This is a genomic window from Ruegeria atlantica (assembly GCF_001458195.1).
GTDB classification, from domain to species: Bacteria; Pseudomonadota; Alphaproteobacteria; order Rhodobacterales; family Rhodobacteraceae; genus Ruegeria; species Ruegeria atlantica.
On record NZ_CYPU01000071.1, the window covers coordinates 1 to 55,060 of the forward strand.

General features: G+C 57.2%; 61 protein-coding genes and 1 pseudogene. 21 read left to right on the forward strand and 41 right to left on the reverse strand.

All coding sequences use genetic code 11. The annotated features are described in order from the left end of the window. Positions 1-394: 394 nt before the first annotated feature. The 3 genes from RUA4292_RS19150 to RUA4292_RS19160 are packed head-to-tail and all read left to right on the forward strand — an operon-like array spanning position 395 to position 2,274. On the forward strand, positions 395-910 hold the full coding sequence (locus RUA4292_RS19150) for a DUF805 domain-containing protein (RefSeq protein WP_058276460.1): 516 nt from the start codon (positions 395-397) through the stop codon (positions 908-910). 37 nt (positions 911-947) lie between these two features. After that, a complete protein-coding gene (locus tag RUA4292_RS19155) occupies positions 948-1,754 on the forward strand; it encodes a hypothetical protein (protein ID WP_233493345.1) in 807 nt (268 codons plus the stop codon). A 37-nt stretch (positions 1,755-1,791) separates the two neighbouring features. Further along, a complete protein-coding gene (locus RUA4292_RS19160; protein WP_233493344.1) occupies positions 1,792-2,274 on the forward strand; it encodes a hypothetical protein in 483 nt (160 codons plus the stop codon). Positions 2,275-2,784: 510 nt separating this feature from the next. Here RUA4292_RS19160 and RUA4292_RS19165 read toward each other — a convergent pair. From RUA4292_RS19165 to RUA4292_RS19185, 5 genes are all read right to left on the reverse strand, one after another. Continuing rightward, a complete protein-coding gene (locus tag RUA4292_RS19165; RefSeq protein ID WP_058279055.1) occupies positions 2,785-3,687 on the reverse strand; it encodes an OmpA family protein in 903 nt (300 codons plus the stop codon). Continuing rightward, complete coding sequence (locus tag RUA4292_RS19170) at positions 3,684-4,256, reverse strand: peroxidase-related enzyme (protein ID WP_058279341.1); 573 nt, start codon at positions 4,254-4,256, stop codon at positions 3,684-3,686. The genes RUA4292_RS19165 and RUA4292_RS19170 overlap by 4 nt, the downstream gene beginning before the upstream one ends. Positions 4,257-4,261: 5 nt before the next feature. Then, positions 4,262-4,981 carry a GNAT family N-acetyltransferase gene (locus RUA4292_RS19175; RefSeq protein WP_058279056.1) on the reverse strand — a complete coding sequence of 240 codons (720 nt, stop codon included), beginning with the start codon at positions 4,979-4,981 and terminating at the stop codon, positions 4,262-4,264. Beyond that, positions 4,978-5,700, reverse strand: a complete 723-nt coding sequence (locus tag RUA4292_RS19180; RefSeq protein WP_058279057.1) for a competence/damage-inducible protein A — start codon at positions 5,698-5,700, stop codon at positions 4,978-4,980. Before RUA4292_RS19180 ends, RUA4292_RS19175 begins: the two co-directional genes overlap by 4 nt. 70 nt (positions 5,701-5,770) lie before the next feature. Further along, positions 5,771-6,334: a TetR/AcrR family transcriptional regulator gene (locus RUA4292_RS19185; protein ID WP_058279058.1), complete on the reverse strand. Its 564-nt coding sequence runs from the start codon at positions 6,332-6,334 to the stop codon at positions 5,771-5,773. A gap of 99 nt (positions 6,335-6,433) precedes the next feature. On the opposite strand from RUA4292_RS19185, the gene RUA4292_RS19190 reads away from it, so the two are divergent. Together RUA4292_RS19190 and sfsA are read left to right on the forward strand one after the other, a co-directional pair. After that, positions 6,434-7,189: an SDR family NAD(P)-dependent oxidoreductase gene (locus RUA4292_RS19190; RefSeq protein WP_058279059.1), complete on the forward strand. Its 756-nt coding sequence runs from the start codon at positions 6,434-6,436 to the stop codon at positions 7,187-7,189. Positions 7,190-7,228: 39 nt separating this feature from the next. Next, positions 7,229-7,945: a DNA/RNA nuclease SfsA gene (gene sfsA, locus RUA4292_RS19195; RefSeq protein ID WP_058279060.1), complete on the forward strand. Its 717-nt coding sequence runs from the start codon at positions 7,229-7,231 to the stop codon at positions 7,943-7,945. A 27-nt stretch (positions 7,946-7,972) separates the two neighbouring features. On the opposite strand, the gene RUA4292_RS19200 is transcribed toward sfsA, so the two are convergent. Next, positions 7,973-8,788, reverse strand: coding sequence for a class I SAM-dependent methyltransferase (locus RUA4292_RS19200; protein ID WP_058279061.1), 816 nt, complete (start codon positions 8,786-8,788; stop codon positions 7,973-7,975). 200 nt (positions 8,789-8,988) lie between these two features. Between RUA4292_RS19200 and map the strand changes: the two genes are divergently transcribed. Further along, positions 8,989-9,801 (forward strand): type I methionyl aminopeptidase, encoded by an 813-nt coding sequence (map, locus tag RUA4292_RS19205; protein ID WP_058279062.1) that lies wholly within the window; start codon positions 8,989-8,991, stop codon positions 9,799-9,801. Here the strand turns inward: map and RUA4292_RS19210 are convergent. Genes RUA4292_RS19210 through RUA4292_RS19225 form a run of 4 tightly spaced genes read right to left on the reverse strand, consistent with a single transcriptional unit; the run spans position 9,789 to position 12,394 of the window. After that, positions 9,789-9,968 carry a hypothetical protein gene (locus RUA4292_RS19210; RefSeq protein WP_058279063.1) on the reverse strand — a complete coding sequence of 60 codons (180 nt, stop codon included), beginning with the start codon at positions 9,966-9,968 and terminating at the stop codon, positions 9,789-9,791. The genes map and RUA4292_RS19210 overlap by 13 nt on opposite strands. Positions 9,969-9,991: 23 nt before the next feature. Then, complete coding sequence (locus RUA4292_RS19215) at positions 9,992-10,627, reverse strand: HAD family hydrolase (RefSeq protein WP_058279064.1); 636 nt, start codon at positions 10,625-10,627, stop codon at positions 9,992-9,994. 1 nt (position 10,628) lies between these two features. Continuing rightward, positions 10,629-11,186 (reverse strand): 16S rRNA (guanine(966)-N(2))-methyltransferase RsmD, encoded by a 558-nt coding sequence (gene rsmD / locus RUA4292_RS19220; RefSeq protein ID WP_058279065.1) that lies wholly within the window; start codon positions 11,184-11,186, stop codon positions 10,629-10,631. After that, positions 11,183-12,394 carry an NAD(P)/FAD-dependent oxidoreductase gene (locus tag RUA4292_RS19225; RefSeq protein ID WP_058279066.1) on the reverse strand — a complete coding sequence of 404 codons (1,212 nt, stop codon included), beginning with the start codon at positions 12,392-12,394 and terminating at the stop codon, positions 11,183-11,185. The genes rsmD and RUA4292_RS19225 overlap by 4 nt, the downstream gene beginning before the upstream one ends. Before the next feature lie 99 nt (positions 12,395-12,493). Here RUA4292_RS19225 and RUA4292_RS19230 point away from each other — a divergent pair, with 99 nt between their 5' ends. The 4 genes from RUA4292_RS19230 to RUA4292_RS19245 all read left to right on the forward strand — a co-directional run bounded on the left by RUA4292_RS19230 (position 12,494) and on the right by RUA4292_RS19245 (position 14,031). Beyond that, positions 12,494-12,979 (forward strand): peroxiredoxin, encoded by a 486-nt coding sequence (locus RUA4292_RS19230; RefSeq protein WP_058279067.1) that lies wholly within the window; start codon positions 12,494-12,496, stop codon positions 12,977-12,979. A 103-nt stretch (positions 12,980-13,082) separates the two neighbouring features. After that, entirely contained in the window at positions 13,083-13,328 is a 246-nt protein-coding gene (locus RUA4292_RS19235) for a glycine zipper 2TM domain-containing protein (protein WP_058279068.1), read from the forward strand. Positions 13,329-13,338: 10 nt separating this feature from the next. Then, positions 13,339-13,689: an EF-hand domain-containing protein gene (locus RUA4292_RS19240; RefSeq protein WP_233493502.1), complete on the forward strand. Its 351-nt coding sequence runs from the start codon at positions 13,339-13,341 to the stop codon at positions 13,687-13,689. A gap of 33 nt (positions 13,690-13,722) precedes the next feature. Continuing rightward, positions 13,723-14,031 (forward strand): hypothetical protein, encoded by a 309-nt coding sequence (locus RUA4292_RS19245; RefSeq protein WP_058279069.1) that lies wholly within the window; start codon positions 13,723-13,725, stop codon positions 14,029-14,031. On the opposite strand, the gene RUA4292_RS19250 is transcribed toward RUA4292_RS19245, so the two are convergent. Genes RUA4292_RS19250 through RUA4292_RS19265 form a run of 4 tightly spaced genes read right to left on the reverse strand, consistent with a single transcriptional unit; the run spans position 14,028 to position 16,769 of the window. Next, a complete protein-coding gene (locus RUA4292_RS19250; protein WP_058275007.1) occupies positions 14,028-14,321 on the reverse strand; it encodes a 4a-hydroxytetrahydrobiopterin dehydratase in 294 nt (97 codons plus the stop codon). The genes RUA4292_RS19245 and RUA4292_RS19250 overlap by 4 nt on opposite strands. After that, complete coding sequence (locus tag RUA4292_RS19255) at positions 14,299-15,504, reverse strand: GNAT family N-acetyltransferase (protein ID WP_058279070.1); 1,206 nt, start codon at positions 15,502-15,504, stop codon at positions 14,299-14,301. Before RUA4292_RS19255 ends, RUA4292_RS19250 begins: the two co-directional genes overlap by 23 nt. Before the next feature lie 45 nt (positions 15,505-15,549). Beyond that, positions 15,550-16,317 (reverse strand): glycerophosphodiester phosphodiesterase family protein, encoded by a 768-nt coding sequence (locus RUA4292_RS19260; RefSeq protein ID WP_058279071.1) that lies wholly within the window; start codon positions 16,315-16,317, stop codon positions 15,550-15,552. Further along, complete coding sequence (locus tag RUA4292_RS19265; protein WP_058275010.1) at positions 16,314-16,769, reverse strand: RidA family protein; 456 nt, start codon at positions 16,767-16,769, stop codon at positions 16,314-16,316. The genes RUA4292_RS19260 and RUA4292_RS19265 overlap by 4 nt, the downstream gene beginning before the upstream one ends. A gap of 291 nt (positions 16,770-17,060) precedes the next feature. On the opposite strand from RUA4292_RS19265, the gene RUA4292_RS19270 reads away from it, so the two are divergent. Beyond that, positions 17,061-17,876 carry an MlaA family lipoprotein gene (locus tag RUA4292_RS19270; RefSeq protein ID WP_082637209.1) on the forward strand — a complete coding sequence of 272 codons (816 nt, stop codon included), beginning with the start codon at positions 17,061-17,063 and terminating at the stop codon, positions 17,874-17,876. A 16-nt stretch (positions 17,877-17,892) separates the two neighbouring features. Then, a complete protein-coding gene (locus RUA4292_RS19275; protein WP_058275011.1) occupies positions 17,893-18,492 on the forward strand; it encodes an MlaC/ttg2D family ABC transporter substrate-binding protein in 600 nt (199 codons plus the stop codon). Positions 18,493-18,564: 72 nt separating this feature from the next. Here the strand turns inward: RUA4292_RS19275 and RUA4292_RS19280 are convergent, their stop codons facing one another. The 4 genes from RUA4292_RS19280 to RUA4292_RS19295 are packed head-to-tail and all read right to left on the reverse strand — an operon-like array spanning position 18,565 to position 22,732. After that, a complete protein-coding gene (locus tag RUA4292_RS19280) occupies positions 18,565-19,662 on the reverse strand; it encodes an ABC transporter ATP-binding protein (protein ID WP_058275012.1) in 1,098 nt (365 codons plus the stop codon). Between the two features lie 3 nt (positions 19,663-19,665). After that, positions 19,666-20,565 carry a carbohydrate ABC transporter permease gene (locus RUA4292_RS19285; protein ID WP_058279072.1) on the reverse strand — a complete coding sequence of 300 codons (900 nt, stop codon included), beginning with the start codon at positions 20,563-20,565 and terminating at the stop codon, positions 19,666-19,668. Beyond that, complete coding sequence (locus RUA4292_RS19290; protein ID WP_058275014.1) at positions 20,558-21,430, reverse strand: carbohydrate ABC transporter permease; 873 nt, start codon at positions 21,428-21,430, stop codon at positions 20,558-20,560. The genes RUA4292_RS19285 and RUA4292_RS19290 overlap by 8 nt, the downstream gene beginning before the upstream one ends. A 57-nt stretch (positions 21,431-21,487) precedes the next feature. After that, positions 21,488-22,732, reverse strand: coding sequence for an ABC transporter substrate-binding protein (locus tag RUA4292_RS19295; protein ID WP_058279073.1), 1,245 nt, complete (start codon positions 22,730-22,732; stop codon positions 21,488-21,490). Positions 22,733-22,949: 217 nt separating this feature from the next. Between RUA4292_RS19295 and RUA4292_RS19300 the strand changes: the two genes are divergently transcribed. Continuing rightward, a complete protein-coding gene (locus RUA4292_RS19300; protein ID WP_058279074.1) occupies positions 22,950-23,681 on the forward strand; it encodes a response regulator transcription factor in 732 nt (243 codons plus the stop codon). Continuing rightward, positions 23,678-25,120: a sensor histidine kinase gene (locus RUA4292_RS19305; RefSeq protein ID WP_058279075.1), complete on the forward strand. Its 1,443-nt coding sequence runs from the start codon at positions 23,678-23,680 to the stop codon at positions 25,118-25,120. The genes RUA4292_RS19300 and RUA4292_RS19305 overlap by 4 nt, the downstream gene beginning before the upstream one ends. Positions 25,121-25,123: 3 nt before the next feature. On the opposite strand, the pseudogene RUA4292_RS24605 reads toward RUA4292_RS19305, so the two are convergent. The 4 genes and pseudogenes from RUA4292_RS24605 to betB all read right to left on the reverse strand — a co-directional run. Then, positions 25,124-25,225: pseudogene (locus RUA4292_RS24605) on the reverse strand (flagellar type III secretion system pore protein FliP); the annotation flags it as partial. A gap of 236 nt (positions 25,226-25,461) precedes the next feature. Beyond that, positions 25,462-26,805, reverse strand: a complete 1,344-nt coding sequence (locus RUA4292_RS19310; protein ID WP_058279076.1) for an MmgE/PrpD family protein — start codon at positions 26,803-26,805, stop codon at positions 25,462-25,464. Next, on the reverse strand, positions 26,802-29,246 hold the full coding sequence (locus RUA4292_RS19315) for a GcvT family protein (RefSeq protein ID WP_058279344.1): 2,445 nt from the start codon (positions 29,244-29,246) through the stop codon (positions 26,802-26,804). The genes RUA4292_RS19310 and RUA4292_RS19315 overlap by 4 nt, the downstream gene beginning before the upstream one ends. A 129-nt stretch (positions 29,247-29,375) precedes the next feature. Continuing rightward, positions 29,376-30,830 (reverse strand): betaine-aldehyde dehydrogenase, encoded by a 1,455-nt coding sequence (betB, locus tag RUA4292_RS19320; RefSeq protein WP_058279077.1) that lies wholly within the window; start codon positions 30,828-30,830, stop codon positions 29,376-29,378. Positions 30,831-30,994: 164 nt separating this feature from the next. Between betB and RUA4292_RS19325 the strand changes: the two genes are divergently transcribed. Beyond that, a complete protein-coding gene (locus RUA4292_RS19325; protein WP_058279078.1) occupies positions 30,995-31,324 on the forward strand; it encodes a hypothetical protein in 330 nt (109 codons plus the stop codon). A 7-nt stretch (positions 31,325-31,331) separates the two neighbouring features. Here the strand turns inward: RUA4292_RS19325 and RUA4292_RS19330 are convergent, their stop codons facing one another. Continuing rightward, a complete protein-coding gene (locus tag RUA4292_RS19330; RefSeq protein ID WP_058279079.1) occupies positions 31,332-31,832 on the reverse strand; it encodes a potassium channel family protein in 501 nt (166 codons plus the stop codon). A 76-nt stretch (positions 31,833-31,908) separates the two neighbouring features. Continuing rightward, positions 31,909-32,814, reverse strand: coding sequence for an oxygen-dependent tRNA uridine(34) hydroxylase TrhO (gene trhO / locus RUA4292_RS19335; protein ID WP_058279080.1), 906 nt, complete (start codon positions 32,812-32,814; stop codon positions 31,909-31,911). A gap of 97 nt (positions 32,815-32,911) precedes the next feature. Between trhO and pncA the strand changes: the two genes are divergently transcribed. Beyond that, positions 32,912-33,505 (forward strand): bifunctional nicotinamidase/pyrazinamidase, encoded by a 594-nt coding sequence (pncA, locus tag RUA4292_RS19340; protein WP_058279081.1) that lies wholly within the window; start codon positions 32,912-32,914, stop codon positions 33,503-33,505. Here the strand turns inward: pncA and RUA4292_RS19345 are convergent. After that, the gene (locus RUA4292_RS19345) at positions 33,502-34,026 is read right to left on the reverse strand and encodes a hypothetical protein (protein ID WP_058279082.1); all 525 of its coding nucleotides are present in this window, start codon (positions 34,024-34,026) and stop codon (positions 33,502-33,504) included. The two genes, pncA and RUA4292_RS19345, sit on opposite strands and share 4 nt — an antisense overlap. A 165-nt stretch (positions 34,027-34,191) precedes the next feature. On the opposite strand from RUA4292_RS19345, the gene pncB reads away from it, so the two are divergent. Next, positions 34,192-35,484 carry a nicotinate phosphoribosyltransferase gene (pncB, locus tag RUA4292_RS19350; RefSeq protein ID WP_058279083.1) on the forward strand — a complete coding sequence of 431 codons (1,293 nt, stop codon included), beginning with the start codon at positions 34,192-34,194 and terminating at the stop codon, positions 35,482-35,484. A gap of 3 nt (positions 35,485-35,487) precedes the next feature. On the opposite strand, the gene RUA4292_RS19355 is transcribed toward pncB, so the two are convergent. The 6 genes from RUA4292_RS19355 to RUA4292_RS19380 are packed head-to-tail and all read right to left on the reverse strand — an operon-like array spanning position 35,488 to position 42,986. Beyond that, positions 35,488-36,939, reverse strand: a complete 1,452-nt coding sequence (locus RUA4292_RS19355) for an aldehyde dehydrogenase family protein (RefSeq protein WP_058279084.1) — start codon at positions 36,937-36,939, stop codon at positions 35,488-35,490. Between the two features lie 33 nt (positions 36,940-36,972). Next, positions 36,973-38,571 carry an ABC transporter ATP-binding protein gene (locus tag RUA4292_RS19360; RefSeq protein ID WP_058279085.1) on the reverse strand — a complete coding sequence of 533 codons (1,599 nt, stop codon included), beginning with the start codon at positions 38,569-38,571 and terminating at the stop codon, positions 36,973-36,975. Beyond that, the gene (locus RUA4292_RS19365) at positions 38,568-39,383 is read right to left on the reverse strand and encodes an ABC transporter permease (protein WP_058279086.1); all 816 of its coding nucleotides are present in this window, start codon (positions 39,381-39,383) and stop codon (positions 38,568-38,570) included. The genes RUA4292_RS19360 and RUA4292_RS19365 overlap by 4 nt, the downstream gene beginning before the upstream one ends. Then, the gene (locus tag RUA4292_RS19370) at positions 39,380-40,327 is read right to left on the reverse strand and encodes an ABC transporter permease (protein WP_058279087.1); all 948 of its coding nucleotides are present in this window, start codon (positions 40,325-40,327) and stop codon (positions 39,380-39,382) included. The genes RUA4292_RS19365 and RUA4292_RS19370 overlap by 4 nt, the downstream gene beginning before the upstream one ends. Positions 40,328-40,367: 40 nt before the next feature. After that, on the reverse strand, positions 40,368-41,438 hold the full coding sequence (locus RUA4292_RS19375) for a ligand-gated ion channel (protein ID WP_058279088.1): 1,071 nt from the start codon (positions 41,436-41,438) through the stop codon (positions 40,368-40,370). A gap of 60 nt (positions 41,439-41,498) precedes the next feature. After that, a complete protein-coding gene (locus RUA4292_RS19380; protein ID WP_058279089.1) occupies positions 41,499-42,986 on the reverse strand; it encodes an ABC transporter substrate-binding protein in 1,488 nt (495 codons plus the stop codon). 169 nt (positions 42,987-43,155) lie between these two features. Here RUA4292_RS19380 and panB point away from each other — a divergent pair, with 169 nt between their 5' ends. From panB to glpK, 3 genes are all read left to right on the forward strand, one after another. Continuing rightward, positions 43,156-43,995 carry a 3-methyl-2-oxobutanoate hydroxymethyltransferase gene (panB, locus tag RUA4292_RS19385; RefSeq protein WP_058279345.1) on the forward strand — a complete coding sequence of 280 codons (840 nt, stop codon included), beginning with the start codon at positions 43,156-43,158 and terminating at the stop codon, positions 43,993-43,995. Continuing rightward, entirely contained in the window at positions 43,992-44,834 is an 843-nt protein-coding gene (gene panC, locus RUA4292_RS19390) for a pantoate--beta-alanine ligase (RefSeq protein WP_058279090.1), read from the forward strand. The genes panB and panC overlap by 4 nt, the downstream gene beginning before the upstream one ends. Positions 44,835-44,900: 66 nt before the next feature. Beyond that, positions 44,901-46,379 (forward strand): glycerol kinase GlpK, encoded by a 1,479-nt coding sequence (gene glpK / locus RUA4292_RS19395; protein WP_058279091.1) that lies wholly within the window; start codon positions 44,901-44,903, stop codon positions 46,377-46,379. Positions 46,380-46,392: 13 nt separating this feature from the next. On the opposite strand, the gene smpB is transcribed toward glpK, so the two are convergent. The 10 genes from smpB to RUA4292_RS19445 form a co-directional block, all read right to left on the reverse strand. Next, entirely contained in the window at positions 46,393-46,869 is a 477-nt protein-coding gene (smpB, locus tag RUA4292_RS19400) for an SsrA-binding protein SmpB (RefSeq protein ID WP_058279092.1), read from the reverse strand. A gap of 47 nt (positions 46,870-46,916) precedes the next feature. Further along, positions 46,917-47,459: an isopentenyl-diphosphate Delta-isomerase gene (gene idi / locus RUA4292_RS19405; RefSeq protein WP_058272886.1), complete on the reverse strand. Its 543-nt coding sequence runs from the start codon at positions 47,457-47,459 to the stop codon at positions 46,917-46,919. A 208-nt stretch (positions 47,460-47,667) separates the two neighbouring features. After that, positions 47,668-48,081, reverse strand: a complete 414-nt coding sequence (locus tag RUA4292_RS19410; RefSeq protein WP_058279093.1) for a c-type cytochrome — start codon at positions 48,079-48,081, stop codon at positions 47,668-47,670. 113 nt (positions 48,082-48,194) lie between these two features. Then, positions 48,195-49,208 carry a P1 family peptidase gene (locus RUA4292_RS19415; RefSeq protein WP_058279094.1) on the reverse strand — a complete coding sequence of 338 codons (1,014 nt, stop codon included), beginning with the start codon at positions 49,206-49,208 and terminating at the stop codon, positions 48,195-48,197. Between the two features lie 81 nt (positions 49,209-49,289). After that, entirely contained in the window at positions 49,290-50,036 is a 747-nt protein-coding gene (locus RUA4292_RS19420; RefSeq protein WP_058279346.1) for an SDR family oxidoreductase, read from the reverse strand. Positions 50,037-50,096: 60 nt separating this feature from the next. After that, complete coding sequence (gene arfB / locus RUA4292_RS19425; RefSeq protein WP_058279095.1) at positions 50,097-50,516, reverse strand: alternative ribosome rescue aminoacyl-tRNA hydrolase ArfB; 420 nt, start codon at positions 50,514-50,516, stop codon at positions 50,097-50,099. 263 nt (positions 50,517-50,779) lie between these two features. Continuing rightward, a complete protein-coding gene (locus RUA4292_RS19430; protein ID WP_058279096.1) occupies positions 50,780-51,424 on the reverse strand; it encodes a queuosine precursor transporter in 645 nt (214 codons plus the stop codon). 91 nt (positions 51,425-51,515) lie between these two features. After that, the gene (locus RUA4292_RS19435) at positions 51,516-52,400 is read right to left on the reverse strand and encodes an esterase-like activity of phytase family protein (RefSeq protein WP_058279097.1); all 885 of its coding nucleotides are present in this window, start codon (positions 52,398-52,400) and stop codon (positions 51,516-51,518) included. Next, positions 52,373-53,236: a penicillin-insensitive murein endopeptidase gene (mepA, locus tag RUA4292_RS19440; protein ID WP_058272879.1), complete on the reverse strand. Its 864-nt coding sequence runs from the start codon at positions 53,234-53,236 to the stop codon at positions 52,373-52,375. The genes RUA4292_RS19435 and mepA overlap by 28 nt, the downstream gene beginning before the upstream one ends. Beyond that, positions 53,233-54,600 (reverse strand): MFS transporter, encoded by a 1,368-nt coding sequence (locus RUA4292_RS19445; protein WP_058279098.1) that lies wholly within the window; start codon positions 54,598-54,600, stop codon positions 53,233-53,235. The genes mepA and RUA4292_RS19445 overlap by 4 nt, the downstream gene beginning before the upstream one ends. Before the next feature lie 132 nt (positions 54,601-54,732). On the opposite strand from RUA4292_RS19445, the gene RUA4292_RS19450 reads away from it, so the two are divergent. Then, the gene (locus RUA4292_RS19450) at positions 54,733-55,023 is read left to right on the forward strand and encodes a YggT family protein (RefSeq protein WP_058279099.1); all 291 of its coding nucleotides are present in this window, start codon (positions 54,733-54,735) and stop codon (positions 55,021-55,023) included. The last annotated feature ends 37 nt before the right edge of the window (positions 55,024-55,060 follow it).

Here is a 55,060-nt window from a genome sequence, read left to right on the forward strand (position 1 = left end):
GTGGGATGACCGAATGAAGTCACAGGCAAAAGCTAGAGCGAACTCTGGAAAGAGGGCGAGTACGTTAAGTCTAAGCATCGCGCCCTCCCAACGACTGATCCGTGTAAAGTGCCTTCCGGCTGCCAGCACTCACTCCAGCGGCCGGAAGGGCTCGGCAAAGCGAGCAGCAACGACAACAACGGAGGTAAAATGAAAGTTGTGTCGAATTCGCATGTTTGAATCTAATTATTAATAAATCAATATTTTTTCCGCGCGCAAACTTCGCTACCTTTTCATAGGATAGTTTTTTGGCGTTCAAACACAAAAGGAAGGTGGGAAAACCCAGAAGGGCAAGTCTGTTCCTTTAGGTAGCGAGGCGTTCTGAGGCCGCACAGAAACTTAGAAAGGGTTGAAAATGGGGTTTGTGGAAGCAGTTAAAACCTGTTTATCGAAATACTTCCAGTTCTCCGGACGGGCTATACGTTCAGAATACTGGTGGTTCTTCTTGTTTGTGGTACTTGTGAGTGCTGCTTTGGCTGTATTGGATACGATCCTATTAGGGACCGACCCTGAAACAGGGCAAGGATCTCAGGTTCTGTCCTTTGTTTTCCAATTGGCTGTTCTCATACCTATGCTGGCCGCCGGTTGGCGGAGGCTACATGATACAGGACGACCTGGCTGGTACTTGCTGCTGCCGATGGCGCTCAGCATTACAACGCTTTTTGTTATGCGGGGTGGCGTGGCATTCTTTTCGGTATTGGAGCAAGGTACGGAAAACCCCGATGCATTGCGAGGACCCGCGGCAGTCCTGGGCATGACTGGTATTGTTGTTGTCTCAATTCTTCAATTGGTTCTGTCTGTCCTGATGATCTGGTGGCTGACGCGACCTTCCCAAGAAGGCGCAAACGAATACGGCGAACCTGTTTCCTGATCTGGTTGCACAGGTAACGGGCCGGAATCTCTGCTGAATGACTGCGCGAAACGTAACACCATGGAGAGAAAAAATGAGGTTCAAAACGATTTCCATTGGAGCGTTGATGATGGGAATGGCGACCACAGCATCGGCGGAGTGGTCGGTCAACTCCGGGCCTAATCCCAATGCATTTATTCAGACCGGAAACATGACGCTGGAGCTTCAGTGTGACCGTATCCGCTTTGCTCCGGCTGGATATGAGGACAGCCAGGACATTGTGGAGAAGCAGGGGCTTTCCATTCGATTTTTGAAGAACGGCACCACCGAAGTTGGAGCATTTCAGGTTGGCGCAGAAAACGCGGCTTTGCAGATCGTCGACAATTATCCTGTCGAGGTCAGTTTCAATAGTCAGCAAGACTATGGTTTCGTACTGGACCAGCTTGCGGCCAATGCATCGGTTAATCTGTCGATGATTGATCAAGATGTCAGCTACGGAATCTTTGACTTGAAGGGTTCCAGCGCGGCAATTCGGTCCCTTCGTTCCGCCTGCGAGTCAGATAATAACCAGGGGGCCTCCTACGAAGCGCCCGAAGGCATCGTTTATTGTGGTGGCGGAGCGATAGAGCGCGTGATCGAACCCGTAATTTTGGACAATCCAGAGGGGGAGTGGGACGCGCGAGTAACGGTCAACGGCGAGTCGATCAGAGCCATGACGGCCTACAGTTACTTTGGAAACTCTGTACCGCCCGCCGGATTTGTCGTCGCCCTGCTTGGGGAGGACAGGTCCGAGTTTCTGATTTTTAGCGAACGCTCGGCAAACTGGCTGGAATATGGGGACTACAGGTATGATCAGTGCAATTGATACCTCCTTCCAACCAGCTTCCCAAATAGCGCGTCAGATGAAATGTTTGGTCGCCGGGGTTATGCTTGCTTCGGGCCTTGTTTGGACCTCACCAGCTGTCGCGGCAGATGTATCGCAACTTCCGCCCGGTTTGCAGGCGAAGGTTGATCTGGCGGCACGAGCCTGCACGTCGTTCAACGACGGTCAGTTTGACATAGCCTGGGGCGCGGTTGAAAGGGTCGATCTCGACGGAGATCTACAACGCGACTGGGTTCTGAATGAGTCTGGTTTTGCGTGTTCGAGCGCCGCATCTCTTTACTGCGGAACTGGCGGATGCATGTCGCACTTCTTGATTGAAGAAGAGGTTCAATCCTTGCTCAACCAGGGCTGGACGGTTGTTGATTTTGGGCGTCAACGCGTTGTTGTTGCAGATATTCATGGATCCAATTGCGACGGAATAAACCCAACGCCTTGCGTCACCGCCAGTGTTTGGGACGCGGACGCTAAGACGTGGCGCTCGTCTGCTGGCGATTGGGAATAAGTTGCATTTGAGAATTGCGGATAAGCCATAGGAGCTGGTTTGTTCGATGGGTTCTCTGTGGCACGCAAACTTATGGGCAAATCGTGCAAAGTTATGCGCAAATACCGCGCAAAGTTATTGGCACGCTTCCAAGATTCTCTTCAATGAAATCAACGTCGGAAATGCAGCGTTAAGAGCGCACCTACATAAGGGTCAATTAGATCGCGATCTGTTCATTCATCGCGACTAGTAACAAGGCAAAAAGACAGTTCTTCATTTCAAGCTGAGTGACCTCAGTCAACTTGGCCCGTGCTATTCTCTGGCCAACGGGTGCGCAAACTCAGGCTGGTAAACCTGCCCATGGCAAACGGCGCGGGCTATTTGCAGATCAAGCTCGAGAATAGGCCGATGCAGGTGTAGGCGGCACACCACTACTTCCTCCGAGAATCAAAAAACTAAAAGGCGTTGGTTTGGTCCACTATGGGAGGAGTGTAGTCTCATTCACTTCAAAATGAGCGCTGCTTTTAGGCTTCAGTTAACTAGCAAGACCGCCTCGACCCGGCGATTCAGGTCGCGGCCTTCCGGCGTGGCATTCGAGGTGAGCGGGGCCAGATAGCCGATCCCACGCGCCTCGACCCGGTCTGCCGCGATCCCATGTGCCTGGATCAACCGGGCGCGCACGGCCTGTGCCCGGCCGGTACTGACCGAAATATTGGCATCCAGCGCACCAGTGTCATCGGTGTGGCCTACAAGTGCCAACCGGGTATTTGGGTTTTTGTTCAGAAACTCCGCAACCAATTTCAGCGACGCAAAAGGCCCCTCGCCCAACGTCATCTCTCCGGTGCGAAAATGAAGATCTTCCAATATTGCGTGGCCGTTTTGTTCCAAACTGGCCAACAGGTCGCTGGGCGACGTGACCGGCTCGTCGATCACAAGCGGCGGCGGAGCCTCTGCGCCCACCGGTGTGACGCGGATCATCTGCACATACCCGTCAGGCGGATTGCGGCTGACCAACAGGCTGACCACGTTGCCACCCCTAATGGCGGACAAAAAGCGATAGTCCTGAATGGCCACATACATGTCGGGTGTTGGCACGACTTCGGTGCCAAAACGAAAATCGAACCCGCCACACGTTTTGGCCTGACACTCAAGCAGGATCTCGTAGCCTTGTGCGGCGATCTGATCCCGCAGTGGGGCCAGCAATTGCAGCGTGGTGCTAGAGCCCGATTGCAATCGCCAGGTAAACCGTTCGACCTTTCCTTCAACCTCTCTTGCGGGCACTGCACCGTCAACGAAAGGGCCGATTGGCAGCTCATAACTGTCCAATTCGCTGGTCCGTTCGCTGACCAGCCGTGCGCCAGAGGGCAACGTCAGGTTCTGTGCAAGACCCTGACTGGCCATCATCATCAGAAAAAGGGCAGCAGTTCGGATCATCGGGCCTGCGCGTGGTATTCGTCGTTCGGGGCCATCGCAGTTGCGCTGGCCACTCGGTTCGACATGTTGAAAAAGCCGGTCACATTGGCAATGTCCCAAATGTCCCGATCGCTGAAACCAACATCGCGCAGATGTTGGCGATCAGGTTCTTCGATCTCGGTACTGGCGGTTGTCATCTTGGCAGCAAAATCCAGCATGGCGCGTTGACGATCGACCAGAGGGGCCACGCGGTAGTTCATAACCAGCATCTCGCCCAATTGCGGATTGCCCGACAATTGCCGAACAGCTGCACCATGGGCCACCAGACAGTAAAAGCACTTGTTGATCGCGGACACGACCACCGCAATCATTTCGCGTTCCAGTTTTGACAACCCGCTGTCACCCAACATCAGGTCGTTATAATTCGCCGTAAACGCGTTCAGCTTGTCGATGTCGAACGCATAAGCCTTTAAAACATTAGGCACAAAGCCCAGTTTTTCGACACAGATATCAAAGTACTTCTGCGTCTCAGGCGGCAGAGGATCCACCATCGGCAGGTCCAGCGCGGTGGGCAGGGTTTGGTCGGTCACGGTGGTCACTCTCCTTGGACAAGCTGACGGTAATGGTATTCTCCGGTGATCTCCATCCCGAGCGCATGGTAAAGACCATTTGCCCCGTCATTGGCCTTGGTGCAGATCACGCTCAGCGTTTTTGCGCCGTTCTTCTGCGCCCAGATTGCAGCCGCGCGCATAGCCCATTTTCCCAAGCCCTGACGCCGGTGGGCTGGCAGGATTTCCAGCGCATGGACCATGGCTACGTCGTCGTGAATAGCGACGAAACCGGTCCCCGCCGGGTGATCGGAATGACGCAGGAGTATTCCCGTTTTCGACCCCTCGGCCCGGTCCATGATGGCCCGCCGTTCCGGACCGATCCCGCCTTGCGCCCAGATCTCGTTCATGATCGCCAGCGGACTCCAGATGGTAAAGGCGGTGACCCGAGGGATCGGAGTATCTGTCAGGTGCTCGACCGGGCATTGGTAGATGTTGACGGGATCAAGAATGTCATAGCCACGATCCGCAAGCTGCTGATCCAGCCGTTCGTCTCCCGGTCGCAGGCAGAACATGGGCCGCTGACCCATCACGCGCATTGCCTGTTCGGCGTCATTTATTTCCGCATCAGTCGCCGGAGCCAGCGCATTGGCAGAGGAAACTCGCGAACCGCCACCCAATCCTTGCCGCAGGCGAAACGGGCCTAAAGTACTATACCCAGCCGCTGGCCAGGTGCCGTCGACGATGTCAGCCCAGTCAACGCTCAAAGCTCCAGCTCTTTCGCCAACCGGGTCGTCGCCGCATCAATTTGTGATCCGTTGGTACCCCGAATCACAACGTTAGAGCCGAATACGCCGTTCACCTGAAACGGATAGCTGCCGATGGCGAGATCCGGGAAATCTTCGGCCAGTGCGGACAGGATCGAGGCGATTTCACCTTCACCCCGGTTGATCCGCAGCGTTTGCGACAACAGGGGATCGCCACCGGTCAGCTTTGGCAGAACGCTGGCGACCATGGCCTGAAAGATTGTGGGGATACCCGCCATCACATGCACATTCCCAAGCGTGAACCCTGGTGCGGTCGAAACGGGATTATCGATCAATGTCGCCCCATCCGGAATACGCGCCATACGCAGGCGCGCTGCGTTCAGTTCCAACCCGGAGTTCTCATAGTGCCGCTCCAACAGCGCTCGGGCGTCGGCGCGCGCGTCAATCGATGCACCAAAGGCGCGGGCAATGCAGTCGGCTGTGATATCGTCATGGGTCGGGCCTATTCCGCCGCTGGTGAACACATGATCAAAGCAGTCCGACAGGGCGCGCACGGCCTGTTCGATGGCAGTGGCGTCATCGCTGACCATACGAACCTCTTTAAGATCGATGCCCTGCTTGGTCAGTTCCTGCGCAAGGTAATGCATGTTCGCATCCCGGGTGCGTCCCGACAGGATTTCATCCCCGATCACAAGCATTGCTGCGGTTGGGTTCGGCATGACCTGTCCTTTCCTGAAATGGCACAGGCCGCAAGATATCGTTCCTGCTGAACCTCGCAAGGCCCGTTTGTCATTCTCGCAACGCTTGGGCAGGCAAATCGGCAGTGACGCGTTGGAACAGGTCCATATCGTTCATCGACCGAGCTAGGATCATCGCTCCTTCTAAATGGGCGATCGTTTCACCGGCGCGCGCTTCGGGGTTTGTGGCACCGGCGGCCCTGAAGACAGTTTCCAGCCATACGAGATTGCGTTCGAAAAACTCACGCGTTCTTCTGGCGACCGGGTCCGGCAACCTTGCGATTTCAGCACCGAACATACCGCACAGGCACATCAGGTCCTGTTCGATCAATGCTTGTCGATATGCCGCCACATATTGTTCAAGAGATTCCAAAGGCGTGGCTTCGTCCAACCGCCCCAACGCCCCCAGGAACCGATCAGTGTAACGGGTAACCAGCGCCTCGCCCAAAGCTTCCTTGGTGGGAAAATGGTAGTGAATGCTGGCCGATTTGATGCCGATTTCAGACGCGATGTCGCGAAAACTGAAGGCATAATACCCGCCTTGTCGCGCCATACGCTCGGCCACATCCAAAATACGGCTGGCAGTTTCTGACAGGGGTTTTTCCGTTTTGGGCATCTGCTCATCAATCTAAAAATTACCTACCACTAGATAGGGGGTTGTACTTCAGATTTCAAATTCAATATATCTACCTATCAGTAGATAGGGAATCTGATCATGACACAGACAACAACACTTATCGTCGGCGGATCCAGCGGAATGGGTCTGGCCACAGCGCGCCAAATCATAGCAAGCGGCGGGCACGTGACCCTTGTCGGGTCATCCACTGGCAAACTGGACGCGGCGAAAGCGGAACTTGGCGACAACGCGGACATATACCGCGCGAACCTGCGTGACACGGCAGACGTCGAAAGACTGATCAACCAGATCAAATCGGACACGCGTCACATTCAGGGATTGGTGAATGCAGCCGGGACATTCGCGCCAAAACCGTTCATGGAAAACACGGCCGAGGATTACGACAGCTATCTGGACCTGAACCGTGCGACCTTTTTCATCACGCAGGCCGTGGTCGAAAACATGATAGCCAACGGAGGCGGAAATATCGTTAACATAGGCTCTATGTGGGCAAAACAGGCAGTTCGCGCCACACCGTCCTCGGCCTATTCGATGGCCAAAGCCGGGCTTCATTCCCTGACGCAGCATCTGGCAATGGAACTGGCGGAACATAAGATCCGAGTGAACGCCGTTTCTCCGGCGGTGGTGGTGACCCCCATCTATGGTGCCTTCATCGCACCGGACCAGATCGAGGCGACCTTGACCGATGCTTTCGACGCTTTCCACCCGATCGGCCGCGTCGGTCGGCCCGAGGATGTGGCGCATACCGTCACCCACCTTCTGTCCGATGATGCGGGTTGGGTCACTGGGGCAGTCTGGGATGTTGATGGTGGCGTAATGGCGGGCCTCGTCTGACACTTCCCATACGGGCGGGCGCACGTTAAGCCGGGTGGCATGAAGTTTGCCACCCCATTGATCCCCGCCCGCCTGATCCGCCGCTACAAACGCTTCCTGGCCGATTGCCAGTTGGAGGACGGGCGTGAAGTAACCGCCCATTGCGCCAATCCGGGGTCAATGATGGGCCTGGCGGAAACCGGCGAGAAGATCTGGCTGGAGCCCAACGACGACCCGAAGAAGAAGCTAAAATACGGCTGGCGCCTGGTCGATCATGAGAATGGGCATTTTACCGGCGTTGATACCTCGGTGCCCAACAAAGCCCTGCGCGCGTCCCTTGAGACCGGCGAAATACCTGAGCTTGCAGCCTATGAAACCGTCCGTCCCGAGGTGAAGTACGGCGAAAACAGCCGTATTGATTTTCTGCTGACGCAACCTGGCCTGCCCGACGCCTATGTCGAGGTCAAAAGCGTGACCCTGTCCCGTGAACCAAGTCTGGCAGAGTTCCCCGACAGCGTCACCGCACGCGGTACCAAACATCTAGGAGAGCTGACGGCCATGGTGACACAAGGACATCGCGCGATCATGTTGTATCTGGTGCAACGCACCGATTGCGATCGGTTTGGTTTGGCGGCGGATATAGACGCGGCCTATGCGGCAGCATTTGAGACAGCACAGGCGAAGGGTGTCGAGCGATTGGTTTATGGTACGCAAATTTCGCCCGACGGTGTTTGGGTGGATACCACACGGTTCGGGGACTTTAACCTGCCCGGATAATGTCACCCGCCCACCGTCAGGTCCGGTTCACGCCTTGTTTCGGCATTCGAACTGGGTTGCTGACAGGGGCATCACCATATCACTGGCCACAAATCTGGACCGCAGCGCCGACAGCATTTCGGCCACAACCGCATCCGGATCGACGCCTCCGCGCGCTCTGATTTCGTCAATCAACGGATTTCCATACACCAGAGCTGTCGCAAATTTCTCAAGGTCGGCGATTGGTTTGTTCAGCCTGATGGTTTCGTGCGTAACGGTTCCCCAACCTGCGGCCGCAAGGTCCGCGTGTACGATGTCGGGGTCGCCATAGTGGAACGGGACCTTGTAGAATCCCGGTGGGTTTTCGGGAAAGAACGTCATCGCCGCTTTGTGAGCTATCTCGGAAAACGGGTTTTCGGACATATCGCTCCAGACGTTGAAAACGTACCGGCCACCTGGCTTCAGAACACGGGCAGCTTCGCGATATGACGCAGTTTTGTCTGGAAAGAACATCGCGCCAAATTGGCAAACGATCAGGTCAAAACTGTTGTCTTCGAAGGGCAGTTCCATTGCGTTCGCTTGGACAAACTCGACATTCTCACTGCCGGAGAACTTTGCTTTTGCAATCTCCAACATGGGCGGACTAAGGTCCGTAACCGTCAGTAAAACAGACGGGTTTAACGCGTCGCGCAGCTTACGGCTGACAATTCCCGTTCCTGCGGCAAGCTCCAGAACGCGACCCGTTTCAAGGCCGCCACACAGCCCGGTTAACCTGTCGGCATAGTCTACGAAAATGTTTGGTCCCAGACCCTGATCGTAATGGTGTGGAATTTCACCGATAAAACTGGCAGAATTGCTGGACATTTCGACCCTCCAAAACGATCTCACTGGGAAAAAACAACATTCTATCTGAAAATTTGATTTTGAGCGAATTTGACAGGCTTTGCAGCCTTGATCCGGGGGCATTCCGCGCCATTTAACACCCGCAAACGCGCACCCTCTGGAACTTTCTGCACAAGCAGCGTAAAAGGCAGGCTGCGCGCAACATTTGGAGCTTAGCGTCGATGAAAGAACATCGTGGCCGCCTGACAAAAGACGGCATCCGCATTTACGAACAGGGTGACTTTGCTGGCATGCACGCCGCAGGGGCCTTGGCCGCGCGGATACTCGACGATATTGCAGAACATGTCTTTCCGGGCCAGACCACTGGGGCGCTTGACGGCATGATCACGCAGATGGTCGAGGATGCAGGCGCGACATCGGCAACAATTGGCTACAAGGGCTATCAGCATGCCAGCTGTATCAGCGTGAATCACGTGGTCTGCCATGGCATTCCCGGTGACAAGAAGCTGAAGGATGGCGACATTCTGAACATCGACGTTACGGTCATCGTAGACGGCTGGTTCGGCGATACTTCGCGCATGTATGTTGCGGGCAAACTGCCCCGCAAGGCTGAGCGTCTGGTCCAAGTGACACATGATGCCCTGTTCAAAGGCATCGAGGCGGTCAAGCCGGGCAACACCTTCGGTGATATCGGCCACGCCATTCAGGCCTATGTCGAGGCGCATCGGATGAGCGTCGTGCGCGATTTCTGTGGCCACGGTCTGGGTAGGGTATTCCACGCGCCGCCAAACGTGCTGCACTATGGCCGTCCGGGCACCGGCGCGGTTCTGGAGGAGGGCATGTTCTTTACCATCGAACCGATGGTGAACCTTGGCCGCCCTGAGACGAAAACACTAGCCGATGACTGGACTGCGGTGACCCGCGACAAGTCGCTGTCTGCGCAGTTCGAACACTCGGTGGGTGTGACGGCTGATGGTGTCGATATCTTTACCCTGTCACCGGGCAATAAATTCCATCCGACCTATCCGTCCTGATCGGCGGCCTGCTCGCGCAGCAGTTTCAGCAGCAATGTATCCGTGCCCCACGGCGTAATCGCGTCGTGGATGAGCACGGGCGCGCGCAAAGGCTTGGGCGCGGGTCCGGTGTGAGTTTCAGCGGCCTGTGAGTGGGTCCAGAACAGAGAGGTGGCGGTGCGGTCCATCCGCCAAACCTAGCATAAATGGGCTATAGACCCAAAAGCTTTGGCACTTGCGCCATGTCGTCAAAGACCTCAGCACCTAGTGCAGCCAACCGCGCACCGTCGTGATGGGCCGCATACCCAAGGCACCGCATATCGGCGCACTTGGCAGCGGTCACTCCGCTTTCGCTGTCTTCGATGACGACCGGGGACTTGGCACCGAAATGCTGCGCTGCTGCAATGAACAAAGCAGGATCGGGTTTACCCACCCCCAGAACATGCGCCGAAAACATCACATCCCGGAACCTGTCCCACAACCCGTTCTGGCCCAGGGTGATCTGCATCTTTTCCGGGCGGCCATTCGAGGCGACGCAATACGGAATACCCAATGAATCCAACTGACCCAATAACTCGGGAACACCCGCAACCAAAGGTGTACCGGCACGCAAAACCTCATAGATTTCCGAATAGATTTGTTCGATCCAATTTTCCGGCAGGTCCGCGCCCAGCGCCCGGGCCTTTTCGCGGACACCGGTCATCGTACCGCCGACGAAAAGCGCCATGCACTCCGCCAAAGACAGGTTCAGCCCATATCTCGCAAAGCTGTCGATCAAAACCTGGTTGGACAGAACCTCACTATCGACCAGCACACCATCGCAATCGAAAATGACCAGATCGTGCATGTCAGACCTCTGCCCGCCACATCAGCGAAATATGCGTGTCGCCGTATTTACGCGTATTGTGCAGGTCAAACCCTTCTGGCGCCTCCATGGGGGCGTTTTCTTCCCAGACGATCAAGGCGTCTTTTGCCAGCCACCCCCCTTGAGTGAGCGTCGCAAGCGCCTTTTGTCCCAGGCTTTTGCCGTAAGGCGGATCAAGAAAAACCAGATCACAAGGCGTGCCCGGATTGTCACCCAACCGAGTCGCGTCGCGACGGATCAGATCGGTACGATCCTTGCTTTGGGTTAGATCAATGTTCTTACGGATCAGTCCCTGCGCCACACGACCGTCATCCACGAACGTCACATGCGCCGCGCCGCGCGACAGCGCCTCAAGCCCCAGTGCTCCGGTGCCGGCAAAAAGGTCCAGAACACGCAGCCCTTCAAAGTCGATCTGATGGCTCAGCACATTAAACAGGCTTTCACGCACGCGGTCAGTGGTGGGACGCAGATGCGCCCCGGCATCGCCTTTGCCGACCGAAGCCAGCGCGCGGCCCCGGAACTCTCCGGCAATGATCCTCACGCTTTGAGCAGCGGTTTCAGGTCCGCGTCTGGGTCGGCCACGACGGCCGGGTCGGCCGTTTTGCCTGCATCAATCAGGCGTTTGCCCACCATATAGGCACGTGGGTCATTCATGGCGTCGACCGCGATCAGCTGGTCGCCTTTGTAATACCAGAAGGACACCGTCTGCCCGTCGCCCTTGCGGGTCACCACGCTGTCATAGCCGGTGTTCAGACCTGCGATCTGTAGTTTGACGTCATACTGGTCCGACCAGAACCACGGCGTCGCCACATAGTCTTTGGCGGCACCCAGCATGTTCTGAGCAACGATCTCGGCCTGATCAATGGCATTCGGTACACTTTCCAGCCGGATACGGCCACCATCATGTGGGAACGAAGCGCAATCGCCCGCCGCCCAGATAGCCGGATCAGAGGTGCGGCCATGGGCATCCGTTTTGATGCCGTTGTCCAATTCCAACCCGGTCATCTCGGCCAATTGGGTCGAGGGTGCGATGCCCACACCAACCACGACGAAATCAACCTCAAGCTTGGTGCCATCAGTCAGAATGGCTCCGGTGACCTTGCCGCCTTCGCCGACCAGACGATCCAGCCCGACGCCTTCACGAATGTCGGCACCGAATTCGGAATGCAGAGCACGGAAGTAATCGCTGGTTTCCGGTGCCGCGACGCGTTGCAAAATCCGTTCCGCCATCTCGACCAGAGTAACCTTGACCCCGCGCTTGGCACAGACGGCAGCCGCCTCAAGCCCGATATAGCCACCACCAACGATCAGGGCGCGGGCGCCCTCTTTAACGCGGGGCTCCATCTCGTCGATATGGGTCAGGTCGCGCACAACATGGACGCCTTCGAGATCACCGCCAATGGCAGCAGGCAGGTAACGCGGGTCGGAACCAGTGGTCAGGGCCAGTTCGTCATATGAAATCACCTCGTCACCCAGGGTCACGGTCTTGGCCTTGGGGTCGATCGCGGTCACGCGCTGACCCAGACGCAGGGTGATGTTGTTTTCGGCGTAGAAACTTTCGGGGCGTAGGAACAGGCGTTCAAGCTCCATCTCACCCAGCAGATAAGCTTTGGACAGTGGGGGGCGCTGATAGGGCAGATGCTGCTCGGCACCGATCAGCGTGATATCGCCTTCAAACCCGTCCTTGCGCAGTCTTGCAACAAGAGATGATCCCGCCTGCCCGGCTCCGATCACAACAATATGGCTCATCTTCGTCCTGCCCTGTCAAATTCCCGTGGTTTCATTCTCTGGCTCACCTATATTGCGGCTGAGGCCGACTCTGCAAATCCAATCGACAGGAGGAACAAGATGATATCAACCGGTGATACGCTTCCCGACGCAACGTTGACTCAAATGGGCGCAGAAGGGCCCGAAGAGGTTCGGATTTCAGACAAGACCAAAGGTCGCAAAGTTGTGATCTTTGCTGTGCCCGGCGCATTCACGCCGACCTGCCACTCGGCCCATGTGCCCAGCTTTATGCGCACCAAGGAACAGTTCGACGCCAAGGGCGTGGACGAAATCATCTGCGTCTCGGTCAACGACCCCTTTGTAATGAGCGCATGGGGCGAAGCCACTGGCGCGACAGGCGCAGGCCTGACCATGCTGGCCGACGCCGCATCCGAATTCACCAAGGCCATTGGTATGGATTTCGACGCCCCGCCCGTCGGCCTGCTTGCGCGCTCAAAGCGCTATGCGATGTTGGTCGAAGATGGCAAAGTCGTTGCGCTGAACCTCGAGGAAAACCCCGGTGCCTGCGAGATTTCCGCGGGTGAAGGTCTGCTTGAGGCCATCTAGGTCACTCGGGCCCCGGTACAGCCGGGGCCACGTTAACCCTATTTCACTTGATGCAACTTCCTGATGGGTCGATACTTGCCCCATTCATTCAGGGAGTTTTTTGATGAAGCTCAAAGTCATCACAGTCATTCTGGGTGTTGCAGGCGCGCTGGCAGCGTGTGGCCCGGCCCCGACACCTCAACAGCAGCAAGCACGACAGCATGAGATCGCCTGCCTCGGCGGAACACTAGGCGGCGCACTGATCGGCGGGGCGATTGGCAATCAATTCGGTGGTGGTACCGGCAAGGACATCCTGACCGCGGCAGGGGCCGTCACGGGCGGTGTCTCGGGCCAGCGTTACGCGTGCTGAGGAGAGAATGATGATGAAAACAGCTATTCTAACGACAACGATCATTCTGGTGGCCAGTCCAACCTTGGCGGAAACAGTGGCTGAACTGCACGAAAAGGAACTGAACGCCATTGATTCCAACAACGATGGCTTCCTGTCCAAGGACGAGTTCAACGCCTTTTCGGATTATGCTTTTCAGGCCATGGACGAAGACAAGAACGGAACGCTGGGTCTGGAAGAAGCCAAGCCGTTTCTGGACATAAAGCGGTTTCAAAACGTTGACCGCAACAACGACAGCTTTATTTCACGATCAGAGTATGACCAGCAGATGGGCGATGATTTCCTGGCCGCCGATCAGGACGGAAACGGCCAGTTGGATTGATCGCACGACCGGGCTGAACGATAGGAGTGTGGTATGAAAAAGTGGATAGCCCTCGGCATTCTGGGGTTTCTTGCCGCCTGTGATGCGCCGCAGGCCCCCGTGGTGACCGGACCGAACGGACAGCCCCAGATCCAGATAAGTACTTCGGGCCTGACGTGCTATGATACGCGTTGTTTGGACATCAATCCGGCGGCGCGCAGCGTTCGTTCGGTTGGGAATCGGACAACCGGTATTCCACGAGACATCGACGTCAGCAACGGCACGGTCACACCCGCCGATTTCCGTCGTCTGGGTGAAATAGCTTCTCTGGCCGGCGGCATGGGATCCAGAGGAGACCGTTAAACGAGGCTGTCCATTTTACGCGCCAACTTGGCATCCAGCGCTGACAAACCGCCCACATCATGGGTGGATAGGACGACCTCGACCGTGCGGTACACGTTTGACCATTCGGGATGGTGGTTCCATTTCTCGGCAAAGATCGCCACCTGGGTCATCCAGCCAAAGGCATGAACAAAATCCTCGAATATGAAGGTCTTGGTAATTGCGTCCCGGTCGGTGACCATGGTCCAGCCGTTGTCGAACAGCGGATCAAGAAGAGGGCCGCGAGTTTCAGTCGACAATAGTTCCGTCATTGCTGTTCCTCCGGATTCGATTTCTGAACGGACCGTAATCTGTCAGAATCTCGATCTCTTCTCCCACTGCGTGGGCCTCGGCGTCCAGATATTTCTTGATCGCATCGGCAAAGCCCGGGTCATTGACCCAATGCAAGCTATGCGTGCGCGTGGGCAAATAACCGCGCGCCAGCTTATGTTCACCCTGCGCGCCTGCTTCTACCCGCGCCAGACCTTCCGCAATGGCAAAATCGATCGCCCTATAATAGCACAGTTCGAAATGCAGGCAGGCGTGATGTTCAGTGCAACCCCAATACCGCCCAAAAAGCGTTTCGCGACCGATGAAATTCAAAGCCCCGGCGATGGGGTATCCGTCCCGTTCAGCCAGCACCAAGGCCATGTCGTCCGCCATAGTTTCATGTGCGATATCAAAGAATTGGCGGGTAAGATAAGGCACGCCCCATTTACGGGACCCGGTGTCCTGATAAAACTGCCAGAAGGCATCCCAATGTTCGGGGCGCAGGTCATCCCCTGTCAGAGTGCGGATTTCGCCGCCAAAATCGATGGCCTGCGCGCGTTCTTTGCGGATATTCTTGCGCTTGCGCGATGACAACGCCGCAAGAAATCCGTCGAAATCTTGATATTCGTCATTCAGCCAGTGAAACTGCTGCGACTGACGCAGCATAAGGCCCATCTGTTCGCCCGCCAACGCCTCCGCTTCGGTGCAGAAGGTTGCGTGGACCGAAGACACCTGATTATCCGCAGCCAATTGCACCGCCCCCTGCACCAGCGCAGACATGCCAACCGAGTCATAGCCGGGGCGCACCAGAAAACGCCGACCTGTTGCGGGTGTGAACGGGACGGCGATCTGCAGCTTGGGATAATAACGACCCCCGGCACCTTCATAGGCATGCGCCCAGTTGTGGTCGAAGATGTATTCGCCTTGACTGTGGGATTTGGCATACATCGGCGCCGCCGCAATCAGCATCCCGTCCAGATAGGCCGTCAGGTATTGCGGTTGCCAGCCAGTTCCGCGCCCGACCGAGCCGCTGTGTTCAAGCGCAAGCAGAAACCGGTGGGTGGTGAACGGATCAAGCGGACGGCCGTCATCGGCAACCTCGGGACAGGCGCAGCTGTCCCATTCCGCCGCAGATATCTGCGACAGCGAGCCCAGCACCCGAACCTCGATCTGTGCCTGATCCATTTGCCCTCCGCCTCTGATCTTTATCTGTGACGTTGCAGGGCTGGTTCAACCCGGTTGTGCAGCCAGATACCCTTCGAACGTCACATTGTCCGCAACTTCGCGGGCCTCTGCCTCTTGTTCAGGCGACCGCACGGTCCAGCACAGGATCGGTACACCGCGTGCCTTCAGTTCGGCCACGCGGGGGCGGTCAAGGTCTTCGACCTTATGGCTGATGAAACTGGCCCCGACACGATCGAAATCCGGAATGTCGCGCAGGTGGTCACAAACACTCCGAGGTAAAAGCTCGACCTTGGGCTGGTACGATCCTGTCACGATGCCACGCGGCAGATGCGGTGCCAGCCGCGCCAGTTCAGCGACCGAGTTTGGGTTGAACGACATCAACGCCACCGGCCCATCGTAACCTGACAATGCACGCACGGCGTCTTGTTCCAGCGAGCCCACTGATGTGCCCATCGCGCCGTCCTGATCTTTGAATTCGATCAGCAGCGGTACTTTACCTGACACGATTTGCAGCACCTCATCCAGCGTCGGGATACCATCGTCCGCGTGCAATAGCGTGGTGCCCGACGCCTGAACCGACGTGATCTGCTGTATCGGACCGGACTGCCCGGTCAGGCGGGTCATGTCATAGTCATGAAACACCATGGCTCGGTTGTCCGAGGTCCGTTGCAGATCAATCTCAATCCCATACCCGGCGTCCACGGCGGCGCGAATGGCCGCCCGGCTGTTTTCCGGGCGGTTGTCCTGTTTATCGTGCAGCGCGCGATGCGCCAGCGGGACTTGAAGGAATACGTCAGGCAGCGCGGGCGTCATTGCACTTCGAAGATACCTTCGATCTCAACCGCGACGCCCAAGGGCAGTGCCGCCGCACTGACGGCCGAACGCGAATGGCGACCTGCATCACCCAGCGCTTCGACCAGAAAGTCTGACGCACCGTTGATGACTTGCGGCTGCGCGGTAAAATCTGCCGTCGAGTTCACAAACCCGGTCAGCTTGATGACGCGCACCAACTTTTCGATATCGCCACCGCAGGCCGCTTTGACCTGGGCCAGAAGGTTGATCGCACATACCTTGGCCGCAGCAGCGCCTGCTTCGACTTCCATGTTGTCGCCCAGCTTGCCAGTGATCAGATCATCCGCCTTCGAGATCTGCCCCGAGACATAGACGATATTGCCCACGCGCACGAAGGGCACGTAGTTGGCCGCCGGCGCAGGCGCGTCCGGTAGGTTGACACCCAAGCTTTCCAGTTTCGCCGCGATGCTCATGAGGTCTCCTCCCAAATTTGAGTCGGGGCGAAGCTAACCGGGAAGGCAAGGATCGAAAAGTGCGAAAACGGCGATGTGACCTGCACCGGTTGTGGGCGTAACTTTTCTTATTCTGAACTCTTGAACCTGTGTCACTTTACGTTGACCTATTCGGCAGGTTAAACGCTATCTGTTTCATATTGGTGGCGAAACGCCTATGTGACTTTGGGTAGGCCGGGCACAACGGCCAAAAAGAGTATTGATTAAGTGTTCGGGCGCGGACTGTCCGAACGTTTTGGAGTGGCAAAGATCGTGTTGAGCAGAATCAACCTAAAACCCCTGATCGTTGTGTCCGTATTGGCAGTTCTCAGCGCCTGCACCACACGCCCTCCGGAGGGTGTTCAGCAGGGTGAAGCATTTGATCCGTATGAACGCAACAACCGGGGCATCCACAAGTTCAACCTTGGCGTCGACCGATTTCTGTTTCGTCCCGCCTCGAAAGGGTACGTAAAGATCGTGCCCGACCCGATGGTGACCAGTTTCAACCATTTTGCCGAAAACCTGACGATGCCGGGCCAAGCCGTGGACTACCTGCTGCAAGGCAACCTCAAGCAGTCGGGCAATGCACTGCTGCAATTTGTGATCAACACGACCGTTGGTGGCCTGGGGTTGTCAGCCCCCGCCGACGAGTTGAACCTTCCGCCTGTGGATACCGATTTCGGTGAAACGCTGCACGTCTGGGGTTTTGGCGAGGGCGCTTATGTCGAGCTGCCGCTCTATGGTCCGTCAACGCAGCGGGACTCGATTGGCGTTATCGTCAACCTGTTCTCGAACCCGATCAACTTCTCTCCGGTCCGTCCGGTCGACAATATCGGTGTCTATGCCGAGGTCGTGCGCCGGATGGGCGATCGGGGGCGTTTTTCGGACACGGTCGACTCGATCCTGTATGAAAGCGCTGACAGTTATGCGCAGGCGCGGACCATTTACCTACAAAATCGCCGCTTCGAACTGGCGAGAGACGACGAAGAAACCTATCTGGGTCTTTACGACGACCCTTATGCAGACAATGGGACCGACCCTGTCAGAGATCCCTACTTAGACCCATACGAGGACCCCTATGCCGAGTAACCATATGAGGACCCCTATGCCGAGTAACCATATGAACCGACGCGGTTTTGTCGCCACTGGCCTTGCCGGTCTGGCACTGACCGCCCTGCCTTTTTCCGCCTTTGCCCAGACTGAAGCCAGCGCCAAGGCTCTGGTCGTCAGTGTCGTGGATGACATCAACCGCATTATCGCCTCGGGCAAATCCGAAAAGGCGATGATCCGCGATTTCGAAAAGGTCTTTGTGCAATATGCCGATGTGCCGATCATGGCACGTTATGTGCTGGGTGCGGACGCCCGTTCGGCCAGCCCGTCGCAGTTGAAGCAGTTCACCAAAGCGTTTCAGGGCTATATCTCGAACAAATATGGTCGACGTTTCCGCGAATTCATTGGTGGGCAAGTCACCGTCCGGAAGGCCCGGAAAATCAAGGCCGGTTACGAGGTACGCACTTCGGTTAAGCTGCAGGGCTCGTCCCCGTTCGAGGTGACATTCCTAGTTTCGGACAAATCAGGCCGCGACAAGTTCTTCAACATGTTCATCGAAGGGGTGAATATGCTGCTGACCGAACGAACCGAGGTTGGCGCGATGCTGGACGCCCGTGGCGGCGACCTGAACCGCCTGATCAAGGACTTGAGCTAGAACAAGGTCAGCTGACCCAGTTCAAACGCAAAGAAACGCCGCGCGAACTCAATCGCGCGGCGTTTTTTTCTTTTAATTCAGGCGCTCGCCGGTTTCTTTGGCGAAGTACGATACTTTGCTCATATCGAAGGCCAAGTTCAGCATCTTGCCCGCCTGCGCGCTGGTTTCGGCATGTAACCTTGCGGTCACCTGCTTGCCGCCCAGTTCTGATACGACATAGGTGTCGGCCCCTGCAGGTTCGACCATATCGACCATGCACGCCGCTTCCTGCACGCCATCACCCGCACGGAACCCGGCCTCGGCGATATCCTCAGGGCGCAGGCCCAGTATTACATCCTCGGGCAACGCCAGATCGCGCGCATCGTTCAGAACCAGCGTTTCGCCGGCATCGCGCGAGATGACGATTTGTGTACCCGACCCGTTTTTGGTGACCTGCGCAGGGATCAGATTCATCGCCGGCGAGCCCATGAAATCAGCGACAAACAGATTGGCCGGGTTGTTATAAATCTCGGCCGGGCTGCCGATCTGCTGCACGATACCGCCCTTCAAGACCACGATCTTGGTGGCCAGCGTCATCGCCTCAATCTGATCGTGGGTCACGTAGACGATGGAAGCGTCCAATGTCTGGTGCAGCTTCTTGATCTCGGTCCGCATCTCAACCCGAAGCTTGGCATCGAGGTTCGACAGCGGTTCATCAAACAGGAACAGCTTGGGATCGCGCACCAGCGCCCGGCCCATCGCCACACGCTGACGCTGACCACCGGATAGCTGGCTGGGACGACGGTTCAGCAGTGGCTCGATTTGCAACAGCGAGGCCACATCGTTCAGCTTGGCCTCCTGCGTAGCCTGATCAACCCCGCGCACCTTCATGCCGAAAGTGATGTTCTTGGCCACGCTCATCGTCGGATACAGCGCGTAGGATTGGAACACCATCGCGATGTCGCGGTCCTTGGGGCTGACATGGGTCATGTCTTTGCCGCCAATCGCCAGTGTCCCGTCGGTGATTTCCTCCAATCCCGCAATGCAGTTCAGCAGCGTGGATTTACCGCAGCCCGAGGGGCCGACCAGCACCAGGAAATCACCCGGTTCGATCGAGATGTTGATGTCCTTCAGAATTTCGGTTGCGCCGTAATTCTTGTAGAGTTTGTTGATATCAAGGATGGGAGCCATGGGTTATCCCTTCACAGAGCCAGCGGTCAGGCCGCGGATGAAATACTTACCGGCAACGACATAGACGAGCAGCGTCGGCAGCCCCGCGATGATCGCGGCGGCCATGTCGACGTTGTACTCTTTGACGCCGGTGGTGGAGTTTACGATGTTGTTGAGCGCCACAGTCACGGGCTGCGTGCCCGCCTGGCTGAACGACACGCCGAACAGGAAGTCATTCCAGATCTGCGTGAACTGCCAGATCACTGTCACCACGATGATGGGCAGCGACAGCGGCAGGAAGATCGACCAGAAAATCCGCAGAAAGCCTGCCCCATCGACCCGAGCGGCTTTGGTCAGCTCGGCCGGAATGGTGACATAGTAGTTGCGGAAGAACAGCGTAGTGAAGCCAAGGCCATAGATCACGTGGACAAAGATCAGGCCCGGAATGGTTCCGGCGATCCCCATCATGCCCAGCAGCCGCGCCATTGGCAGCAGAACAACCTGAAACGGAATAAAGCAGCCAAACAGCATCAGCGAGAAGATGATGTTCGCGCCTTTGAACCGCCACTGCGCCACGACATAGCCGTTCAGCGCACCAATCAGGGTGGACAAAAACACCGCAGGCACCGCGATCAGGACAGAGTTCCAGAAGTAAGGCCGCAGACCTTCACACTGGATACCGGTACAAGCGCCGGACCACGCGGTTTTCCAGGCATCGAAGCTGACTTCGCGCGGCAGTGAGATCAGGGACCCAGTGCGAATTTCCTCAAGGCTTTTCAACGATGTGGTTAACATCACGAACAGCGGCATCAGGTAGTACAGCGCGAACAGGCCCAGCAGGACGTAAAGCAGCCAACGAAGGGCAATCTTGCCTGTGGCGCTCTGCGAGCGGGTTTGGGTTTGGGGCATCGACAGATCAGTCATTTTTCGCCCTCAGCTCTGAATAAAGATATGGAACCACGATGGCAAAGACGACCAGCATCATGATCATTGCAGACGAGGCCGCCTGACCAATATCGCCCCGCGAAAACGCCATGGCATACATGTATGTGGCTGGCAGATCAGTCGCGTAACCCGGACCGCCGCCTGTCAGCGCGATGACAAGGTCAAAGCTTTTGATCGCAAGGTGGGCCAGCACGATGAAGGCAGACAAGAAGATCGGTGCCATCGACGGTATGATGATCGCCGTATAGATGCGCCATGTGGGGATACCATCGACCTGTGCGGCTTTGATGATTTCACCATCCACCGAACGAAGCCCGGCCAGAAACAGCGCCATAACAAAGCCCGAGCTCTGCCAGATCGCGGCAATTACGATCGTGTAGATGGCGTAATCGGGGTTCACCAGCCAATCGAATTCGAAATTTGGAAAGCCCCAGCCCTGCACCATGGATTCAATGCCCAGACCTGGGTTCAGGATCCACTTCCATGCGGTGCCGGTCACGATCATCGACAGTGCCATCGGGTACAGGTAGATGGTGCGAATAACCCCTTCGACGCGGATCTTCTGATCCAGCAGGATGGCCAGCAACAGCCCCAGCACCATCGCGATCACGATGAACAGCGCGCCAAAGATATACAGGTTGTTGATTGCCGTATCCCAGCGAGGGGAATCGAACAGGCGTTCATACTGAATGAAGCCATGGATCTCGTATTTCGGCAGTAGTTTCGATCGGGTCAGCGACACCCATGCGGTCCATCCGATAAATCCGTAGACAAAAATCAATACGGCGATGAACGACGGTGCCAGCACCACCTTGGGCAGGTGGTTTTCCAGCCATTCGGACATTTTTTCCTCCGGGGAAAAGTGCTCTGCCCCGCGGTATAGGGGGCAGAGCGTTTTGGATCAGTAGCTGTTGGCCACCGCGTCCGCCAGTTGCTGAACCGCGTCAGCCGAGGACATATCCGAGTTGAAGTGCGCGGTCACAACGTCGGTGATCGCACCGGACTGCGACCCGCGCAGCGCCATGCCATGGGCGTAAGACGGCAGCAGGGAACCACCTGCCGAGGTCGTACCCATGTCTTCTGCCGAGATTTTCGCACAGATATCAAAGGCATCCAGCGCTACGTCGGTCCGTGCAGGGATCGAACCCTTGTTCAGGTTGAACACTTCCTGGAAGTTCGGTGCGACGATCAGTTTGGCCAGCAGTTCCTGACCGGCGCGGTTATCGTCACCTTCGACTTCGAACATGGCAAAGCTGTCGACGTTGTACAGATAACCGTCACCGGGGGTCGAGGCACACAGGAAATCTTCGCCGGGCTTCTTGCCAGCGGCCAGGAATTCACCTTTGGCCCAGTCACCCATGATCTGGAATGCGGCCTCGCCATTCATCACCATGGCGGTGGCCAGGTTCCAGTCGCGACCCGAGAAGTTCTCGTCAACATATCCACGCATGGTACGCATCTGGTCAAAGACCTGTACCATTGTGTCCGACGTCAACGCCTCGGGGTCGAGATCGACCAGGGCTTTCTGGTAGAATTCTGGTCCACCAATACCCATGACAACCGCCTCAAACACGGTAGCGTCCTGCCAGGCCTGACCACCGTGGGCCAGCGGGATCACACCAGCGGCCTGCAGTTTTTCGGCTGCTGCGTTGAACTCATCCCATGTGGTGGGCATTTCGATGTCGTTTGCCGCCAGAACATCAGCATTCGCCCAGATCCAGTCGATGCGGTGCACGTTCACGGGTGCAGCGCACCAAGTGCCTTCGCACATCATATGGCCCGCGATCGACGCAGGCAGGACATCCGCCCAGCCTTCGGCCTCGGCAACGTTCGAGATATCCGCCAGAACGCCTTCTTCGTACCATTCCTGAATGGCAGGGCCTTTCAGCTGAACGGCGGTCGGCGCATTACCGGAGAGAACCCGGGCACGCAGCGCGGTCATTGCCGCATCACCACCGCCACCCGCGACGGGCATGTCGGTCCAGGTACCGCCATTCGAGGCGAATTCTTCCTGCAGAACGGCAACCGACTTGGCCTCGCCACCCGAGGTCCACCAGTGCAGTACTTCCGCCTGCGGCTCGGCCACAACGGACGATCCGGCCACAACGGCCAAAGTCGAAACGGTGGCAAATGCAAAACGCTTCATTTTTTGTCTCCTCCCTGAGAACTCAGTGACTGCCAAAGCAGCGATGGCGCTATTACTGAGGTCAGATCACCGTCTGACAACTTGGAATGCACTGTAAAGCACGGAAACAGACCAAATTTTCACCACTTCTGTTACAGCGTGTTACGTTGACATTGAATCTGTTTCCATTCGTTACAATGGACAACGACAGAGGGAAAAGATCGGGAGGAAAGACAGAGTGAGCATTCCGCGGCTTCTGGTGGTGGATGACGACCCTGAGATGCGGTCGATGATGACGCAGCTATTGCGGCAAAACAGCTTCATCGCCCTTCCCGCCAGTTCCGAGCGGGAAATCCGGGCGCACCTGTCCAATGGCCGGATCGATCTGATTTTGTTGGACGTCATGCTGGGGGACGAGAACGGGATTGATATCTGCGCCCGGTTACGGCGCGAACAGGACGTCCCGATCATTCTGGTCTCTGCCCTGTCCGCCGACCATCAGCGCATGGCAGGGTACGAAGTTGGGGCAGACGACTACATTGCCAAACCATTCAACCCCCAATTGATGCTGGCCCGTGTCAGGGCAGTGATGCAGCGCGCTCGGCGGTCGTCTTCGCTGGCGTATCGCCGCAGAACCCGCACCTTCCGTTTTGACGGCTGGGTCTTTGACGGAAAGCGTGATGATTTGCATTCGCCAGAAGGCTATTTGGTCGCGTTGTCACAGCGGGAAACCGCCCTGCTCAAGGTCTTGCTGGCCAATCCACATATTCCGCTGACGCGCGATGAAATCGTCACGGCGCTGGATGTCACGGGGGACAGCGACAAGTCCGAAGCGCAGGGCCGCGCCATCGACATGCTGGTCGGTCGCCTGCGATCCAAGATCGAGACCAACCCGAAAGATCCGCAAATGCTGCGCACGGAACGCGGGGTCGGGTATATCTTTGCCGCCGACATTTCGGTCGAAGAATGACACTGCGCCTGCGCAATCTGGGATGGCTTTGGACCCTTTCGGCCTTTGCCGCCGGTTTGCTGTCTGCAGGGTTATGGTTCGCTTCGGCGCGCGCCTGGAACGACTACCTGCTTCAATCTTTTGTGGCGGGGTTCACCGTCTACGAAGAGTTGCGAACAGGCATGGCCCCCTCCGAGGGGTTGTCGATTACGCCCTTGCCGCCCCAGGATACGGCCCTTGCCGAAAATGGTGAATTTCAGCGGTTGCCCGGGTTTTCAAACCGCCGCTTCGTCACCAACCTTTCGATCCTGACCGACAGTTCCTCACCGCTCAGCGGGCGTGAATTAACCGTGGCGATCCTGTCCGACCGGTTGGTTTATCCGGTGTCGGACATTGTGTCAGGCAGTGATCAAACCGGGCCTGAAAAGATGGGAAACCTGACCCGGTTGCTGGCGACATATTGCAGCGAACCAATTCTGATTGCGAAGTTCGGACGCGAGGCCTGGCATCAGGTCGACGGGACCCCGATCTGGGGCTGTCAGGCGGCCCCAACGGATTTACGTCTGCCCGCAATTCTTATGGGGATCGTCGCAATGGCGGTCATCTTATCCGCAGTCAGTAACGTCTCAGATACCTTCACCCGGTTTGCCCGCGCGTTGCGCGAACGGCAGCGTCTTGGTGGGCCGGAAAGCTACGAGGCGGATGGCCCGGATGAACTGCGCGATATCGTCTCGGCGGTGAACGCCCATCTTGAGGCCGAACGCGCGCAGCTTGAAAAGCGGGCGACGGTCTTGTCCGGTGTCAGCCACGATCTGGGTACCCCTGCGACCCGCGTGCGCCTGCGTGCCGCTCTGATCCCCGACGATGAACTACGCGAAAAGCTCGAGGCGGATGTGGATCAGATGACGGGCATGATCGAAAGTGTCCTGACCTATACGCGATCCGAACTGGATGTTGAGGAACCGCGCCAGATTTCACTGACCTCTTTGGTCGAGGCTCTGGTCGCCGATTATCAGGATATGGACCTGCCCGTGACACTAAAAAAGACTGATCCCGTCGCGGTCGACGGGGTTACATCGGTTTTCATGTCCCGGCGCGGACACGGGCAGCTGACCGAAACACGCCGCGTTCTGGTCATGGCGCGACCCATATCGCTTAGGCGTGCGCTGACCAATTTGATCGACAACGCGTTGAAATATGGTCGACACGCCGAAGTGCAGTTGGCGACCGATGCGACCACCGCGACGATCACGGTCGAAGATAAGGGTACCGATCTGTCCGTGGAGGACATCGAAAACCTGATGGCCCCATTTCGTCGTGGGTCCAACACCGGATCTTCTGACGGCTACGGTTTGGGCCTGACAATCGCCGCTACCGTAGCGGAACAACATGGCGGAGAAATGCGCTTTGAGGCCGGCGATTGCGGCCTGCGCGCCTGTCTGCAAATCGCCCGGCAGTAAAAACTAGGTAGTATAGCTGCGCACAAGCGCGCTGGCGATCAGGGACCACCGGTCGGCGATGACAAAAAACGCCAGTTTAAACGGCAAGGACACTGTGGCTGGCGGCGGGGCTGATGTCGATGGGTATGAATATGGTGCCGCCAGCCGCAGTGTCCTTGCCGTTCAAACCCTTAGCTGACGCGAAGGGCTTGTTGGATGACAGCGCAAAAACATGCCAACACATTCTGTATTTGCTCGCGAAAGTGGACCAATAGCGGATTAGGTCGGCGCCACCTGCATTCACGGTTTGACTTTCACTAGGTGCCCACTGAGCGTCGGCCCGCAACCCGCACCGGCCGCATTTACGGATCAAAGATCAACGGCATCAGGTCCGACAATCTGGATGTAGGTTCGACCCAACCCAATATGGCCGCGCGGATCGCGTCCGCACGGTCTAAACCGACGACCGGCGCGGCAAACTCGGTGTACTTGGCGATCACATCTCCCCTGCTGAGCGGGGCCTCCGGCCCGCCGCGCGCGTGAGTGTCGCCGGATTCGAACACACGCCCATCGGTCGATTTCAAGGTGACATCGGCCCACCGCCCCTGCGGGAAGCGTGCACTGTGGCGCGCATTTTCCAGAACGTGAATACGCGACACCAACTCTGCCACTGCCGGATCAGACAGACCCGCACCCGAGATATGTTCGACTCCGATCCGACCATGGATCGCCTGAACCGCCACAGCAAAAGGCAGAGAATACTGGGCCTGAGACGTGGTATTAGGCATCCCGCCATACAGGCAGGCCGCTTCTTGAAAACTGTTGATATGGATGGATCGGATCTGGTCGTGGGCTAGGTCATTCTCCATCATCACAGCCCGAACGCCATCAATTGCCGCATGGGCCCAGCGACATATCGGATAAGGTTTTACGTATTGGTGTTCGACCTGCCAGAACTGACCCAAATCATCCCAGAACGACGCAACATCAGCATCTTCGATTGTGATGGCCGGGGCGCCCGTGAAACCACGTTCGGCCAGAATCGCAGATGATATGCCAACCATCGCGCCCCAACCCGATCCGTCATGCAGCATCGTCGGATTTGCAATCTCGCGCATCATCTGACTTCGAGGTCCGTGGTATTCCGCGATTCCCAATGCTTGTCGAAACTGGTCGGGCGTATGCCTGCGCATGCGCGCGGCCATGGCCACCACACCCAGTGCGTTCCACGCGCCGGACGTGTGATAATCGCTGACCGATGCGTGCAGCGACAGCCCCGCACGTCCCGCGATTTCATATCCTGTGACGACGGCAGCCAGGGCTTCGGGGCCGGACAAATCAGAGCAATACGCACCAAGTGAAACTAACGCAGGCAGGACGACGACACCGATATGCCCCTTAGTCGGGTTGTAGCCGTCATGCCCGTCCAAATTGTCGGTTTGTGTGGCTGCTGCGTAGGCAGCGCCCGCCATGCTGACGAGGCGGCCATCAAACATCATCGGAACGCTGAATGCCGCATCATTACTGGCATAGAGCAGCGAGGCAGTATCGCGCGCGATCACGCCGGCCTCCATCGGGCCGGAGGCGATCAGGATGCCCATTGTGTCGAGCATCATCAGGGCGGCGGCCTCTTTCGCGCTTTCGGGCATCTCCTGCAGTGAAAGGTTCAGGGCAAAATCCGTGACCCGATCAAGCGTGCCGGTCATTTGGCTACCTCAATCACCTTGGGTTGGACATCGCGCAGCCGGAGACCCGATGGATCAAAGGGCGGTTCGGTCAGGACTCTGGCTTTATGCGGTTTGCCGAGGATAAAGATTTCCACCATTTCCCCCGGCTTTACGACTGCCGGATTTGCATAGCCGATGGCCAGGGACTTGCCGACTGAATAGCCATAGGCCCCTGAGGTCACACGTCCGACCGGTTCGCCATCTGGTGTAAAGATAGGTTCGCCACCGGACGCGTCAGCATTCGTCACCTCGACCTCAAAAATCGACAGAACCTCGCGCGCAGCGTTGTCCTTGATCTGCACATAGGCGTCTTTGTGCAGGAAGTCCTTGTCCAGCTTGATCAGACCTGCCAGCCCGACTTCCTGCGGCCAGTATTCCTGAGAATACTCGCGGCCCCACGAGCCATAGCCCTTCTCGATCCGCAGTGATCCCAACGCGCGGCCGCCCACTGGACCACCGTTGCACTCGTTCGCAGTCTTAATAAGCGCGGAATAGAGCCTGATCTGATCTTCTTCCGCGCAGTGCAACTCCCACCCCAAATCACCGGTAAAGCTGACACGGATCGCCAGGCAGGTCACGCCCGCAACCTCGATCGTGGCCGAGCGCATGAATCGGAACGCCTCGTTCGTCAAATCCGCATTGGTCAGCCGCTGCAGCAGGTCACGCGATTTGGGCCCTGCGACGTTGAAGCCCGCAATCCGGCCCGTCGCCACCTCGAACGTGGTGCCTTCGGGCAGGTCGATCATGTTGAAGAACCGCTGATGATAGCGCTCGGCCATACCCGAGCCGATCATCATGTATTCGTCCTCGGCCACCTTGGTGATGGTAAAGTCGCCGGCCACCCCCCCGCGCACCGAGATCAGCGGCGTCAGGCAGGACCGCCCGACCACGGTCGGCACCCGGTTGGCAACCAGCTTGTCCAGCCACTCATTGGCACCCGGGCCCTTAATGACGTAGTTGGCAAAGTTCGAAATGTCGATTACGCCAACGTTTTCGCGCAGCATCTTGACCTCTTGCCCAACCGGTTCCCACCAGTTCTGGCGCGTGAACCCGTTTGTCTCGGTGGTGCCGGGCTGATCGGCAAACCAAAGCGGGTGTTCCCAGCCGCAGTTCAGACCAAAGACGCAGCCCATGTCCTTTTGCATCTCATACGCCGGGCGCACGCAGGCCGGGCGGCCAGCGCTGCGTTCCTCGTTCGGGAAATGGATGGCGAACCGGTGAGTATACTGGTCCTCGACCCGCGCCTTGGTGAATTTCTTGTCCGCCCAGTCGCCAAATCGGGCCAGATCCCATGCGAACATGTCGTATTGAGGCTCACCCTCGATCATCCACTGCGCCGCCAGCAGACCCAATCCACCCGACTGCGAAAAGCCCGGGATCAGACCACCGCAGAGGAAATAGTTCTTCAACTCGGGAACCGGGCCCCACAGGGCGGAACTGTCCGGGGACCAGATCATTGGGCCGTTGATTACCCGTTTCACACCAGCCGTCGCCGCGGCGGGCACGCGCTCAGTTGCGCGGATCACGTTCTCCATGATCCGGTCCAGATCGTCTGGGAACAGATCATGGGCGAAGTCCAGCGGCGTGCCCTCTTCGGCCCAGAACTTCATATCCTTTTCATAGGCCCCGATCAGCAGCCCGTTGCCTTCTTGTCGGAAATAGTACTCGCCGTCCCGATCGGCGATCGACGGTAAACGGCGGCCGAGATTTGCTACCTCATCAATGGAATCAGTCACGAAATACTGGTGTTCGGTCGGTTGCAACGGCAGAGTCAAACCCGCCAATGCCGCTACTTCGCGGCCCCAAAGACCTGCGGCATTCACAACCCATTGCGTATGGATGTCGCCCTTTTCGGTACGCACGATCCATGACCCATCTGGCTGCTGATCAGTGCCTAACACGGGGCAAAACCGCTCAATCGTTGCACCCATTGCCCGCGCACCTGCGGCATAGGCGTGCGGCACACCGGATGGATCCACGTTGCCACCATCGGGTTCAAACATAATGCAGCGGATATCGTCGAACTGCGCCAGCGGGTGCAGTTCCTTCGCCTGCTCCCGGCTTACCTCGTAGAAATTCAGGCCATAGAACCGAGCCTTGGCCTCTTGCAAACGCAACTGGTGTTCGCGGTTTTCAGTCTGGGCCAGATACAGCGATCCGGGTTGGAAGACACCGCAGCTTTGGCCTGTCTCCTGTTCCAGCTCTTTATACAGGTTCATAGTGTAATGCTGAATGCGGGTGATGTTGTTGTTGTCGTGTAGCCCGTGGATATTGGCCGCTGCGTGCCAGGTTGATCCGCTGGTCAGTTCATCCCGCTCAAGCAGGACAACGTCCCGCCAACCGAGTTTGGCCAAATGGTACAGGATCGAACAGCCTGCCAATCCTCCGCCGATGACTACGGCCTGTGCATGCGTTTTCACGAACTTGATCTCCCACCGACGGAGCCGAAAACGGCACCCTTTGTAGGAAGTCAGCCACATGTCGTATGTGGCTTATGCTCTGTTCCCGACGCGAAATGTCGGGAACAGAGCTTGAATGGCCGGTTTTGATTAGTAAGGCGCTTCGACGTCGTTCATCGAAACGTAGACCGTCTTCATTTCGCTGAAGTGGTTGATCGCCAGCTTCGAGTTTTCGCGCCCAACGCCCGACATCTTGGACCCGCCAAACGGGGCCTCGACCGGAGCCAGATTATAGGTGTTGATATAGCATGTGCCCGCCTCGAACCCGGCCACAATGCGGTGCGCGCGGGTCAGGTCGTTGGTGAAGACACCCGCGGCCAGACCAAACTCGGTGTCGTTGGCGCGGGCCATCACCTCTTCTTCGGTATCGAAATCCAGTACGGACATGACAGGGCCAAAGATTTCTTCGCGCGCAATGGCCATATCGTCCGTCACATCCGCAAACACAGTGGGCTGCATGTAGAAGCCGTCACCGTCGATCCGCTCACCACCAAATACCAGACGTGCACCTTCGGCTTTGCCCTTTTCAACATAGCTCAACGCGATGTTCATCTGGTTTTCACTGACCATCGGGCCAAAGTTGACATCCTCATCCAGCGGATCGCCAATTTTAGCGGTGGCCAGACGTTCCGAGAGACGGTTCAGGAACGCCTCTTTGACGCCTTTCTGCACAAAGACACGGGTGCCGTTCGAACAGACCTGACCCGAGGAATAGAAGTTGCCCAGGATCGCACCCGAAACAGCGTTTTCTATATCGGCGTCGTCGAACACGATCATCGGGGACTTGCCGCCCAGTTCCATCGTCACGTGTTTCATGCCATCAGCGGCCGCGGCATAGACCTTGCGACCGGTCGGCACAGAGCCGGTAAGCGACACTTTGGCCACGCGCGGGTCAGTCACAAGCGATGCACCCACGTCGCCATAACCCTGAACCACGTTGTAAATACCTTTGGGCGCGCCAGCCTCGATCAGGATCTCGGCCACTTTCAGCGCCGACAAAGGCGTGGTTTCCGAGGGCTTGAAGACCATCGTATTGCCGCAGGCCAGTGCAGGGGCCCCTTTCCAGCAGGCGATCTGAGTTGGGTAATTCCATGCGCCGATACCAATACAAACACCCAGCGCCTCGCGAATAGTGTAAACAAAGTCACCACCACCAAGCGGAATGTGCTCGCCCGTCAATGACGCGGCCAACCCACCAAAATATTCCAGCGCATCCGCCCCCGATGTCGCATCTGCAACAAGCGTTTCCTGCAAGGGTTTACCTGTATCATGAGTTTCAAGGACCGAAAGCTCGTGGTTGCGGTCTCGCATGATATCTGATGCCCGTCTCAGGATGCGACCACGCTCGGTCCCGGACATTGCCGCCCACTCTGCCTGAGCGTTTTTGGCACTTGTTAGAGCCTGATCTACAATATCCGGCGTGGCAGAGTGCAGCCGGGCGATGGTTTCACCGGTGGCTGGGTAGATCACGTCGATAGGGGCGCCGTTGGTATCTTCGACGTATACGCCGTTGATGAAATGGCTCGCTTTGGGCTGAAACTTCATGCCGATTTCCTTCTCAGAAGTCCTTTCTTCCGCGTCTATATTTTATTGACTGACCAGTCAATAAAAGCAATTCACGGCGGACTCCCGCTGATGTGAATCGGTCCCCTCTTGAATAAAATGCTTAATGTTCCATTTATGTTCTACATAGTCAGAGGAACAATCCGATGTCTTACCACGCCCGCAACCCGGCCATGGATGGCCCATCGAACGACTATCACCTGTTGCCCGTCACAGACCGGCAAATGCGATACGCTCGTGCAATTGCCCAGCAGTCGGCCTTGGAAATCCCGGTCGAGGCACAACGGGATCGCAAGTCGATGTCTGCCTGGATTTCGGCGCACAAGCCAGCCGATCCATCGCCCTTTGCGGACTATCCATCCGGCAAGCAGGTTGCCTTTGCCGAACGCATTTCCCGTAGCAAGCGCAGGCCTATCCCGTCAGAGTGTTTCCACGACAAACAGATGATGTCCCGCTGGATTGATCAGAACAAATGATGGCCGTCTAATGTTTATGGTGGCGGGTATATAGCGCAACCGTAGCAGCAACAAACATACCCAAGAGGATGTAGCCGGTAACAGCCTCAGCGACGGCCAGCCCGCGACATAAACCTGTTGGGATCATGTCGCCATATCCCACAGTGGTGAAGGTGACGTAGGAAAAATACAGAAAATCGGCTGGAGCATCTGCACCGACCACGCAATTGTCGGCGTAGCCGAACGCGCCATACGCCGCCGCGAACAAGAACGGCACGACCTGAATGAAGGACACACCCATCAGAAACAAGCGTCGATGCGGCAGTTTCACCTGTGTCATGTAGTACCAGGATTGCGATGTGACCCAAACCACCAGGCAGACCGACACAATAGTACCAATGGTTTCGCCTGCGGCCGCCTCACTCAGGCGCGACAGACCATACCACGCGAAAAAACTGGCAATAACCAGTCCAACCGCTGCGATAAGCGTCGATTTCCACTCTTCCAGTGTTGTAGGTTCGCGGTGCATAAAACTTCCGATGGCCTAGGTTTTTCCACGATCATCAGGGTTCCGGCCTGTACCCGCAACCTTAATCATTCACCCATCATTCAATGCCTAGGTGTTCCTGCCCGCGCTGACGTGACAGCAGGATCTGTTTCTGACGTTCCCTGAAACGCGTCTTGTCCGCATCCGAAGTCTCATTGATGCACCGATGGCAGGACACGCCGTGCTCGTATTCCAGGCGCTTCATATCCTCTGGCAGGATCGGGCGGCGACAGCCGTGGCACAGGTTGTGCGGCCCTTCGACCAGCCCATGCCCAACCGAGACGCGATTGTCGAAGACAAAGCACTCACCCTGCCAGCTGCTGTCCTCAGCGGGCATCTCTTCGAGATACCGCAGGATGCCGCCTTTCAGGTGATACACATCCTCGACCCCCTGCCCCAGCAGGTAATTGGTGGATTTCTCACAACGGATACCGCCGGTGCAGAACATGGCGACCCGCTTGTTATGAAAGCGGTCTTTGTTTCCTTCCCACCAGGCCGGGAAATCACGGAAACTGCCTGTTTCAGGGTCTACCGCGCCCTCAAACGTACCAATTGCCACCTCGTAGTCATTGCGTGTGTCGATCACGACCACATCGTCAGACCGGATCAGATCGTTCCAGTCCTCGGGCTCGACATAATTGCCGACACGGGCAAGCGGATCGACGTCCGGCTGGCCCATAGTCACGATCTCTTTTTTCAGACGCACCTTCATTTTGCCAAAGGGCGGGTGATCGGATGTGGCCTCTTTCCACTCAAGATCCGCACACCCGGGCAGAGCCTTAATGTGGGCCAACACCGTATCGATCCCACTACGCGGGCCGGCGATGGTTCCGTTGATCCCCTCGGCGGCCAGCAACAAGGTGCCCTTGACTGACTGCGCGCGGCACAGGTCCAGCAGCGGGTCGCGCAGGGCTAAGTGATCCGAAAAACGAGTGAAGTGATAGAGAGCAGCGATCGTATACATGCGCGCGGTCTAAACCCGCTGGGCCAGAGTCGCAAGGGACTGGATTGACGCCCCCCGCCCTGCCCCCTACCGATAGGACAATGCGAGGAGATTCCCGATGGCCCATGCCCTAATTGTAATCGACGTTCAGAACGATTTCTGCCCCGGTGGTGCGCTGGCGGTGCCCGGAGGTCACGAGATCGTGGACCCCATCAACACTATGATGGCCGAGTTCGACGCCGTGATCCTGACGCAGGATTGGCACCCGGCGGGACATTCGTCCTTTGCCAGCGAGCACGACGGCAAAGCCCCCTTGGACATGACCGAAATGCATTATGGGCCGCAGGTCTTGTGGCCGGATCACTGTGTGCAGGGCACCGACGGTGCGGAATTCCATCCGGATCTGAATACCCATGCTGACCTTGTCATTCGCAAAGGCTTTCGGCGTAGCATTGATAGCTATTCCGCATTTTTCGAGAACGACCAAAAGACTCCGACCGGCTTGGAAGGTTACTTGAAATCACGAGGCATCACCAAACTGACCCTGGTTGGGCTGGCCACAGATTTCTGTGTTCATTTTTCAGCCGTTGACGCAGCCCGGCTGGGTTTTGACGTCACGGTCCGAATGGACGCATGTCGGGCGATTGACCTCGATGGGTCGCTGGCGGCCGCAGAAACGGCCATGCGAGCGGCTGGTGTTACGCTCGCCTAAGGTGTTGCCCCGGCAGCAGCGAGATATCTGAGAACGGCAAACAAAATCACCGCCAGACCCAGGGCAAAACCAATCCGTCCGTGGATCGAGCGCCGCTCCGGTGTCGCGGGTGATTTATAGCGTGGATTCGGCGTCCAATCGGCAACTTGTCGGCGTTGACCGACGCGCGGCTTCGCGGTCTTTACATCATACAGGAATTGATGAAAATCGAACTCGCCGCAATATTCGCCCCTGATCCCAGCTGCCCGAATATTAGTGAACAACGCGCGCAAAATCCGTTCGCGTTCGGCCACATCTCCCTCGGCGAAATACCCGTGCGACATACCACTTTTGGTTGAATCCAGATCGAACCCAGCATTTTGGAAAATCTTGCGAATCTTAGGTGACGCCGCCCTGAGCGCGTCGGCCGTTTTCACTTTACGGAATCGGGCACGCGCGACGGACATGTCCAATCGCTCAGAACCGGCGTCATCTTCCAATTCTTCGTTAACAACGATGTCAAAATCGTACTCGAGAACCATTCACCAAACTAACCTCGTTCAACCATCCCTCTCTTTTCACTAAACTGTGAAAAGATCACACAATATGCTCGCAATGTGACCTGACCTTGTCATTGTCATCATTCTAGCGACTCTTGCCATTCCACGCACCGATTGATCTAACAACGGAAATCGCAGGAGTTCCCCATGGTCGATATTGCGACGCGTGTGTACAATCATAAATGGAAGATTGACCCGATTGTACGGTCTTTAATCGACACGGACTTCTACAAACTGCTGATGTGCCAGTCAGTGTTTCGAAATAAGCCCCAAACGGATGTGGCTTTTTCCCTGATCAACCGGTCGAATCACATTCCATTGGCCAAACTTATCGATGAAGGCGAGCTGCGCGAGCAATTGGATCATATCCGATCGCTTGGCCTGAGCCGGGGCGAAAGCACGTGGCTGCGGGGCAATACGTTCTATGGCAAGCGCCAGATGTTCCGTTCGGATTTTATGGAATGGTTCGAAAACATGCGCCTGCCGCCCTATCACCTGGAACGGAAGGGCGATCAGTACGAGCTGACATTTGAAGGTAAGTGGCACGAGGTTATGCTGTGGGAAATCCCGGCGCTTGCGGTTCTGATGGAGCTGCGCTCGCGCGCTGTGCTGAACAACATGCGGCGGTTTGAGCTGCAGGTGCTATATGCCCAGGCCATGACCCGCGTTTGGAAGAAGATCGAACAACTGCGGGATATTGACGGGCTTGGGATCGCGGATTTTGGAACCCGGCGTCGACACAGCTTTCTTTGGCAAGACTGGTGTGTGCAGGCCATGATCGAGGGTCTGGGATCGAGTTTTACCGGTACGTCGAACTGTCTAATCGCCATGCGGCGCGAAGTTGAGGCCATCGGCACCAACGCGCACGAACTACCGATGGTCTACAGCGCCCTTGCCAAAGACGATGCTGAACTGGCGCAAGCGCCTTATGACGTGCTGAGCGACTGGCACGACGAACATGACGGCAATCTGCGCATCATTCTGCCCGACACCTATGGCACGCAGGGCTTTTTGGATCGCGCACCCGATTGGCTGGCCGGATGGACCGGCATTCGCATCGACAGCGGTGATCCCGCAACAGGCGCGGAAACCGCGATCAAGTGGTGGCAATCCCGTGGAGAAGACCCCCTGGAAAAGCGCGTGATCTTCTCGGATGGTCTGGATGTGGATAAAATTCGGGAACTGCACACTCAATTCGCCCACAGAACCAAAGTCTCGTTCGGGTGGGGCACCTTGCTAACCAACGATTTTCGCGGGCTCGTGCCAAACGACGCGTTGGCGCCGTTCTCGCTGGTCTGCAAGGCTGTGTCCGCCAATGGCCAGCCGACCGTGAAACTGTCGGACAACCCGGAAAAGGCGATGGGACCGAAGGATCAGATCGAACGCTACAAACGAGTGTTCGGCGTAGGCGCGCAAGAGGCGATCGAGGTGATTGTTTAGGCTCTAACCATGGTACGCCGCGACCGTTTTCAACTGTGAAAAGCCATATAGGGCCTCGAACCCTTTCTCGCGGCCGTGTCCGGATTTTCCGACACCGCCAAATGGTAGCTCTACGCCACCACCCGCGCCGTAGTTGTTGATGAACACCTGGCCCGAGCGCAGTTGCTTTGCCAGCCGCATCTGCCGTGCGCCGTCGCGGGTCCAGATGCTGGCGACCAACCCGTAATCGGTGCCGTTGGCAATCTTCACCGCGTCTTCTTCGGAATCGAATGGGATCAGCACCTGCACGGGACCGAAGATCTCATCCTTGGCCAGACAGTGATCCGGCGGAACGTCCGCAAAAAGGGTCGGCACAACATAGGCTCCTTCGGACGGCGCACCGTCTACGATCTGTCCTTGCCCTGCGACGGTCAGGTCTGCGCCTCTGGCCAGAAAGTCCGAAACGATGTCCTTTTGACGGGCTGATATCAGCGGGCCAACGCGCAGATCGTCCCGCGCAGGGCCGACGGTCAAATCTGCATAGGCTGCTGCAATACGATGCTTGACCTGATCATAAACCCCGCGCTGCACCAAAATGCGTGACGAGGCCGAGCAGGTTTGTCCGGCATTCTGAACCCCCGCATTGACCAGAAACGGCAGAGCGGCATCCAGATCGGCATCGTCAAACACCAGTTGAGGTGACTTCCCCCCAAGCTCCAGCGTCACAGGAACCACATTTTGCCCCGCTGCCTGCTGCACCAGCGCCCCAGTAGCGACTGACCCGGTGAACGAGACATGGTGCAAGCCTGAATGGCCCGACAGGGCAGCCCCCGCTTCGGCCCCCAACCCGGGTACGACGTTCAGGGCACCGGCGGGTAAACCGGCCTCTTGCGCCAGATGCGCAAAGGCCAGCGCGGTCAGGCAAGCTTCCTCCGCAGGTTTCAGAACGCAGGCATTGCCCATCGCCAGTGCAGCACCAACCGACCGCCCGATGATCTGCATCGGATAGTTCCACGGCACGATATGCCCCGTCACGCCGTGCGGTTCCCGTAAAGTATAGACGGTGTAGCCATCCAGATACGGGATGGTCTCGCCCATGACCTTGTCCGCGGCCCCACCATAGAATTCGCAATACCGTGCCAACGCAACCGCATCTGCGCGTGCCTGCGTCAGGGGCTTGCCGACATCCATGGCCTCTAGCGTGGCCAGGCCCTCGACACGCTCCAAAACCATCCTTCCCATACGCGTAAGGATACGGCCCCGCTCCAGCGCAGTCTTTCGTCCCCAATCCCCATCAATCGCAGTCTGAGCGGCCTTGACCGCAGCAACAACATCATGCGCGCCGCCCCTTGCGATCTGGCAGATCTCTGAGCCGTCAGAAGGATTGATCAAAGGCAATGTTTGTTCGGAGGTTGGCGGCACCCAATTGCCGCCGATCAGACACAGGCTTGGATCAAACCAAAGGGGGCTGGACATGAGATACTCCTATATTCGGCTCTAATATGCGGTTCACGCCACATCACGACCAATGTCTGGCAGCACTGGCGCGGCATTAATCAGGTCTTTTGTGTATTGGTGTTGTGGGTCAGAGAAGACACTTTCGGTATCGCCTTCTTCGACGATCTTTCCGGCCCGCATCACCATAACGCGGTCAGTGATGGTGCGCACGACGCTCAGATCATGGCTGATGAATAGATAAGTCAGATCATAGGCCTCACATAGTTCGGCCAACAGGTCGAGAATCTGGGCCCGGACCGACACATCAAGGGCCGAAACAGCCTCGTCAAACAAGATCAGTTCGGGCCGGATGATCAAGGCACGGGCGATGGCGATGCGCTGTCTCTGACCGCCCGAGAATTCATGGATATACTTACCAGCGTCATCCGGGCTGAGACCCACCGCTGTCAACATTTCAGCGATCCGGTCCTGCCTCTCGGACCCCATTACAGGAGCATCGAGCAGATGGAACGGTTCAGTGATCAGCCGGGCCACGCGGTGACGTGGATTGAAGCTACCATAGGGGTCCTGAAAGACCACCTGCATCTTGCGACGCACGGCGAGGTTGGGTTTGTGACCCGAAAAGACAGGCTGGCCATCCAGACGAATGTCACCACCCTGAACTTCTTCCAGACCCAAAATGGCCTTTGTTAGGGTCGATTTTCCACAACCTGACTCCCCAACTAGACCCAGACGTTCTCCGCTATTGAGCGTAAAGCTGACATGGTCCACCACCCTGTGATGCTCCGGTGAATCGAACAGCCCCTTGCGGGGCAGACGATAGTCGCGAATGACATTTGTCGCTTCAAGCAAAGGGCGGGATTTCGCGGGTTCGGGCAGGGATACCTGATGCCCCGAAGCCTTGAACAGCATACTGGTATATGGATGCTGCATGTGGTGTAGCAGATGGGCAGTGGCCCCAGATTCGACCACTTCGCCCTGGCGCATAACAACAATTTGGTCGGCCATATCCGCGACCACCGCAAGATCATGGGTGATCATCAACAGCCCCATGTCGTATTCCGACACCAGCCCTTTTAGAAGCTTGAGGATTTGCGCCTGCGTTGTCACATCTAGCGCTGTGGTCGGCTCATCCGCGATCAACAGCTTGGGACGCAACGCGATCGCCATCGCAATCACGACACGCTGACGCTGCCCGCCGGACAGTTCGTGCGGAAAGCGGGACAGCGGGAAGCGATCCGGCGGCAGGCCTACACGGGTCAGAACTTCCTCCGCCCGGTCTCGCGCCTGTCTGGGCGGCATGGCCTTGTGGATCAGGATAGTCTCCATCACCTGATCGCCAATGGTTTTGACCGGGTTCAGTGCGGTCATAGGTTCTTGGAACACCATACCGATCGCGGCACCGCGCAAGGCACACAAATCGTTTTCATCGCGGTCTAGCATATCTGAGCCGTTCACCCGGATGGCTCCGGTTGTCTTTGCTCCGTCCGGCAAAAGCTGCATCACCGCGAGCGCGGTCATCGATTTGCCCGATCCGCTTTCCCCGGTCACGGCCACGATCTGACCGGGCGCGATGGACAGATTGACCTGTTTCAGGATGTCCGTGCCGTGAATGGACAGCGACAGGTTTTCGATCTCAAGTAAACTCATGTGCGCGCCACCCTGATCCGGGGGTCCAGCCAATCGCGCAACCCATCACCCAATAGGTTCAACCCAAGCACCGTGACAATGATCGCCAGACCCGGAATCAGAGCCAAATGCGGGGCAAAGCTGACCATTGTCTGCGCATCAGCCAGCATCCGGCCCCAACTTGGCGTGGGCGGTTGCGCGCCCAGACCGACATAGGAAAGGCCTGCCTCGGCCAGAATTCCCAACGAGAACTGGATGGTGCCCTGAACGATCAGAAGGTTGGCGACGTTAGGCAGGATATGCTCAGCCGATATCCGTGCCGCATCTTTGCCCGAAACGCGCGCGGCCAGGATGAACTCCCGCTCCCATAGAGATAGCGCTGCGCCGCGAGTGATGCGTGCAAAAACCGGGATGTTGAAAATGCCAATGGCGATGATCGCATTTATCGCACCAGCACCAAACACAGCAGTGATCAGGATGGCGATGACCAGAGACGGGAAGGCAAAAACCAGATCGTTGCCGCGCATGATCAGCTCGTCCAGCGCCGACCCTTTGCGCGCAGCCGCTGTCAGGCCCAAAGGCACGCCCAGCGCCATGCCAATCCCCACCGCCACCAAAGCCACGGCAATCGAGGTACGGGCACCGACCATGATCATCGAGAACATGTCGCGTCCGAAATGATCCGTACCAAACCAATGCAGCGCGTTGGGTGGCTGCAGTTTGTCGGGGATGTTCAGTGCGGCGTAGTCATAGGGCGTCCAGACAAATGACATCGCCGCCGCCAACAGCACCAGCGAGGACAGACAAGCCCCAAGGATCAGGCTCCGGCTCATGTCCGGCTCCTTAACCTTGGATCAACTGCTGCATAGGCCAGATCGACCAGAAAGTTCACGGTGATGACCGCAAAGACCAGCAGCATTACCACGGATTCCACCACAATCAGATCGCGGGCCGAGATTGCCTGAAACACCAATCGTCCAAGACCCGGCAGGTAGAACACCTGTTCGATGATGATCGATCCTGCCAAAAGGAAGGAAAACTGTAACCCGATGATGGTCAGGACCGGGATCAGCGCGTTGCGCACCCCGTGCCGCCACAGGGCCTGACGCCGCGACAACCCCTTGGCACGTGCGGTACGCATGAAATCCTCACCCAGAATATCCAACAAAGACGATCGCATCACCCGCGCCAGAATGGCCGCCTGCGGCAGGGCCAGCGCGATGGCCGGAAGGGTCAAGGAGTGTAATCCCGTCCAAAGTCCCTTATCCCAGCCTGCGAACCCTCCGGCATTGAACCAGCGCAGATTGATGGCGAAGACCAGAACCAGCATCATGGCGAACCAGAAATTCGGAACCGCAATGCCCAGCTGTGTTGCCCCCATTACCGTCAGATCGCCCGGTTTGCCCCGGCGCGCGGCGGCGTAGATGCCTACAGGAAACGCAATCGCGGTAGACAGGGTAAGCGCATACAGAGCCAGAGGCAGCGAGACCCACAGCCGATCCGCGATCATCTGCGATACTGGCGTGCGATAGGTGTAAGAGGTTCCGAAATCCCCCACCATCATCCCGCCAACCCAATTGAAATACCGCTGCACCTTGGAGACATCCAAACCCAACTCGGCCCGCAGAGCGGCAAGCGTATCTTCTTGAGCATTGACGCCCAGCATGAATGACGCAGGATCGCCGGGCGCCACCTCAATCACGGCAAATATGACCACCGAGGCGACGGCGAGGCTGATCACCAGCGATATCAGGCGTTTGAGGGCATAGCGAAGCATCGAGGCCACGTTAGGGGTGCGTGCTCTGCGGGTCCAGCACCTATGGAACCAGAAGATACGCAAAAACCGCATAGCCAACGATTGCGGCGTAACCCAGCGGGTAAATCCACTTGATGGCGTAGTTATCCAGCTTGCGCGCCCCGGATTCGCGACCCGAGACTTTGAGCCTGCGCAAGGCGACATTGAACACAATCAATGCGCCGGTCATCAGGAACATGCATTGCAGAACGAAATCCAGAAATGTCAGGTATCCAAGCTTTGGCAGATCAGCAGAAATCGCCCAGTTGAAAGCTACGAATACCAGCAAGTTTCCTCCGGCAATTTCGATCCTTTTGCGGTATTCATCAAGAAAGAACAGTGCCCAGCCAACCGAGATCAGCACCAGCATCGGCAGAAACACCCGAATGACATAGTAGGTCAGATGCCGGTGGCCTTCGAAGATCAGCGCAACCTGATCGCTGTCCTGACCGGAAAGGCCCGTGACCTGAGAGGTTTCAAGCCGCGCATTGTCCAGAATCCACTCTTCTTCGCCCAGCAGGTCACCAAGGCCCGAGAACTCGTTCATCGGATGATAGGACACATATTGGGATGGAAAGATCGAAACGACCTCGAAATGAAACTCCTGTGTGTCGAAAGGGTATTTCCGAAAATCGAAATGTGGGGCCTGTAATGTCAGCGAGGATTTCTCGACATACAACACCCGCCCGTCATATCGCAGAGAGGCGGCGGCTTCGTGAATCCACTTGTTGGATTGTTGGTTGTGAATGACGAATGCTGGTACCACCGTCCCGATCTCAGCGGCATGATCGGCCAGCGCCGGGGGGTTGAAAACCCGGAAATCGCGCCCCAGCTCTTGCCGGTCAAAAGCCAACGCAGGGTCGGCCCACTCAACACGCAGCACAACCACGGCACCGTAGTTTTCGGCCTTCTGGTCAACGCTGGTGATCTGATCGATTCGAATACCGATGCCAACATCCAGCGGGTTCTCTGGCGTCCCGATAGGTGTATCCAACCGACTGTCCAGAATGTTCTGCGCCACAACCGGTTCCACAGTCGTTGCCGCCAGGGCAACGGTCACAAAAACCAGAAACAGGACACGAAACAAAATCATCCTTGGCTCACTCGACAACATTAAATGCAAGGGCCGTGAACCAGCGGCCCCTGCCTTGAGTCACTCGGACCAGCTGATCTGCGTCAGATCGATTGCGGCCGTGGGCGCGTTTTCCCACAGGCCCCGAACTCCGGCTTTGGCCACGCCCAGCTTGGCCAGCTGGAACAGATACCCGTTGACGTAGTCGTCTGCGATCAGGCGCTGCGCCTCACCCAGCAGACGGGTGCGTTCTTCGGGGTCTGTCGTTGAATTCAGCGTGTCCATCAGCGCCTGGAAATCGGTGCTGTCATACTGGAAGTAATAGTCAGGGCGCGCATAGATCCCGATATCCATAGGCTCGGTATGACTGACGATGGTTAGACCAAAGTCCTTTCCTTTGAACACCGATTCCAGCCACTGGGCCCATTCGACGTTGACGATATTGGCCGTGATCCCGACCTCGGCCAACTGAGCGGCGACGATTTCGCCCCCGCGCCGGGCATATGATGGGGGCGGCAAATGCAGCGTCGTCTCAAACCCGTCGGCATACCCAGCATCAGCCAACATCTTAGCAGCCTTTTGGGGGTCGTAGGCCGAGTTCCCAGTCAGATCGACATAAGCCGGATTGTGCGGCGCGAAATGGGTGCCGATGGGCGTACCGTAGCCAAACATTGCTCCGTCGATGATCGCCTGACGGTCAATCGCGTGGGCCAATGCCTGACGCACTTGGATATCATCGAAGGGTGGCATCTTGTTATTGGTAGACAGGATGGTTTCCCCTTCAGTCGAACCGACAAGCACCTGAAAGCGCGGATCAGCCTCAAATTGCGGCAGGTTTTCCGGCGCAGGGAAATTGTCGAACACGTCGATATCCTCGGCCATCATGGCCGCAAAAGCCGCCGTCGGGTCCGAGATGAACTTGAATGTAGCAGTCTCTAATGAAGGCTGATCGCCCCAATAGTCCGGGTTGCGGTTCAGCGTGATACTGTCGCCCTGCATCCATTCACCAAAGGTAAAAGCGCCGGTTCCGACGGGGTTGGTTTTGATGCCCTCGATGCTTTCGGGCGCAACAATAACCGCATCACCCCAGGCCAGGTTGAACAGGAAGTTCCCGTTTGGCTCAGACAGGGTCACCTTGACGGTCAGCGGGTCGACCACCTCGATGTTTTCAATCCCGGCAAACAGGGCCTTTTGCGCATTTGCGCTATCCTCGGATCGGGCGCGGTCCAGGCTGAACTTGACGTCCTCAGCATCCATCGTGGTGCCGTCGTGGAAGGTAACCCCATCGTGCAGTTTGAAGGTATAGACCTTGCCATCTTCCGAGATTTCCCAACTTTCAGCCAGACCAGGAACCACCGATCCGTCACCCATAAACCGGGTCAGGCCTTCGAAGATATTGGTGTAAACCACCGAATCGATAGCCTGTGCTGCTGCACTGGTCGGGTCCAGATGCGGCGGCTCTAGTTGCAACGCTATGGTAATGTCGGATTTAGCGAAAACCTGTGTACCAAACAGGCTGGCGCTAACCGCCAGCACCGAAGCAAAGGACCGAAATGTCTGCTTTGTCATGTAAATTACTCCCCACTGAAAATGGAAACCTGCGATATTTTGGGCCGTACTGCACCCAACTTCCCTTTAAACCTTGGGTCATTCAAGGAAATGTTCGCGCAACCGGGGTTTCTATAGCCCGCTCCCATCTGTTATGCCGCGCTGCAACATGACAACCGGAGGAGCGACAATGAGCGCCACCGCCCGTAAAAAAGCCCCGAATGCGCAGGATATTCGCGCCCGCAAAGGCGGCGAGCCGCTGGTCAGCCTGACAGCCTACACCACGCCAATGGCGCGGTTGATGGATGATCATTGTGATTTTGTCTTGGTGGGCGACAGCGTCGGCATGGTGCTGCACGGGCTGGAATCGACGCTGGGCGTGACGATGGAGATGATGGTGATGCATGGTCAGGCCGTGTCGCGCGGTCTGGAAAGTGCGATGATGGTCATCGACATGCCCTTCGCCAGTTACGAGCATTCGCCTGCCGAGGCATTCCGGAACGCCGCCCGGCTGATGTCCGAAACCAGCGCGGGCGCAGTTAAGTTGGAAGGCGGCGTCGAGATGGCCGAGACCATCCGCTTTCTGGTCAAGCGCGGGATTCCGGTGATGGCGCATATCGGCCTGACGCCGCAATCGATCAACACACTCGGCGGATATAAGGTTCAGGGTCGCGACGAACAGGCCGAGGCTGTACTGGCCGATGCACGCGTTGTGGCCGAGGCGGGCGCGTTCTCGGTCGTTCTTGAAAAAGTACCGCAGAAATTGGCCGATCAGATTACCGGTGAAATCGCGATCCCTACCATCGGAATCGGCGCCTCGGCTGGGTGCGACGGTCAGGTTCTGGTTGTCGACGACATGGTTGGCTTTTTCACCGCCTTCAAACCGAAATTCGTCAAACGCTATGCTGAGCTTGGCCCATTGGCCGAAGCCGCCATTGCCGAATACGCGGCCGAGGTGCGCGCACGAACCTTCCCGGCGGACGAACACGTCTTTTCCGACCAGGCCCCGACCAAAGGACCAAAGACATGACCGCCCCAATCTTTCGCCGTCTGGCCGCTCTGCGTGCCTTGACTTCGGAATGGGCGCGGAAGGGTGAAGAGATCGGCGTGGTTCCGACCATGGGCGCGCTGCATCAGGGGCATTTGTCGCTGGTCGAGGCCGCAAAGACAGGTTGTGACCGGGTGATCGTCACGATCTTTGTGAACCCCAAACAGTTCAACAACCCCGAGGATCTGGCAAAGTACCCGCGCACCGAGAACGAGGATGCGCAGAAACTGGCCCCCTACGGCGTTGATGCGATCTATGTTCCGGAGCCTGAGGAGATTTACCCGCAGGGGTTTGCCACCACCATTTCCGTCGCGGGCCTGACCGATGTGATGGAGGGTGAGTTCCGCCCGGGCCATTTCGACGGCGTTGCCACGGTCGTGGCCAAACTGTTCCTGCAAACGCAGGCGGACAGAGCCTATTTCGGGGAAAAAGACTATCAGCAACTGATGATCGTGACCCGAATGGCCCGCGATCTGGACATTCCGACCGAGGTTGTTGGATGCCCAACGGTGCGCGAGCCTTCGGGTTTGGCCATGTCATCGCGCAATCTGAGACTGTCGTCCGAGGGGCTGGATATTGCCGCCCACAAAAACCGGATCATGCGGGAATTGGCGGCCGCCCTGAAAGACGGCGCGCCGTTTGATCCTTTGGCTGCACAGGCCGAGATCGATTTGCTGGCCGCGGGCTTCACGCAGGTGGAATATATACAACTGCGGTGTGCCGAAACTCTGGACCCAATAACCCACGCAAACCGCCCTGCCCGCCTGTTTGCTGCGGCCTGGGCGGATGGCGTGAGACTGATCGACAACATTCCTGTCTGAACGCTCTGGCACGTTGGTCAGTGTTTGCGCTAAAGTCCCGCAAAACGAAACGGGAGGGGCGCAGGCGTGACCTTTATTCTTGCCATTGATCAGGGCACCACATCATCGCGGGCCATTCTATTTGATGCGGATATGCAGCGCGCAGGCACCGCGCAGCACGAATTCACCCAGCACTTCCCGCAGGAAGGCTGGGTCGAGCATGATGCCGAGGAAATCTGGGACAGCGTCCTGCGGGTTTGCCGCGAAGTTATGGACAGTGTCGGGGCAACCTCTGATCAGATCGCGGGCATCGGCATCACCAACCAGCGCGAAACAACTGTTGTATGGGACCGCGCTACTGGCGCGCCAATCCACAACGCAATCGTCTGGCAGGACCGCCGCACGGCCGAGATCTGCGCGCGTTACAAACAAGCCGGGTGCGAGGATGACGTGACCGCCCAGACCGGGCTGCTGCTGGACCCCTATTTTTCGGGCACCAAGGTTAAATGGTTGCTGGACACCGTGTCTGGTGCGCGGGAACGGGCCGAGACCGGAGAGCTGATGTTCGGCACCATCGACAGCTTTCTGATCTGGCGCCTGACCGAAGGGCGCAGCCACGCGACAGACGCCACAAACGCGGCGCGCACGCTTCTGTTCGACATCCACAAGGGTGAATGGAGCGCCGAGATCTGTAATCTGCTGGACGTGCCGATGAACATGCTGCCCGAGGTACATGATTGCGCCTCGGGTTTTGGAAATACGACTCTATTTGGGGGAAATATCCCGATTCTTGGTGTTGCCGGTGATCAACAGGCCGCCACCATCGGTCAGGCCTGCTTCCAACCCGGCATGATGAAATCCACCTATGGCACCGGTTGTTTTGCGCTGCTGAACACAGGGGATAAGCCGGTCGAGTCGAAGAACCGCCTGTTGACCACCATCGCCTATCAATTGGACGGCAAACGGACCTATGCGCTGGAAGGGTCAATCTTTGTGGCCGGGGCTGCCGTGCAATGGCTGCGCGATGCATTGCAGATCATCGAATCCGCGCCAGAAAGCGGTGAGCTGGCCCAAAAGGCAGATCCGAAACAGCATGTCGTGCTGGTGCCCGCCTTTACCGGCCTCGGCGCGCCCTACTGGAAACCCGATTGCCGTGGTGCCGTGTTCGGCCTGACCCGGAATTCAGGCCGTGCCGAATTTGCCAAGGCCACGCTGGAGAGCATCGCGTACCAGACGCGCGATCTGTGGCACGCCATGCAGGGCGACTGGGGTGCAGATACCGACGTTATCCTGCGTGTCGACGGTGGCGCCAGCGCGTCGAACTGGGCGATGCAGGGATTGTCGGACTACCTGGGTGCCGAGGTTGACCGGCCGGTAATGCAGGAAACCACCGCATTGGGCGCGGCCTGGCTGGCCGGTATGCGCGCAGGCGTTTATCCGGATCAACAGGGATTTGCGGAAACCTGGGCGCTGGATCGCCGGTTCGAACCGGAACTCTCTGCCAAAGAGCGTGATGCCGCCTATGACCGCTGGAAACGTGCGGTATCAGCTGCGATGGCGTTCTGAGAGGTATGAAGGGTCAGCTATGATCCTTCATCAACCGCTGCTTTTGTCGTGACCAGTCACGCTTGGCCTGGGTTTCGCGCTTGTCGTGGTTTTTCTTACCCTTGGCGATACCGATTTTGATCTTGGCATTGCCCTTGTGGTTAAAATACAGAACCAGCGGCACCAGTGTCATGCCTTTGCGCTGGGTCGCGTTCCACAGGTTCGACAATTCCTTACGTGACACCAGCAGTTTGCGCCGGCGGCGTTCCTCGTGCTTGAATGATTTAGCCTGCTCGTAAGGGGCGATATAGCTGTTGACCAGCCACAGCTCGCCATCATCGACTGAGGCATAGCTTTCGGCGATGTTCGTCCCACCTACGCGCAGGGATTTGACCTCGGAACCTTCCAGCATGATGCCGCACTCAAGATCGTCCTCGATTGCGTAATCGAAGCGCGCGCGCCGGTTTTCGGCGATGACTTTGTAATTCGGGTCTGTCTTTTGCTTAGCCATGACGCGTTGATCTATGCGGCTTGGGCGGCCCTTGCAAGGCGTAGCCGTCAGGAGGTGGCCGAGATAATCAGATCAGGTCCGAAAATCGTATCGGCGTGATTGTGCAAATAGATCTTGAGCCACGGTGTAAATCGCTCGGGGTAACGCTGCACTTCGGCCAGAAGATCGTGGTAATCGACCCAGCGAATTTCCATGACCTCTTCCGGGTTGGGCTCAATCTTCAGCGGGCCGCGCACATGGGCCAGAAAGATGTCGACTACTTCGTGCTCGATCATGTTGTTGCCAACATCGGCGTGATACTCCAGCCGGTGACGGTATTCCGGGTAAAGCCCGGTAATTCCCAGTTCCTCGCGCAGCCGGCGTACGGCGCAGACAGACGGTGTCTCACCCCAGTCCGGGTGCGTGCAGCAGGTATTCGCCCAAAGGCCAGGGGTATGATATTTGCCCAAAGCCCGACGCTGCATCAAAATTTCGGTCCCGCGCACGACAAAGACAGACACCGCCTTGTGCCGCAGGCCTTTTTCATGCGCCTCAAGCTTGTCCACTGGGGTCAACTCGCCATCAACCCAGGCCGGGATCATGATTCCCATCTGTCGTCTCCTGCTGCCGATCCACCCGAAGGGCCGGAAATTCGAAATTGGCTGCCACCGGGTCGGCTTGGCTCTGCGAATTTATGCGTGCAATGCATGAAAAACCGCGCGCTTTCAAATTGGCGCTGTTCAACGCGGTTATCAAGCGCACGAAAGGCCGCAGGGGCTGCGGCCTTTTGTAACCTCAAACAGTGTTTGGTCTACGGCTTTATTCGCCAGACACGCTTACGATATAGGCGTAAACATCCTCGGCACCCTTCTTCAGTTTGAAGGTCATCTTGGATTTAGCCGAGGTTTCACCCAGATAATCTTTCAGAAACGCCTTGGGGTCCTTTGCATATTCAACGAATGTCGTTTCGTCCCAGACCAGACCGTTTTCACCAGCGGCAACGATGCTGTCACCATATTTGAACTCTTCAACGGTTCCTGCGGTCCGGCCTGCAATCCCATACAGGTTCGGACCGGTTTTACCGCCCTTTACGATGACTTCACCCTCAGGATCGGCAATCTGGTGACAGGATTTGCACTTGTTAAAAGTCTTCTTTCCGGCTTCGGCGTCACCTTCGGCATATGCGGGAAGGGCCAGAAGGCCGACGATTGCGGTCGCGATAATGCGATTCATAGCTTTTTCTCCGATACGAATTGGCTGCACCGAATGGACAGTCGGCGCAAAAAAGAGTCAACGCGCAGATTGCCGCGCGAGGGCACTGTGCCACTGCGGCATATAGGCCGTCCTTAACTTAAGTCATGTAAGCCGGACCAACAGGGTAAAAGATCCCCCGCCGCTGGCGAGGCAAGAAATACGGCCCGCGCGATGGCCCGCGACAGACAGATCGAAGCCACATGACCAAGAAGCCCCAGTTCAGCCTCTGGAAGGTCGTGATTGCCTGTGCTGACGCCGAACACCAGATCGCCATCGCCTGGTGTGTGCGCGGGAACAATCGCCCGCGCGATCCCGTCATGGGCAGCCACCGCCAACCTATGGCATTGTGGCTTGGACAGCGCCGCGTCAGTGGCAACAATTGCGATGGTGGTGTTGGCCTTGTCCGGCTGGGCGGGTCGCATTGCTTTGGCCTTGCGACTGGTCAAGACACGACCAAGACCCGTGTTGGAATCAGGCCCTAATCCTCCGAATTCGTCGCCGATTTCAAACGGAGCGGCCCAGAAATGGCGGTCACCCGGCGTGGTGACACTGCCGAGCGGATTGGCAGCAACCAATGCGCCAACCGTGACCCCGTTTTCCATCACAAACGAGGCGGATCCGAGCCCACCCTTTTGCATGGCAGCCAAGGCACCAGTCCCTGCGCCAGCAGTACCCAGATCGAACTGATCGGACGCGCCCTCGAATGCGTGACGCCCCAGCGCGCGATAGGGGTTCTCGGCCCAGGCTTTGTCGCCACCGTTAAGCAGGTCAAACAGGATTGCACCCGGAACGATGGGGACGACGACATTGCCAACCTCAAACCCGCGGTGTTGCGCCCTAAGCGCGTCAGCTACCCCGGAACAGGCGTCCAGGCCAAAGGCCGAACCACCGGACAGAGCGATGGCATCCACGCGCGACACAGATTTGTCAGGTGCCAGCAAGTCGGTTTCCCGCGTGCCCGGCGCACCGCCCATCACGTGAACGGAGGCCGTAAAGGGATTGGGTGCCGTCAGAACGGTTGCGCCAGATTTGAGCGCGTCATCCTGAGCGTTTCCAACCAAAAGACCGGGAACATCGGTGATCAGGTTTCGGGGTCCGGAGGTCATTGCGTCTTCAGATGTTGGAACAGAAGAGCACGCAAGCGCACTGCCTCCGGTCGAGATATTTTTTGCCAATTAAAGAGCGGATCAGATGCAGCGGCCACCGTCGACCTCCAATGCTGTGCCGGTGATCATGCTCGCCTCGTCGGAACATAAGAAACAGGCGGCGTTGGCCATATCCTCGGGTGTCGAGAAACGACCCAGCGGGATGGTCGACAGGAATTTGGCGCGAATTTCGGGCGTATCCTCGCCCATGAAGGACTTGAGCAGGGGCGTTTCCCCTGCAACCGGGCAGATGGCGTTTACCCGAACACCCGATGGGGCCAGTTCGACCGCCATGGTCTTGGTCGCGGTGATCATCCACCCCTTGGAGGCGTTGTACCAGTTGAGATTCGGACGCGGCGACAGGCCAGCCGTCGAGGCCACGTTCAGGATAGCGCCGGTACCACGCGATTTCATATGCGGAACCAATGCACGGGCGGTCAGATAGACAGATTTCATGTTCACGTTGAAAACGCGGTCGAAATCCTCTTCGCTCACATCCTCCAGCGGGGTGGGAAGGTGGGTGACGCCGGCGTTGTTGACTAGGATATCGAGATGCCCCAGTCGATCAAAGGCTGCGTCTGCCATCGCCTCAACCGATGCGCCGTTGGCCAGATCGACCTGATGTGCAAAGGCGTTCGGGCCCAATTGATTGGCCTGAACTTCGGCCGCATCACCGTTGATATCCGCGATCATGACGCGGGCACCTTCGGACAGGAATTTCCGCGCGATCCCGGCACCAAAGCCTGATGCGCTACCGGTCACGATTGCGGTTTTTCCCTCTAACCTCATGATCTTGTCCTTTTGCAGCTGCGCAAAATCAGAGTAGCGATGCGCCACAAAGTTACCAGATCAATCTTCGGGTATTTTACCGCGCAAAGCTTTGACGTCTGAGCGTGCCTTTTTGGAAGCCAGACGTCGCTTGACCGAACCATAGGTGGGTTTGGTGGCGATACGGCGCCTGGGTTTAACCATAGCGCGGGTGATCAACTCGGCCAGCCGGTTGCGCGCGATTTCGCGGTTGCGCGCCTGGCTGCGGGTTTCGTCGCATTGAATGATGATCGCGCCCTCTTTGGTCCAGCGTCGCCCCGCCAGACGCTTGAGCCGCGATTTGACGGGATCAGGCAAAGAAGGTGAGCGCGCCGCCTCGAACCGCAATTCGACGGCGGTGGACACCTTGTTCACGTTCTGCCCGCCGGGACCGGATGAGCGAACAAAGCTCTCGGTCATTTCCCAGTCTTGCAGGGTGATATCGTCGGTGATGCGCAACATGAGGCTGACCTTACAGGCCTGATCCGAAAACAAAAAGGGCCGCCCCGCATGGGACGGCCCTTCGAAAGCTAAGGAGGTTGGGTCGGTTAGATCAATCGACCAGCCGGAGCGAGCGCTCCGCCAAGGGCTGCCTTAACAGGCGATCCCCCCGGTTGTTCCAACACCTCTCTCCAATCCCTTTCTCGACATTGGATCACCTCCTTTCAAACTGTTTCGGTTACTGGAATCGTGCCACGAGTTGCACGAAACTCAAAACGTTTTTTTTACGCGGGCTGAGCGGTCAACCGCGCGACGATCACCTTGAACGGGATCAGCGCGATCATCGCCAGCGACAATTTCACCAGCCAATCCGCAAAGGCCAGCGTTACCCACAGGGGCGCCATCGGACCGGTCAGCATGAATGGTACAGGCTCCCACGCCCAGCTGATTGCGGCGTCGGCGTCGGCACCAAAGAGAGTAATCGAAGCCGAGAATGCGATGGTGAAGAACAAAGTGGTGTCCAACGCCGATCCGATCAGGGTCGAGACCAGCGGCGCGCGCCACCAACGGCCGCCACGCAATGAGTTGAACACGGTGACGTCCGTAAGCTGCGCGAGCAGGAAAGCGGTCCCGGACGCAACGGCGATTCGCAGCGGCACAGCGGCATAAGTGAAACCGTCACCTTGCAGCATGATCTGGCTGCCGATCAGCGAGCAGATGATACCGGTGATAAACCCGGCAAACACGACTTTGCGGGCGGTCGCCACGCCATAGACGCGGTTCATGATGTCGGTGACCAGAAAGGCCAGCGGATAGGTGAAAGCACCCCAAGTAAGCAGTCCGTCAAAGATCAGGAACTGAACCAGAAAATTCGAGGCCACAACAATGGCAGCCATGGCAATAATGCCGGGTATATAAGCGCGTTGCATTTTCAGATGCCCGTTTTGACAAGGTAGCGGCGACTTGGCCAAGGGACCGTCCCAAGGCAAGCCGCGCTTCTAGACCTTTGCTTTGGACGTGTCAATCGGGCAGAGCATACTCGACCAGTTCAGTACGCTGAAGCGCCAGAAAATTATCATCTGACACCATAGTGGCCCGCAAACGGCCCTCGTCGTCGCGCCAGACAGACAAACCCTCGAGGTTGTCATGTGCACCGGTCCCAGTTTGGAACAGAACCTCTTCGGCGCTTGGGGTGTCACCGTCCAACTCCCATCGCCGCAAACGCGAACGGAACCCGATCCAACCGACATCCCGTTCCAAAACGTAAAGCCTGCCATCCGGTCCGAAATCTGCTGCAACTGGCAGAAAGTCCCACCGTTGCGGCAAAACGAAAGGCGTCGACCACGCCTGACCGTCCCACCGATAGACAGGGATATCACCCGTCGCTGTTCGGTTTTCCTCGGGCATTGTGAAAAGGTGACCGCGTTGATCAATGGCCAACGCCTCGAGCGAGCCGTTGAGCTCAAAGCCATCAAACGCCTTGGGCCGCGGCAAAACCTGAGCTTTGGTCCCTGGCGCTGGGTAATAGGCCACCCGGTGCGTGTTTTCGAACGAGACGTACAAGCCGCCATCGGGGGCAACAGCAATGCCTTCAGAATCCCCGGCCCCACCTGTCAGAGGGCGTCCTCTGCTGGAAATGAGAGGCCAATTTTCAGTGATCTGAATGTCAGAAATTTCGTCATCATTACGCTCGACCCGTGCAGTAATCAGTGTCGAACGATCGGTCATTCCAATCAAATGGCGGCCATCATCCGAGATGTGGATGGCAGAAATCCCGCCAAACCACTCGGCCGTGTGACGCCATGTAAAACTGCCAAGATGGTCGGGCGTCTTGTGATCCACTGCCCAAGCCACTCCGGCCAGAAATACCGCGATGGTCAGTTGGATTGCAGAACTTTTGCGCATTGTTTTGGTAAATCGGCCATTCGGAATTCACGCCGTTTTTTTGGCGCCGGGGCGTTGGGGTCGGGTGGCGGCGGGTTGAGGATATTGTTCACCCATTGCTGCGCCTCGGCGCAGCCATCCCCTTTTGGCGGAGGATCCTGATTAACGCAACCATTCGAACCGCGCGGGCATTTCAGGCGTACATGGAAATGATAATGATGTCCCCACCAGGGCCTAATCTTGCGCAAATAGGCACGATTGCCCTTCTCGTTTTTGCACATTTCCGCCTTAGCACCGGGAAAGACAAAAATACGCGCAACGCGTTTGTCCTTGGCCGCCGCACGCAGCACAGCATGGTGTTGTTTTGTCCAGTTACCGTTGACAAACGCGCCATTCGATCGGCGCAGAGAAATCGACGAGATATTCTCACGTGCTTTGCGGCTTAAGCGCATGTTGTCGCCGGGCAACATCCAGATATCGATGTCCAGACCCAGCTGATGGCTGCGGTGCCCGGATGTCATCGGCCCACCGCGCGGCTGGCTGATATCGCCGACATATAGCCCGTTCCACCCGGGCTGCTTTGCCGCAAACCTGCTGAGGTCCTGCACATAATCAATCGCCTCAGGGTGCCCCCAATTTCGATTGCGCGACAGCCGCATCGCCTGCCATGTCGGTCCCGTTTCGGGCAATTGCACCGACCCTGCAGCGCACCCACGCGAATAACTGCCGAAGGCTGCGGATTTTTGCTGCGAACTTGCTTTCTGCGCCCCGAACAACTGCTTTGCCAGAGGCTGCGCCGTAGCAGTGTTCGTCAGAAATATCGCGGCCAGTATCGTCAAAAAACGTAATAAAATCATCTGCTCTGATCCCCTTCCGGTTTCACCCAGCGCATCAGTATTAGCCCCAGAATAAACAACAGAACGATGGGTGACACCCCCAGTCTTGCACTGCCGGTTACAGTTGTGGCTATTCCGATCAGCAAGGGGGCGGCAAAGGCTGTGGCACGCCCCGACAAACCATAAAGCCCAAAGCTTTCGACCGGGGCCTTGGGGTCGGTGTGACGCACCATCATCGAACGGCTGGCGGATTGCAGAATACCGCCCATGCCGCCGATCAGAACCCCGCAGCCAAAGAACACCAGATCAGGCAGGCCGGATCCTTCGGGTAAAGACATGCCAAAGATCTGTGTGCGGTCCATCGACACGATGGTAATGCAAACAAAGATCAGCACCCAGATAGCCACCAAAATCACTGGTTTAGGGCCGTATTTCTTGTCCAGCTTACCGCCGACCCACGAAAACGCAGCCGCAGCCAGAACGCTGACGATACCAAAGACACCGATCTTGATCAGGTCCCATTCCAGCACCAGTCGCGCATAAACACCGCCAAAGGTGTAAAGCCCGTTCAACGCATCGCGGTAGAACATGGATGATCCAAGGTAGGTGACCAGGCTGACCCGGTGACGCAGACTGGAAATCGATTTGACCAGAAGGCGCAGGGCGTCGCCCACATTGCCTTTTTTGTCGGTCGGTGCATCATCCCGGACCCAAAGGAAGTAGGGGATCATGAACAGAACGAACCAAACCGCCGTGAATGGCCCCACGAAACGTGTGCCCTGCTGCATTGAGGCATCCAGCCCAAACAGCGGATCCATCCCAATCAGGGTCTTGCCGTTGGCCTGCTCGACGAACAGCGCCAGCATGATCGCAAGTGAGATCAGCCCACCAAAATAGCCAAAGGCAAATCCTGACCCCGAAATCTCACCAACCTCATTTTCGTCCCCCAAATCGGGCAGCTGCGAATTGATGAAGATCAGAGCGTATTCCGCGCCAACAAAGCCCAGACCAAAGGCCGACAACATCAGCCACATATTCGACCCGTCGGGCATCGTGTACCAAAGCGCGGCGGACCCCACCGCATACATCACCGAAAACGCGAAAATCCATGGCATTCGGCGACCCGAAACATCCGCCATGGCCCCCATCAACGGTGCGCCAAAGGCGATGATCAACCCAATGATGGTCATGCAATTCGCCCACACCGTCTGCGCCCGCGCATCGGCCGCATCAGCATCCAGACCGGACGTCAGATAATACTCTGCCGCAACTCCGGCAAAGTAGGGACCAAAGACAAATGTAACCAGCAAGGTGTGATACGGTTGACTGGCCCAGTCGAAAAACCACCAACCCCAAATGCGCTTGCGCTTGGAAATTTCTGCCATAACTGCCCCTGTTTATCGTTGTTTTCATAAGACGGGTCTTTGGCCTATTTCGCAAGGGTTCTGTTAGCGCACACTTGCTCTTTGCCGCGCTAGCCACTACCTCTCGCGAAACGTGACTTGGAGTATACGAATATGATGGCAGTTTTCGGCCCGATCGACTTGGTATTGAGCATCGCCTATTGGTTCGTCTTGATTCAGGTCATAATGAGCTGGCTGATCAACTTTCAGGTTCTGAACCTTCACCAGCAATTCGTTGCCCAGATTTGGTACGGGTTGAATCGGATTCTGGAGCCGATTTATCGCCCTATTCGCAAAGTGCTGCCCGATCTTGGCGGCATCGATCTGACGCCTCTGGTCGTGTTGATCATCATCATTTCACTGCGAAGCTACGTCCTGCCGGAACTCTTTCTGGCCCTGAGCTGAGGCTGATCCCTCTTGTTCACCGAATCTTAGTATGTGA

Coding starts and splice junctions, on each gene's coding strand:
- RUA4292_RS19150 (WP_058276460.1), top strand. CDS start 395: ATGGGGTTTGTGGAAGCAGTTAAAACCTGTTTATCGAAATACTTCCAG.
- RUA4292_RS19155 (WP_233493345.1), top strand. CDS start 948: ATGACTGCGCGAAACGTAACACCATGGAGAGAAAAAATGAGGTTCAAA.
- RUA4292_RS19160 (WP_233493344.1), top strand. CDS start 1,792: ATGAAATGTTTGGTCGCCGGGGTTATGCTTGCTTCGGGCCTTGTTTGG.
- RUA4292_RS19165 (WP_058279055.1), bottom strand. CDS start 3,687: ATGATCCGAACTGCTGCCCTTTTTCTGATGATGATGGCCAGTCAGGGT.
- RUA4292_RS19180 (WP_058279057.1), bottom strand. CDS start 5,700: ATGCCGAACCCAACCGCAGCAATGCTTGTGATCGGGGATGAAATCCTG.
- RUA4292_RS19185 (WP_058279058.1), bottom strand. CDS start 6,334: ATGCCCAAAACGGAAAAACCCCTGTCAGAAACTGCCAGCCGTATTTTG.
- RUA4292_RS19190 (WP_058279059.1), top strand. CDS start 6,434: ATGACACAGACAACAACACTTATCGTCGGCGGATCCAGCGGAATGGGT.
- sfsA (WP_058279060.1), top strand. CDS start 7,229: ATGAAGTTTGCCACCCCATTGATCCCCGCCCGCCTGATCCGCCGCTAC.
- RUA4292_RS19200 (WP_058279061.1), bottom strand. CDS start 8,788: ATGTCCAGCAATTCTGCCAGTTTTATCGGTGAAATTCCACACCATTAC.
- map (WP_058279062.1), top strand. CDS start 8,989: ATGAAAGAACATCGTGGCCGCCTGACAAAAGACGGCATCCGCATTTAC.
- RUA4292_RS19210 (WP_058279063.1), bottom strand. CDS start 9,968: ATGGACCGCACCGCCACCTCTCTGTTCTGGACCCACTCACAGGCCGCT.
- RUA4292_RS19215 (WP_058279064.1), bottom strand. CDS start 10,627: ATGCACGATCTGGTCATTTTCGATTGCGATGGTGTGCTGGTCGATAGT.
- RUA4292_RS19225 (WP_058279066.1), bottom strand. CDS start 12,394: ATGAGCCATATTGTTGTGATCGGAGCCGGGCAGGCGGGATCATCTCTT.
- RUA4292_RS19230 (WP_058279067.1), top strand. CDS start 12,494: ATGATATCAACCGGTGATACGCTTCCCGACGCAACGTTGACTCAAATG.
- RUA4292_RS19235 (WP_058279068.1), top strand. CDS start 13,083: ATGAAGCTCAAAGTCATCACAGTCATTCTGGGTGTTGCAGGCGCGCTG.
- RUA4292_RS19240 (WP_233493502.1), top strand. CDS start 13,339: ATGATGAAAACAGCTATTCTAACGACAACGATCATTCTGGTGGCCAGT.
- RUA4292_RS19245 (WP_058279069.1), top strand. CDS start 13,723: ATGAAAAAGTGGATAGCCCTCGGCATTCTGGGGTTTCTTGCCGCCTGT.
- RUA4292_RS19250 (WP_058275007.1), bottom strand. CDS start 14,321: ATGACGGAACTATTGTCGACTGAAACTCGCGGCCCTCTTCTTGATCCG.
- RUA4292_RS19255 (WP_058279070.1), bottom strand. CDS start 15,504: ATGGATCAGGCACAGATCGAGGTTCGGGTGCTGGGCTCGCTGTCGCAG.
- RUA4292_RS19260 (WP_058279071.1), bottom strand. CDS start 16,317: ATGACGCCCGCGCTGCCTGACGTATTCCTTCAAGTCCCGCTGGCGCAT.
- RUA4292_RS19265 (WP_058275010.1), bottom strand. CDS start 16,769: ATGAGCATCGCGGCGAAACTGGAAAGCTTGGGTGTCAACCTACCGGAC.
- RUA4292_RS19275 (WP_058275011.1), top strand. CDS start 17,893: ATGCCGAGTAACCATATGAACCGACGCGGTTTTGTCGCCACTGGCCTT.
- RUA4292_RS19280 (WP_058275012.1), bottom strand. CDS start 19,662: ATGGCTCCCATCCTTGATATCAACAAACTCTACAAGAATTACGGCGCA.
- RUA4292_RS19285 (WP_058279072.1), bottom strand. CDS start 20,565: ATGACTGATCTGTCGATGCCCCAAACCCAAACCCGCTCGCAGAGCGCC.
- RUA4292_RS19290 (WP_058275014.1), bottom strand. CDS start 21,430: ATGTCCGAATGGCTGGAAAACCACCTGCCCAAGGTGGTGCTGGCACCG.
- RUA4292_RS19295 (WP_058279073.1), bottom strand. CDS start 22,732: ATGAAGCGTTTTGCATTTGCCACCGTTTCGACTTTGGCCGTTGTGGCC.
- RUA4292_RS19305 (WP_058279075.1), top strand. CDS start 23,678: ATGACACTGCGCCTGCGCAATCTGGGATGGCTTTGGACCCTTTCGGCC.
- RUA4292_RS19310 (WP_058279076.1), bottom strand. CDS start 26,805: ATGACCGGCACGCTTGATCGGGTCACGGATTTTGCCCTGAACCTTTCA.
- betB (WP_058279077.1), bottom strand. CDS start 30,830: ATGAAGTTTCAGCCCAAAGCGAGCCATTTCATCAACGGCGTATACGTC.
- RUA4292_RS19325 (WP_058279078.1), top strand. CDS start 30,995: ATGTCTTACCACGCCCGCAACCCGGCCATGGATGGCCCATCGAACGAC.
- RUA4292_RS19330 (WP_058279079.1), bottom strand. CDS start 31,832: ATGCACCGCGAACCTACAACACTGGAAGAGTGGAAATCGACGCTTATC.
- trhO (WP_058279080.1), bottom strand. CDS start 32,814: ATGTATACGATCGCTGCTCTCTATCACTTCACTCGTTTTTCGGATCAC.
- pncA (WP_058279081.1), top strand. CDS start 32,912: ATGGCCCATGCCCTAATTGTAATCGACGTTCAGAACGATTTCTGCCCC.
- RUA4292_RS19345 (WP_058279082.1), bottom strand. CDS start 34,026: ATGGTTCTCGAGTACGATTTTGACATCGTTGTTAACGAAGAATTGGAA.
- pncB (WP_058279083.1), top strand. CDS start 34,192: ATGGTCGATATTGCGACGCGTGTGTACAATCATAAATGGAAGATTGAC.
- RUA4292_RS19355 (WP_058279084.1), bottom strand. CDS start 36,939: ATGTCCAGCCCCCTTTGGTTTGATCCAAGCCTGTGTCTGATCGGCGGC.
- RUA4292_RS19360 (WP_058279085.1), bottom strand. CDS start 38,571: ATGAGTTTACTTGAGATCGAAAACCTGTCGCTGTCCATTCACGGCACG.
- RUA4292_RS19365 (WP_058279086.1), bottom strand. CDS start 39,383: ATGAGCCGGAGCCTGATCCTTGGGGCTTGTCTGTCCTCGCTGGTGCTG.
- RUA4292_RS19370 (WP_058279087.1), bottom strand. CDS start 40,327: ATGCTTCGCTATGCCCTCAAACGCCTGATATCGCTGGTGATCAGCCTC.
- RUA4292_RS19375 (WP_058279088.1), bottom strand. CDS start 41,438: ATGATTTTGTTTCGTGTCCTGTTTCTGGTTTTTGTGACCGTTGCCCTG.
- RUA4292_RS19380 (WP_058279089.1), bottom strand. CDS start 42,986: ATGACAAAGCAGACATTTCGGTCCTTTGCTTCGGTGCTGGCGGTTAGC.
- panB (WP_058279345.1), top strand. CDS start 43,156: ATGAGCGCCACCGCCCGTAAAAAAGCCCCGAATGCGCAGGATATTCGC.
- panC (WP_058279090.1), top strand. CDS start 43,992: ATGACCGCCCCAATCTTTCGCCGTCTGGCCGCTCTGCGTGCCTTGACT.
- smpB (WP_058279092.1), bottom strand. CDS start 46,869: ATGGCTAAGCAAAAGACAGACCCGAATTACAAAGTCATCGCCGAAAAC.
- idi (WP_058272886.1), bottom strand. CDS start 47,459: ATGGGAATCATGATCCCGGCCTGGGTTGATGGCGAGTTGACCCCAGTG.
- RUA4292_RS19410 (WP_058279093.1), bottom strand. CDS start 48,081: ATGAATCGCATTATCGCGACCGCAATCGTCGGCCTTCTGGCCCTTCCC.
- RUA4292_RS19415 (WP_058279094.1), bottom strand. CDS start 49,208: ATGACCTCCGGACCCCGAAACCTGATCACCGATGTTCCCGGTCTTTTG.
- RUA4292_RS19420 (WP_058279346.1), bottom strand. CDS start 50,036: ATGAGGTTAGAGGGAAAAACCGCAATCGTGACCGGTAGCGCATCAGGC.
- arfB (WP_058279095.1), bottom strand. CDS start 50,516: ATGTTGCGCATCACCGACGATATCACCCTGCAAGACTGGGAAATGACC.
- RUA4292_RS19430 (WP_058279096.1), bottom strand. CDS start 51,424: ATGCAACGCGCTTATATACCCGGCATTATTGCCATGGCTGCCATTGTT.
- RUA4292_RS19435 (WP_058279097.1), bottom strand. CDS start 52,400: ATGCGCAAAAGTTCTGCAATCCAACTGACCATCGCGGTATTTCTGGCC.
- mepA (WP_058272879.1), bottom strand. CDS start 53,236: ATGATTTTATTACGTTTTTTGACGATACTGGCCGCGATATTTCTGACG.
- RUA4292_RS19445 (WP_058279098.1), bottom strand. CDS start 54,600: ATGGCAGAAATTTCCAAGCGCAAGCGCATTTGGGGTTGGTGGTTTTTC.
- RUA4292_RS19450 (WP_058279099.1), top strand. CDS start 54,733: ATGATGGCAGTTTTCGGCCCGATCGACTTGGTATTGAGCATCGCCTAT.